Below are 55,729 nucleotides of genomic sequence, written 5' to 3' on the forward strand. Positions count from 1 at the left end.
TTCAGCGCCTCGGGCACGTCGCCATTGACGATGCGCTGGGCCAGCCCCTCGACAATCGCGGTCTTGCCCACGCCCGGTTCACCGATCAGGACGGGATTGTTCTTGCTGCGCCGGGCCAGAACCTGAATGGCGCGGCGGATTTCCTCATCACGCCCGATCACGGGATCCAGCTTGCCTTCCTGCGCGACCTCGGTCACGTCGCGGGCATATTTCTTCAGCGCGTCAAAATTGGCTTCTGCGTTTTCGCTTGTCACTGTACGTCCCTTGCGGATGGCCGCTATCGCCTTGTCCAGCGCCTGCGGGGTCGCCCCGCCCGTGCGCAGGGCCTGACCGGCCGGCGTTTCGGATGCGGCGATGGCGGCCAGCAGACGGTCCTGCGCCACGTATTCATCGCCCGCTTTCTGCGCGGCCTGTTCGGCGCCATCAAGCACGCGCACAAGATCACCTGTCGCGCTCGGCTGGCCCGCACCGCTGCCCTGCACCTTGGGCAGTTTCGCGAGTGCCGCGTCGTTCGCCGCCGTAATGGCGGGCACCTGCCCGCCTGCCGCGCGGATGAGGGAGGCGGCCGCCCCCTGATCGTCATCCAGCAGGGCCTTGAGCAGGTGCTCCGGTGTCAACTGCTGGTTGTAATCCCGCATGGCTATGGTCTGCGCGGCCTGCAGAAAACCACGCGACCGTTCCGTAAACTTCTCGATATTCATTGTTCCCTCGTCCCTTTCAATCAGGCGACATAACGGTTTGCCTTGTGCCGTCCCTCAACAGGCAACGACGCGGCGCTGGATTCCAGATGGGGTCAACCAGATGTTATTACAAGATATCGGAAGCTGATTTCCGTCTCCCCATCTGGCGTCCCGTATCCGGCCCGGCGCCGCATATCAGGCGTTTAGCTGATCATTAACGCTGGGCCCGCATCCTTGATGCAGGTCAATATTGCCGTGTCTTACGGGCGCAACGGCCATTCGCGCGGCAATCATGTAAACACCAGCAGGCCCGCCTGCCTGGACAGGCGGGCGGCAGGCTTACGCGCCCTTTTTGGCCACCGTGGGCCCCAGCAGCAGAAGATCCGCCGCGGAAAGCCGGTCCGATGCCGTGCTGGCCTGATGCCAGAACGGATAGATCAGCGGGGGGGCGCTGGCTTCATCAAGGCGGCTGATTTCATCCGCCGTCAGCTCCAGTTCGGCGGCCTTGAGGTTATCCACCAGTTGCGCCTCGGTCCGCGCCCCGATCACGACCGAGGTGATGGCCGGGCGCTGCGCCACCCAGGCCAGCGCCACCTGCGCCGCCGATATGCCGCGCGACCCGGCGATGTCCACCAGCACTTCCACTACGTCATAGAGCTTTTCAATGTCATGGACGGGTGGCTCGCCCCAGTTCTCGATCTGCCGCGTGCCGGTGGGCTGGGGCTTGCCGCGCCGGTACTTGCCCGAAAGCAGGCCGCCCGCCAGCGGGCTCCAGACCTGCACGCCAATCCCCTGATCAAGGGCGACGGGCAGCAGTTCATACTCGGCATCCCGCGCCTGGAGGGAATAGTAGATCTGCTGTGAGACGGGAGCGATCAGCCGGTTGCGTTCCGCCGTGCCGAGCGCCTTCATCAGGTGCCAGGCCGAGAAGTTGGAAACACCCGCGTACCGGATCTTGCCCGCGCGCGTCAGGGTGTCGAGGGCTTCGAGCGTTTCCTCCAGCGGGGTCTGGCCATCCCATTCATGCAGGTAATACAGGTCGATATGATCGCGGCCCAGACGCCTGAGGCTGGCCTCGCACGCGCTGACGAGGTGATAGCGCGACAGACCGGCGTCATTCGCCCCCTTGCCCATGCGGAAACGGGCCTTGGTGGTGACCATGATGTCATCGCCGCGCCCCTTGAGCGCCGCACCGAGAATTTCTTCCGATACGCCGGTCGAATAGATATCGGCCGTATCGAACATGTTGATCCCGGCTTCGATGCACAGGTCGATCTGGCGGCTCGCACCGGCAAGGTCGGTATTCCCGGTCTTGGCGAAATCCCCCTTGCCGCCAAATGTCATCGTGCCGAGCGTGAATGCTGAAATCCGCAGGCCGGAGCGGCCAAGCTGACGATAATGCATGGTGTTTCGATCCTTCTGGCAGGAAGCGGCGCGCAAATCCACGCGCCCCATACGCCGACTATGGGCGCGCATGGCGGGAGATGATAATCCCCTTTAACCGGAAGCTGCTTGCATGAAGGATAACAAATATATGCGTGACATCACCGAAATGGCGGTATTTGTCACCATAATACGAAGCGGCAGCCTGTCCGCCGCGGCGCGGGAGCTTGGGCTGGCCACGTCGGTGGTCAGCGACCGGCTGGCGCGGCTTGAACGCCGCATGGGAACCCGGCTGCTGGTGCGCACCACCCGCCGCCATGCCCTGACCGCCGCCGGGCAGTTCTATTACCAGGAAGCCTGCGCCATTGTGGAGGCCACCGCCCGGATGGAGGCGCATACCCGCGCCATCGCCACCACCCCCGCCGGTGAACTGCGCATTACGGCGCCCATCCCGTTCGGGCGGTGGTGGCTTACGCCGTTCGTGGCGCAGTTCGCGCACCGTCACCCCGATATCCGCATAAGCCTGACGCTGGAAGACAGGATAGCGGATATCGTGGGCGAAGGGTTTGACATCGCCATCCGCGCCGCCCCTGCGCTCGATACCATGCTGACGGGGCGGCGCATCATGGAAACCCGGCGCGTCATCGTGGCCAGCCCCGACTATCTGGCGCGACGCGGCGTACCCGCCGGGCCGGATGACCTTGGGCAACATGACTGCCTGGCCCATGGCCCGACCCCGCACCTGCACACCCGGTGGCGGCTGGGGCGCGGTGCGGAAGCCCGGACCGAACGGGTCCCGGCCCGCATGGCCTCCACCGATTCCGAAATGCCGGTGCACTGGGCGCTGGCCGGGCTGGGGCTTGCCCAGAAATCCCTGTGGGAAGTGGAAAGCTACATGGCCCGTGGCCTGTTGCGGACCGTGCTGGAACAGTGGGAGCCGGACCCGATCTCCTTCTTCGCAATCCACCCGGTCAGTACGGCGCATTCCCGCAAGATCGGGCTGTTCATTGATGAACTGATGCAGCACCCGCCGCCGATGAAGGCGGGTCGCTAAAGGGTTCCGGCTTAAATTACCCCGTATATGTCACGTTCAGTTCGCCCACCCCTGCGCAGGCGGCATGCAGCACGTCGCCACGCCGTACCGGCCCCACGCCGGCGGGTGTGCCGGTCATGATCAGGTCGCCCGGCTCCAGCGCGACGAACCGGCTCAGGCACGCCACGATTTCCGCCACGGACCAGATCAGGTCCGACAGATCCCCCTTCTGGCGCAGCTCCCCGTTTACCGTAAGGGTAATCGCACCCGTGGCCGGATGGCCGCATGTCGAGACGGGCACGATGGGAGAGATGGGACAGGACTGGTCAAACCCCTTGGCCAGGGACCAGGGGCGACCCGCCTTCTTGGCCACGGCCTGCAGGTCGCGCCGTGTCATGTCCAGCCCGACCGCGTAGCCATAAATATGCGAAAGCGCCTTTTCCACCGTGATGTCATGCCCCTCCCGCCCGATGGCGGCGACGAGTTCCACCTCATGATGCAGGTCGGACGTGCTGACGGGAAAAGGCAGCAGCCCGCCGCCGGGCACCACGGCGTCACCGGGCTTGGCGAAGAAGAAAGGATCCGTACGTTCGGGGTTGCTGCCCATTTCACGCGCATGGGCGGCATAGTTCTGCCCCACGCACCATATCCGCCTGACGGGAAAGACACCCTTACTCCCCGCCACGGGCACGATGGGAAGGGCATAGGGGGAAATCACGTAATCCGTCACGGTACGGCGCTCCTGCTGTTCGTATCCGGCGCGCATGGTGGCACCCGTGCCGGGTCGTGTCACGGTAAATGCTGGAAAAGGCAGGCACAAAAAAACGCCAGCCGGAACAATCCGGCTGGCGTTCGTGAAACCCGCGGCGAACCGCTGGTGTCGCGTCGGTAACCCGATCAGTTGCGGGACTTGTCAACCAGCTTGTTCTTACCGATCCACGACATCATGCCGCGCAGCTTTTCGCCCACCTTCTCGATCTGGTGTTCGTTGTTGCGCGCACGGGTGGCCTTGAAGCCGATATTGCCGGACTGGTTTTCAAGGATGAAGTTGCGCACGAAGGTGCCGTCCTGAATGTCGGTCAGGATCTTCTTCATCTCGGCCTTGGTTTCCGGCGTGACCACGCGCGGGCCGGACACGTATTCACCATACTCCGCCGTGTTGGAGATGGAGTAGTTCATGTTCGCGATGCCGCCTTCATAGATCAGGTCAACAATCAGCTTCATTTCATGCAGGCATTCGAAATACGCCATTTCCGGCGCGTAACCGGCTTCCACCAGCGTTTCGAAACCGGCGCGGATCAGCTCGACCAGACCACCGCACAGCACGGCCTGCTCACCGAACAGGTCGGTCTCGACCTCTTCCTTGAAGGTGGTCTCGATGATGCCCGCACGGCCACCGCCATTGGCGGAAGCATAGGACAGGGCGATTTCCAGCGCGTTGCCCGAAGCGTTCTGCGCCACGGCCACCAGCGACGGCACGCCGCCACCCTTCTGGTATTCGGAACGCACGGTGTGGCCCGGACCCTTCGGCGCGATCAGGAACACGTCCAGATCGGGGCGTGCTTCGATAATGCGGAAATGGATGGACAGGCCATGCGCGAAGGCAAGGGCCGCGCCCTGCTTCAGGTTCTTTTCGAGTGATTCCTTGTACAGCGCGCCCTGGCCCTCATCGGGGGTCAGCACCATCACCACATCCGCCCATTTGGCGGCGTCGGCCGGGGTCATCACCTTGAAGCCGGCGGCTTCGGCCTTGGCCACGGCGGTGGATTCGGGGCGCAGGCCGACCACGATGTCGGTCACGCCGGAGTCCTTGAGGTTATTGGCATGGGCATGGCCCTGGCTGCCGTAACCGATAATGGCCACCTTCTTGCTTTTGATCAGGTTCACATCGGCATCGCGATCGTAATAGACGCGCATGGTCTCACTCCTTGGGGAAAATGAAAAAAACTCAGGAAAGGTAAAAACCCCGACCCCTTACAGGATTGCCGCGCCGCGGGCGATAGCCGCGACACCCGTACGCGACACTTCGGCCAGACCGAGGGGACGCATGAGGTCGATAAAGGCATCAAGCTTGTCGGTCGCACCCGTCAGTTCAAAAACGAACGACGTGGCCGAGGCATCAACCGGATGGGCGCGGAAGGCCTGCGCAATGCGCAGGGCGTCGGCCCGGCGCTCGCCACTGGCGATCACCTTTACAAGCGCCATTTCACGCGCCACGTGCGGATCCTGCCGCGTCATGACCGCAACACGATAGACCGGCACCAGGCGTTCGACCTGTGCGCGGATCTGCTCAAGCACATGGGGCACGGCGGTCGTGACGATATTGATGCGCGACTGGCGGCGGTTTTCATCCACCGGGGCCACGGTCAGGCTCTCGATATTGTACCCACGACCCGAAAACAGCCCGATGACACGCGCCAGCGCACCGCTTTCGTTCTCGACCTGAATGGAAATGACCGCGGAGACCGGGCTCTCCTGCTGCGTGGTCATGATTGTGTTTCCTGACTGCTGAAGCCGCCGCCATACAGGACGGCGGGAACGGAAGAAAGAGGCGCGGGACGGAATGCCGCCCCGGAACGGGGGATCAGACCAGCATGCGGCCTTCGGCGCTGATCTCGTCATCCTGGTCGGGGCCGAGAAGCATCTGGTTGTGCGGCGCGCCGGACGGGATCATGGGGTAGCAGTTTTCTTCCTGCGCCACGCAGATATCCGCCACCACCGGGCCGGGATGGGCCAGCATTTCCGTAATCACGCCATCGAGCTCACCCATGCAGGTCGCCCGCAGGCCATGGCCGTGGAAGCTTTCCGCCAGCCGCACGAAATCCGGCAGGGCCGCGCTGTAACTCTCGGAATAGCGGGATTCATGCAGCAGCTCCTGCCACTGGCGCACCATGCCCATGTACTGGTTGTTCAGGATAAAGACCTTAACCGGCAGGCGGTACTGCGCGATGGTGGACAGTTCCTGAATGTTCATGAGCGTGGAGGCTTCCCCCGCGATGTCGATGACCAGCGCATCGGGATGCGCGATCTGCGCGCCCACGGCGGCGGGCAGGCCGTAGCCCATCGTGCCCAGCCCCCCCGAAGTCAGCCAGCGGTTGGGCTGGTCGAAGCCGAAATGCTGGGCCGCCCACATCTGGTGCTGCCCCACCTCGGTCGAGACATAGGTGTCACGCCCCGTGGCGGTCGCCAGTTCATGCAGGCGGCGGACGGCGTATTGCGGGCGGATGATCGCCCCCGGCGCCATGTCCTGCGTGAAGCCGAGGCTGTTGACCGCGCGCCATTCATTGATCTGGTGCCACCACTGGGCCAGGTCGATCGGCTGGCCGGGATTGGCGGGCGTGCAGTCCCATTCCTCCAGCATCCTTTCGATCACGCGGCCCGCGTCACCCACTATGCCCACATCGACCGGCACGATCTTGTTGATCTGGCTGGGGTCGATATCCGCATGGATCTTGAACGAACCGGGCGAGAACGCATCCAGCCGCCCGGTCACCCGGTCGTCAAAGCGTGCGCCCAGCGCGATCAGCACATCGCAGCCATGGGTGGCCATGTTGGCCTCGTACGTGCCATGCATGCCCAGCATGCCCAGGAAGCGGCGGTCCCCCGCCGGCATCGCCCCCAGCCCCATGAGGGTGGAGGTGCACGGGAAGCCCGTCTTTTCCACCAGCCTGCGCAGTGCGGCGGAAGCTTCCGGCCCGGCATTGATGATGCCACCGCCGATATAGAACAGCGGCCTGCGCCCCTGCTTCATCGCGGTTACGGCGCGGGCGATCACATCGCGCCCCGGTTCGGTCTGCGGCTGGTAGGACGGGTGCGGCGTGCGCGGCGGCGGGCTGTAGGGGGCCGGCCCCACCATCAGGTTCTTGGGCAGGTCCACCAGAACCGGGCCGGGGCGGCCGCTGCGCGCGATGTGGAAGGCTTCATGCACGCATGACGCCACATCCTCCGCCCGGCGGATGAGATAGTTGTATTTGGTGGCCGGGCGCGTAATGCCGGTCGTGTCCGCTTCCTGAAAGGCGTCGGTGCCGATCAGCGGCACGCCCACCTGACCGGAGAAGCAGACCACCGGGATCGAATCCAGCATGGCGTCGAGCAGGCCGGTGACCGTATTGGTCGCACCGGGGCCGCTGGTGACCAGCACCACCCCCACCTTGCCGGTGGAGCGGGCATAGGCTTCCGCCGCGTGAACCGCCGCCTGTTCATGGCGGACCAGCACGTGGCGAATCGCGTTCTGGCGGAAGATCGCGTCGTAAATGGGCAGGACCGCCCCGCCGGGATAGCCGAAAATGACTTCGACCCCCTGCTCGGCCAGGACGCGCAGAAGCACTTCCGCACCGCTGAGGACGACGGAGGTGTCCGTGCCGGTGGTGTGAGGCTTCAGGTCGGTCTGGTGCGATGCTGCGTTCATGTTCCTGCTCCTTCGCCACGGGGCCGGAACAACCGGCCTGCCGCCAGAGGCGAAATCCCGGGCCGGGTTTACGGAAACCCTTGGCCCGCGTCAATGCGGTTAATAACAAAAGAAATGATTTTGTTTGTCCATCTTTCCATTTGTTGCGCGGGGTCGCAATTTTCAAATCGTTTTTCGTGAATAAAAGTGTCATCCGCCGCCGCCAGCGCATGGTGGGCGAACCATGTCGCCTGCCGCTTGGTGTACTGCCCGGTCAGGCGGATGGCCTGCTCCGCCGCCGCCTCCAGCGTCATCGCGCCGCGCAGCACGGCGGCCAGTTCCGGCACCCCGTGGGCGCGCATGGCGGGCAGGGTGGGGGGAAGATCCTGCGCCAGCAGGCGGGCGACCTCATCAAGCGCGCCATGGCCCAGCATGGCCTGAAAACGCCGGGCGATGGCGGCGCGCAGCACGTCGCGCGCGGGGTGCAGCCGCACGGCGATGAAACGGGCGTCAAGCGGCGGCAGCACGGCTTCGCGCCGCCACCACGCAAGGCCGTGCCCGGTCGCCGCGTGCACTTCCCATGCGCGCGCGATACGCTGGCCATCGGTCGGGCGCACGGTGGCGGCGGTCTCGGCATCGGCCTGCCGTAACAGGGCATGCACCGCCTCCGGCCCCAGCCGGGCCACCATGTCACGCGCATCGGCGCGAATGGCGGGGGGGGGCTGGGGAATATCGGCCAGGCCCTGCGTCAACGCGCGGAAATACATGCCGGTGCCCCCGCAGAACACCGGCACGCGCCCTTCATCCCACGCCGCCTTCGCCGCCGCGATGGCCTGCACGCGCCACCACGCCACGCTGCCACTTTCGGCCGCGGGCAGGACACCGTACACTGCATGTGGCACGCTGGCCTCGTCATGCGGGTCGGGGCGGGCCGTAAGGATGCGCAGGTCGCGATAGACCTGCATCGAATCGGCATTGATGACGGTACCGCCCACCTGCCGTGCAAGCGCCAGCGCAAGTGCGGACTTGCCCGAACAGGTCGGACCCGCCACGATCAGCGCCACACGCGCCGACCCCGCCGGGGGGCGTGTCATTGTCCCACCCCTGTCATATACCCGGACCCCATGGCTGACTCTTCCCCTTCCTTTTCCCATACCCTTGTACTGGTGGCCAACCGTGGCGCCACATCCCTCACACCGGTCGATATCCAGATGGCGCGCGACCTGGTACGGGGTGCGGCCCCTGTCACCCTGTCCGAAGGCGAAGCGGTCGAGATCGCGTGCAATGCGCCCGCCACATGGGACGCGCCCGATATCGGGGCGGCGCGCGACGTGTTTGCCGGGCGGCACATCGACGTGCTGGTAACGCCACGCCCGAACCGCCGCAAGCGCCTGCTGGTCGCGGACATGGACAGCACGATTGTCGGGTGCGAGACGCTGGATGATATCGCCACCCATGCCGGGATCGGTGAGAAGATCGCCGAGATCACGCGCCGGTCCATGAACGGGGAGATCGAATTCGAAGCCGCGCTGCATGAACGCGTCGCCCTGCTGCGTGGCCTGCCCGTCACCGTGCTGGAAAAGGCGTGGAAGGATGTCCGGCTAAACACCGGCGCGCAGGAACTGGTACGCACCATGCGCGCCCATGGCGCGCGCACCGCCCTCGTCTCCGGCGGGTTCACCTTCTTTACCAGCCGGGTGGCGGAGATATGCGGCTTTGATGAAAACCACGCCAATACGCTACTGGCCTCTGGCGGGGAACTGACGGGTGAGGTCGGCCATCCCATTCTGGGGCCGGATGCGAAACTGGCGCATCTGCGCCGCCTTGTCGCGCAGGGCGGGCTGGACATGACCGACGCCATGGCGACGGGCGATGGCGCGAACGACCTGGCCATGCTGCGCGTGGCGGGCACGGGCATCGCCTTCCACGCCAAGCCAGCCGTACGGCGCGAAATCAGCAACCAGGTCAACGCGACGACCCTGCGCAGCCTGCTGTTCGCCCAGGGTTACCACGCGGACGAATTCGTCACGGCGTAGGCGCGCCGCCGGTCACTTCGGCACCCACGACCTGGGTGCGGAAGTCCTGCGCCTCGATAAACACGCGCGTCACGTCGGGGTACTGCTGCTTGATCTGGCGTTCAAGCGCGCTGACCACGGCCTCGACCTGCCCCGCGCTCATGTCGTTGCGGAAATCCACGCTGATGGCCACCAGCACGTCATGCGGGCCGAAATGCAGGGAGCGGATCTCGTTCAGCCGCTCCACGCCCTGCGCGGCCAGCGCCATGCGGCGCAGCGCGGCCAGCACCTCCGGCGCGACACCTTCCCCCGTCAGCAGGGACTGGGATTCCAGCGCCAGAAAGCCCGCCGTCAGGGCCAGGATGCACCCGATCACGATGGAGGCCACGCCATCGAGAACCGGCATGTCCAGCCATTCGGCCAGTATGTTGCCCAGCAACGCCACGGCCAGGCCGCACAGCGCCGCCGTATCCTCGAACAGGACCGTGAAAACGGTGGGATCCTTGCTGACCTGCACGGCCTCGACCCAGCCGCGACGGCCCTTGCCTTCCCTGCGGAAGGCGCGCAGGGCGAACAGCCAGACCGACCCCTCGAACACGATGCTGACCCCCAGCACCACGTAATTGACCACCACATGCGCCGCAGGCTGGGGGTGGAGAATATGGGTGACCCCCTCAAAAAAGGAGACACCGGCCCCTACCCCGAAAATCAGCAGCGCCACCACGAAAGTCCAGAAATACAGTTCCAGGCCATGCCCGAACGGGTGCTGCACCGTGGCCGGGCGCTGCGCGCGGCGGATACCCACCAGAAGCAGGCCCTGATTGCCGGTGTCGATGAGGGAGTGGATGGCCTCGCTCAGCATGGAGGAACTGCCGGTCAGGAAGGCCGCGCCAAATTTGGTGGCCGCCACCAGCAGGTTGCCCCCAAGGGCGGCGAAAATGACTGTTCGGGAAGATGCGGTATGCGCCATTGATTTTTCAATATGAAGTCTGGCTTCATCCTAGCCTTCCCCAACATCTTTTAACAGGCCGAACCCGTATTGCGCCCCCGGTTGCGGGGATGGCGGTGCCTGTCCTATGGTCGGGGCAACCTGCCCATGGAGGGATCTGTCCCGATGCGCACCACTGTCATCCAGATGGCGCCCGGCGCATCCGCGCCCGAGAATATCGAACGCGCCCGCGCGCTGATCGGCGCCGCCGTCCGCTCGGACAAGCCTGAGCTGGTCATCCTGCCTGAAATGTGGAGCTGCCTTGGCGGCACACGGGACATGAAGTTCGCCGCCGCCGAAAGCCTGCCCGCCCCCGATGATTCGGGTGAGGCCGGGCCGCTGTACCGGTTCCTGTCCACCATGGCGCGCGAGCATGGCATCACGCTCCATGGCGGCTCCATAGGGGAGAAGCATGGCGGCAGGCTGTTCAATACCTCCGTGCTGTTCGACGCGACGGGCCATGAGTGCGCGCGCTACCGCAAGATCCACCTGTTCGACGTCACCACGCCGGGCGGCGAAGGCTACCGGGAGAGTGATACCTACGAACCCGGCTCCGACATCGTGACCGCCGCCCTGCCCCATGGCATGACGGCGGGGCTGGCCATCTGTTACGACATCCGTTTTCCCGCCCTGTTCCATGCGCTGCGCGCGCGCGGCGCGAACGTGCTGCTGGTGCCTGCCGCCTTTACGGTCGAGACCGGCCTCGCGCATTGGGAGACGCTGCTGCGCGCCCGCGCCATCGAGACCCAGTGCTGGCTGGTCGCCTGCGGCACCACCGGCACCCATACGGATGAAAGCGGCCAGAAACGCCGCACCTACGGCCATTCCATGATCATCGACCCGTGGGGGACCATCGTGGCGCAGGTCTCGGACGGGCCGGGATGGAGCACCGCCCGCCTTGACCGGGGTGTTACGGACAGCATCCGCGAGCGCATGCCGGTCATGGCCCATCACCGCCTGTCCATCCACACTCCATGAGTGACACATCCTACCCGGGATGGACCGACGGGGCCGTGCCCACGCGGCTGAGTTTCGCCGCCGCCCCCAACGAGAGCGCGCAGATCTGGCTGGAACGCCTGGTGGGGCAGTACGGCCAGTGCGCGCCGGAGGAAGCGGACGCCCTGATCTGCCTGGGCGGGGATGGCTTCATGCTGGAGATGCTGCATACGACGCTGGGCCGCGCGCTGCCGGTCTATGGCATCAACTGCGGGACGGTGGGCTTTCTCATGAACCCCGCCGTGCCCGACAACCTGCCCGAACGCCTGGCCGCAACACAGGCCGCCATCCTGCACCCCCTGCGCATGAAGGCCCGCACGCGGGAGGGGGAATGCGTGCATGCGCTGGCGCTCAATGACGTGTTCCTGTTCCGCCAGACGCGGCAGGCCGCGAAAATCCGTATCGAGGTGGATGGCCGCGTGCGCCTGCCCGAACTGATATGCGATGGCGTGCTGATCTCGACCCCGGCGGGATCGACCGCCTACAACCTGTCCGCCCATGGGCCGATCGTGCCGCTTTCGGCCAACCTGCTGCCCCTGACCCCCATAAGCGCGTTCCGCCCCCGCCGGTGGCGTGGCGCCCTGCTGCCGTCCACCGCGCAGGTCCGTTTCGACATTCTGGAAACCGACAAGCGCCCCGTCGCCGCCGTTGCCGATTTTACCGAGGTGCGTGACGTCATTTCCGTCGAGATCAGCGAGGCGCGCGAACTCCACACCACCGTCCTGTTCGATCCCGGGCAGAGCCTGTCCGAGCGGATCATAACCGAACAGTTCACCGCCTGAACTTCAGGCGGACCCCAGCCGGTGCAGGCCCGCGCCATGGGCATGGAGCCATTTTTCGGCCTGCCGGCGGTGGGGGGTGATCTGGTCCACCAGATGCCAGAAATCCGGCCCGTGGTTCATGTGCCGCAGATGCGCGAGTTCATGGGCGATGATGTAATGCTGCACTTCCCGTGGGGCCATGACCAGCCGCCAGCACAGCATGATGCCGCCATCGGATGAGCAGCTTCCCCACCGGCTGCGGGTGTCGCGCAGCCTGACCTGCGTGGGGCGGAACCCGCCCTGCGCGGCCTGAAGGCGCAGGCGCGCGGGCAGCAGATGCTCCGCCTGCGCGCGCAGCCAGGCCATGACACGGCGCGCGATGAATTCCTCCGCGCCGCTGACATGCAGCAGCCCCTCTTCCAGCCATACGCCGCGCCGCGCCTGTGGCGCGTGACGGATCTCGTGGCTTTGCCCATCAAGCAGGACATGGCCGCCATGGCGCAGTTCCGCCCGGGGCGGCAGGCGCGACAGCCCCGCCGCGACCCATGCGGAATGCGCGCGCAGCAGCGCCAGCCCGTCCGCCCTGCGCGCGCCACGCGGCAGAGTGATGATGACATGCCCGCTGCGCGGGTCGATGCGCATGGAAATGCGCCGCGCCCGCGGCGAGGCCCGCCACTGCACCGCCACCTGGCCCGAGGCGATGGGCACGACTTCGGTCGCGGGCGCCTTCGCCCCCGTGGTCATGAACGCCGGGGCGGGGGCGTGCGGCGGAAGGCATGCCGGGGCGCTTCGCCCGGCCAGTCGATCACATGATCCTCCAGCATGCCCGCCTCACGTTCGCTGACCACCCGGCCACTGACGGATATGCCCGCCTCATGCACGCTCTCGTGCGTGCCGGACACGAGTGGGTGCCACCATGGCAGGGGTTCGCCATCACGCACCAGAATGTAGCCGCAGGTGGGGGGAAGCCAGTCGATATCGGCCAGCATGTCCGGCGTGAGGCTGATGCAGTCCTGCACCCGGCGCTGGCGATGGGCATAGTCGGTGCACTGGCAGGTTCCGGTATCGAGCAGGCGGCAGGCGACATCGGTGAACAGCACCTCGTCCGTCTCGTCCTCGCGCAGCTTGTGCAGGCAGCACCGCCCACAGCCGTCACACAGCGATTCCCACTGCGCGCGCGACATCTCTTTCAGCGGCGTCGTTTCCCAAAAGGGAGGGTTATCGTCCGTCATGTGCGTGATCCCGCCGTATCCAGTCCATGAAAATTCACTGCCGCGCACCCGCCGCCAGTACGCAGAGCACGATCATCCCCCCCGAGAACACGCCCACACCCGCGACCGGCCCCCCCAGCAGGGGCAGCCAGACCAGCCGGAGCCGCGCCTTCGCATCCGCCCCCAGCCCGCTGGCCGTACGGACCAGACCGGGGGGAATCCGGTCCATGACCCGCAAGATCGGCCACATGGCGGCGGGCGCGCCCAGCACGCCCTGCACCACGCTGCCCGCAACACCCATCGGCTGTGCGACAGTGGGCCACCATAACGCAAGCCATAGCCCCGGCAGCGCGAGGGCCAGCATCAGCCCGCGCAGCACGACGCAGCGCGCGGGCCATGCCCCGTGCACCACGGCCCGCACCGCCAGCACCAGCATGCACGCACCCAGCAGCCCCGCCGCCGTGCAGGCCCCGTCCAGCCCCATCAGGCCGGCAGGCCGCAGCGCCATGTCTGGCAGCATCAGCCCGCGTCCCGCAGCCAGGTGTCGAACCGCTGCGACAGGGGGGCGTAATGGGTCTGCCAGAACTGCACGTCCATGGGCAGTGCGGTGCCCGGCGCGGCCCCGGCGGGCTGCTGCGCGGCGGCGGGATAGCGGGTCAGGAAGTCGGCCTGCCGGTCGGGCTGGACAATGAAGTGCAGCAGGTTGCGCGACTGCACCAGTTGCTCCGCCGACTGGCCCGCCACGACCCCCCATGACAGGCCATAGGACAGCGCCATGTCCGTATTGACCCCGATCGTATCCCGGCGGCGCGCGGCGATGGTGCGTACCGCATCCGCCGGTGCGCTGCTCATCAGCACCTGCCCGCGTTCAAGGATACTGGCGGCATCGGCGGGCGTGGACCACCACGTTATGTAAGGCCGCAACTGGCTGAGCTTGCGAAAGGCGCGCTCCACCCCCTCCGGCGTGGCCAGCTGGCCATAGACATCGGCCGGGGCGACGCCATCGGCCATAAGCGCGATTTCCAGCGTCGTGCGCGGGTCGCGCCGCAGGCCACGCTTGCCGGGAAAGCGCACGATGTCCCAGAAATCGGCCCAGCGCGGCGCCGTCCTGCGCCATGCCTGGTCCCACGCCACCACCACCTGCGTGGTCAGCCCCGGCGCGCCGCAGCCATCGGGGTTGGCGCTGCTGCCCGCCAGATGCACGACCAGACCCTGCATGCAGGCGGCGCGGATGGTGCTGTCCTCGGTAAAGACCAGCGACCATGGGCCGCCGCTGCCCGCGTGCAGGCCATGGCTGTCCAGTTCCGCCAGGGTGCCACTCCAGACCCTGCGCGCCACCGCCTGACCGGACGCCCGGGCAAAGGGCTGGAAAAACGCCATATTCTGCGCCTGTTCCAGCCGCGAATCCATTGTCGCCACCACCAGGGCGGGTCTGGCGCGCACATGCGCGGCGGCCGCGCACGCAGGCAGCATGGACAGACCACCCACCACAAGCAGGGGGAGCAGGGCTGGATGGCGGAAACGGCAGGGCACGAACGGGGGCGCGAACTGGGGCACGGACAGGAAACGATCTTTCACACACTGTTGAGGAACGCCGGACGCTACCCCATTTCCCCCCGGAACGGAAAGGCAATTGCCTGCCCCGGCTGCCATGCCAGCAGGGCGGTCCGCCCCGGCGCCACGCGCTGGAGGGCGGCCGTGGGGGGACGGCGGGCCAGCAGTTCCTCCCCATTTTCCAGCCGGAAGCGCAGCAGCACATGGTCCCCCATCTGCCGCAGATCCGTCAGCGTCGCCTCCAGCGGCGGCGGGCCATCGGGCTCGGCGCTGACCATCATGCCGGGACGGGTGGGAAAGATGACCGCGATCTGGTCGGGGCGGATGCACAGCGTGGCCAGATGGTCCGCCGCCACGTCCGGCGCGGCCATGGCCTCCACCGGCAGGCCGCCGGGCAGGTGCGCCATGGCCACGTCATCCTCCACCGTGGCCACGCGCACCGTCAGGCTGTTGGCATGGCCGAATCCGGTGGCGACCCGGTCACAGGCCGGGCGTTCAAACAGATCCAGCGCGCTGCCCGCCTGCACGATTTCCATGCCGGACATGTAGGCGATCGTATCGCCCAGCAGCAGCGCGTCCTCACGCTCACGCGTCAGCAGCACCACGCACAGCCCGCGCGCGCGGACAAGCCGGCCAATCAGGCGGTGCATGGTCGCCCGGCTGGCGGGCGGCAGGCGCGTGAACGGGTCTTCCAGCACCAGCACGGCCGGATCCCACACCAGTGCGCGGCCGATCATGACCCGCAGCGCCTGTTCGGGCGCGAGCGTGGCGGGGCGGGCGGCTTCCAGCCCGTCCAGACCCAGCAGCGCGAGAATGGCGCTGACCCGCGCGGCCACGGCCTGCGCGCCCAGCCCGCGCGCGCGCAGGGCGAAGGCCAGGTTGGCCTGCACGTTCAGATGCGGAAACAGCGGATCCCGCCACCCCACCAGCGCGCAGGGACGCCGCGCCGCGGGCCATCGGGTCACGTCGGTACCATCGACAAGGATATGCCCGGCATGCACCAACGCATGCCCCGCAAGCATATCTGCCAGTACGGACAGACATTCGCCCCGGTCGTTCACGATAGCCAGACACGCACCCGTCCCGGCGGAAAACGACAGGTCCGGCGCATCGGGAAATGCCTTCAGCGCCTTGGCAACCAGCCTTATGGAGAAAGGAGACATGCGATAACAGAAACCTGACTGGGGGGATAAGGCGTTATAAGCGATGGTTGCCTCCATACCAGAGGATTATCGGCTTCACCCGCCATAAAAGGACAGGACAATGAGCAAGACAGACACCATCAAGCAGGTCACCCACGAAGACCTGCAGGCCCTGAAAAGCCACATTGAAAACCTGCTGCACTCCCACGGCAAGCAGGCCCTGCACGACGCCGCCGGCAAGGCGGAGCACCTGATCACCAACGCGCGTGAAACCATTGCGGAACACGCCCCCAAGAGCGGTTGCTCCCGGGTCCGCCCGCTTGTGGCTATCGCCATTTTCTCGGTGATCAGCTATTTTCTTGGCCGCGCAACGAAATAAGGCATTCTAGCCTGCTGCAACCAGAGGATATGCGAGCATCATGAGAATAGGCGAAATCGGTAAAACCATCATCGAAGGGGAACTGACCCTACGCAAGCTGATGGCAATCCGTCTTGGTCGTCAGGCCGCTTTTCTGGTTGTAGCAGCTATATTTGCTTTCTTCGCCGTCATTTCGGGCCATGGCCTGCTGTGGGCCTTCTGTTACCAGACGCTGGGCTTCAGCGCGCTTGGCGCGGCGGCGGCGGTGTTCGCGGCCGATGTGGTGGTGGTACTGATGGGGCTGGTCCTGGGGCGGCGGTCCTACATGACGCCGGAAGAAATCCGCGTGCGATTCGCCCGCGAACACGCCCTGAACGAGCTGCGGCAGACCGTCGCCCTCTCCGCCGTGGCGACGGCGGTGGCGGGCCCGCTGACCCGCCATACGGCCCGCACCCTGTGGAGCCTGTTCCAGGTCGTGACAGGACGCCGCAAATAACCGCGCGGGGCCACCGTGCCGACTCCGCGCCGGGCTATCTGGCAATGATCTACGTCATTGCCAGATAGTATCCATGCCGAAATTGCATTGGCTCACATTGTCGTTTTCTGGAAACGTGCGGCGGACGGATATACTAAGCACGCGAATGGTTTGCATGCTTCATAACTGTATGTCCCCGCTGACGGAACAGAATGCCCGATCTGGAGCGCAATGAGAAAGAACTGTCGTTTGGTCGTCGCCTCGCCCGGCTGGGTGCGGCATGGCGGCGGCAGGTCGATCACGATCTGCGCGAATATGGCCTGACCGAGGCGACATGGCGGCCGGTCCTGTACCTTGGCCTGCTGCCGCCGCCCGTCCGCCAGACCGATCTGGTGCGCGCGCTTGAAATCGAGGCCCCGTCCGTTGGCCGCCTGCTTGACGTGCTGGAACGCAGCGGGCTCGTCTTCCGCTCCCCCGACCGCGAGGACAAACGCTCCAAGCTCGTCAGCCTGACGGAAAAGGGAGAGCGCACCGCGCGTCAGGTCCGCCACGCGGTGGAAGCCGTCTCGCGCCGCCTGCTCCAGGGCATATCCACCCCCGAACTGCTGGCGTGCTATTCGGTCTTTGAACGGATCGAGGCCAATCTGCACAACCGGAGCTTCCAGCCGGCCGAAATGGCGGGAAGCCGGTCATGACCCCTGTTTTTCGCACTGCCGCCATAGGCATGCGCCCCACTGGCGGCTTCCATGCCGCGCGGCACCGGGTGTCGGCATCTTTGCGCCCTGCCGGCATTGCCGGTTTCTTCTGGTCGCCCGGTCAGCTACAGATAGCGATGCAGGGGGGCGAAAGCCGTCATCGCCCGTCCGCGCCTGATTCTCCTTCAACGGGACCGTTCCGAATGAGACCCGCCTGATGCTGAGCGAATTCAATCTATTCGGTGTCTTCATGGCGCCGATTGTCGTCTATGCTGTCGCCGCCCTGCCCGTCACCATGCTGCTCCGGTCCCTGCTGTGGTGGTGCGGCATCATGAAATGGTTCTGGCATCTCGCCCTGTTCGAGGTCGCGCTTTACACTTGCGTCCTCTGCCTCATGATCCTGTACATCTGACCGCCCCAAGAAGGTTCGAGAAATCCCCATGCCCCTGCTGCGCACCCTCATCCGTGTGGTCCTGACCCTGGCGGTCGTGACGATGGCCATCGTCATGGGAGTCACCTTATGGGACACCTACATGATTGCTCCGTGGACACGTGACGGGCGTGTCCGTGTCTATGTCGTGGACGTGGCGCCCGAAGTCTCGGGAACGGTCGTGCAGCTTCCCGTGGTGGACAACCAGTTCGTGCACCGGGGCGACCCCCTGTTCGTGCTTGACCCCGTGCGTTTCCGCCTGGCCATCCGCGAGGCGCAGGCCCGCCTTGACGGCGCGCTGGAAGACCTGAAGCTCAAGCAGAACGACGCACGCCGCCGCATGGGGCTGGGTGGCATCGTCTCGGCGGAAGAGCAGGAAGTCTTCAACTCGAACGTGGCGACGCAGATCGCCTCGGTCGATGCGGCGCGCGCGGCCCTTGACCTGGCCAAGCTGAACCTCCAGCGCTCCATCCTGTATTCCCCGGTCAATGGCAACATCACCAACCTGAACCTGCGGGTGGGTGATTACGTGACCGAGGGCCATGCCCGCCTGGCCGTGATCGACGCCGATTCCTACTGGGTCAACGGCTATTTCGAGGAAACGAAGATGTGGGGCGTGCACGTGGGGGATGAAGCCCGCGTCAAGCTCATGGGGTACAAGGACATCATTCCGGGCCATGTGGTCAGTATCGCCCGTGGTATCAATGACCAGAACGGCAAGCCCGACGGGCTCGGGCTGCAGGATGTCAGCCCGATCTTTACATGGGTGCGACTGGCGCAGCGTATTCCGGTGCGCATCCATCTCGACCATGTGCCTGACAGCGTGACACTGGCGGCGGGCATGACCGCCACGATCAGCGTGGGTCCGCAGGCCCGTACCCAACGCGGCCGTCTGACGACATGGCTGCAAGACCATCTGTAAGGCGCCGGGCACGATCATGAACATCAATTCAGTTACCCGCAGGACCGGCCTGTTCCTGACTTCGGCCATTTTCCTGGCCGGCTGCACGGTCGGGCCACGGTACCAGCCGGACCGGATGAAACCCCCGGCCAAGTTCACCGAGGACGATCACGCCGCAACGCCCGAGGAAATCGAGGAAACCAACAGGGAACTGAAGCAGTGGTGGCACCTCTTCAAGGATCCTGAACTCGACAAGCTGGTGGATAAGGCCATTGCGGGGAATTACGACCTGCAGGCGGCCGGGCAGCATATCCTGGCGGAGCGCGCGATCCGCGACGTGCAGGCATCGCAGTGGTATCCGCAACTGGATGCCGACGCGGGCGGCGGTAACGTGCGGTATTCGATCAACATCGAAAACTGGCCCATCCGTCCGGGCAACCCGATGAACCACCCGGATGCGAACTACCTGACCTATGGCATGGCCGGTAGCTGGCAGCTTGATGTCTTCGGCCGCATCCGCCGCAGCGTGGAAGCGCAGAAATACGCGGTCGAGGCGACGATCGAGGATCGCCGCGCCCTGATGGTCATGATCCTGTCCGAAGTGGCGAGCGATTACATGATGCTGCGTGACCAGCAGCTACGGCTGGAAATCGCGAACAACAACATCCACGTTGCCCAGGACGCCTATGACCTGACCAACCGCCTGTACCTTGAAGGCGTGGGCAACACGATGCAGATCGCGCAGGCCAAGGCGGAACTGGATTCCCAGACTGCGGCGCGTGAACCGCTGAAGACCCATATCTCCCAGATCACGCATGCGCTTGACGTGTTGATGGGGCAGATGCCCGGCACATCGGAACTGGAACTGAAGGTGGCCAAGCCCCTGCCCATCGTGCCGGAATTCCCCGCCAGCCTGCCGTCGATCGTCCTTGCCAACCGTCCCGACATCCGCTCGGCCGAGCGCCAGTACGCCGAGGCCACGGCACGAATCGGCATGGCGGTGGCGCAGCTTTACCCGAATTTCAGCATCCCCATCAGCTTCAACCCGAACGCCTCCATGATGTCGCAGATGACGGAAGCCGCCACGATGAGCTGGCAGTTCCTGATGATGGCGTCGCTGCCGCTGATGCATGGCGGCAAGATGACATCGCAGGTGCGCGCGGTGCAGGCCGCCGCCGAAGCCAGCCGCCTGAACTATCGCCAGACCGTGCTCAGGGGCTTCAAGGAAGTCGAGGACGCAATGGCCGCATGGCATGATGATGAGGAACACACGGAACTGCTGGCCAAGGCGGCGGAAGACAGCGCACTGGCCAGCGAACGCGCCCGCAAGCTGTATGCGGCCGGCCTTGTCGGCTTTCTGGAAGTGCTGACAACGGAACGCACCACCCTGAACGCCCAGAACGCCGAGGCCATGGCGCGGCTGGAGCGGCTACAGGATGCGATCAACCTCTACACCGCCCTTGGCGCGGGATGGCAGGGTATCGCGCTGACCAATACGACGCTGCCCATCTCGCTTGAAAAACAGAACGTGCTGGCCCGCGCCTTCCAGCAGTAAGACGCTGTTTGAAAATAACTGACTGATAAGAAAAAACAAAAACCTCCAAGTACCGCCTTTTTTCACTCCCCTTTCCTGACCGGCCTGCCGCAAACCGGCGGGTTGGCCGGGGGCGGCAATTCACAGCCGCGCATTTTCAATAAAATCACGACCGCCAATTGTTCTGCGCCCCACATGTGCTAAACAGGGCGCGTTACGCGAGCTTGGCGGAATGGTAGACGCACGAGACTTAAAATCTTGCGCCCGCAACAGGGCGTGCGGGTTCGAGTCCCGCAGCTCGCACCAACAATCCATTGAAATTTATGGTAATTCCCCGGATGCGGGGCAACAGGGCCATTTCCCATTCGCCACTGTGGAATGGGAACAGACATGTGCCGCAGTCCCTGCGTGCGGCAATGCCGCACGACATTCAGGGCAGGCTTCCGTTTCACTTTACAAAAAACCATCGGGAAAGATTTGAAATCCACGGAAGGGGCGCCAGACCTTCCCCCGTGGTTGACACCGTCAGCCATAAAGCCATACTGCAAGCATCAGGGGGAGTTTGGGATGGTTGACTTCTAGAATAGCTTCCGAATTCAGGCACGTACTTGGCAGTGGGACCAGCAGACGTCTCTTTTTGGCACAATATTCACGAAAGAGAATTACTCTTGGCCACTCAGCCCATTGACCTCAAGGATGACAGTTCGGCATTCCAGGCGTCCAGTACGACCATTCGCAGTCTTGCCCCACACCGCCCCGATCATATTGATATTCCTGTGGCACTGCCCCGGTTGCCCACGACGGATTGCATAACACCGTACCTGCGCCAGATCGACCAGAACCGTTGGTACACCAATCAGGGGCCCCTGTGCGATGCCCTGCAGGACCGGCTGGGCCAGTTCTGGGGGGTGGGATATGAGCGGGTCGCACTTGTAACCAACGCAACCACCGGGCTGAGCCTTGCCCTTCGGGCGCATGGCATTCCGGCCGGTACACGTTGCCTTATGCCATCATGGACATTTACAGCCAGTGCGGCCGCTGTCGTGGGCGCGAACCTGCGGCCGCATTTTGTCGATGTCTGCCCTGCCACATGGTGCCCTGATCCAGCCCGGATTGAACATCTGGCCAAAGCCGATGATGTAGGGGCCATTTTCATCGTCGCTCCGTTTGGCGCGCCCCTTGACCTTGACCTGTGGGACGGCATAGCCGAACGCACGGGCCGCCCGGTCATTATTGATGCCGCGGCCGCCTTCGACACCCTGCGCGACCATGGACCCATGCGCCCCCGACGCAGCACAATTGTGGTCAGCTTGCATGCCACCAAGGTTTTTGGCCTTGGCGAAGGCGGTGCGGTGCTGACACATGACCCTGCCCTGGCCGAACATGTGCGTACACTGGCCCGTTTTGGATTTGCGGGCAGCCGATCAGCCCAATACCCGGCCATGAACGCCAAAATTTCCGAATACACGGCCGCAGTTGGACTGGCGGGGCTGGATTACTGGGAACCGATGCGCGCCCGGTGGCGCAATGTCACGGAACTCTACCGCAGGGCCCTACCCTCCAGCGTGATACTTCCGCCGGATTTCGGCAATAACTGGGTGTCGGCCACATTGACCGCCATCTGCCCCACGGATGCCGGACCCGTAACCGGATACCTCGCCGCGCATGGTGTGCAGACGGTTTCATGGTGGGGAACAGGCTGTCATACCCAGCCGGCATATGCGCACTGTACCCGTGATCCCCTGCCTGTTACCGAAGACTATGGTCGGTGCTCTGTCGGGTTGCCGTTCTGGCAGGATTTAAGCGCCGAGCAGATTACCTATGTATGCGACCTTCTTAACAAAGCACTGAAGCTGGGAAATACATGATTTCCTGAAATCTGTTTTTGCCTGACCTGACACTATTTTCTACACGGATCTTTCAAGCATGTCTTCTCCCCGCAATATCGTCGCATTTGTAGGTGAAAACGAAAACAATATTCTCCGCCAGTTCAGTCATGATTTCATGTCCTTTCTCGACCCTTCCAAGTTCAGGGGGCATGTGGTCAACCTGCGGGGTCCGAACTGGAGTGATCAGCTTAACGGCCTGATAAACGAGGGTATTGCCTTGGGGTGGTCCCAGGCCGGCATTGGGGCCTCTCTGGAAATCAATAACGAAATTCTATGGGATACGCTGAAAGTCCCGTTTGTTTCCGTTATGGCGGACTCACCGTGCTGGTGCGTGCGGAACCACTTCATCCGCTCACGTTATGTCGCCAATGCTTATGTATTTCCCGAGTGGCTGAACGTGCAGAACCGCTTTGTACGCTCTCCCCAGCTTTCCACACTTATCGAGCATCTTGGCATTATCCCCAACCTGAAGCGGGACGCCATCGCGTGGCGCGACCGGCCGCAGCGCATGGTGTTTGTCAAGACTGGCGGCAACCCGGAACTGCGCCGCGAAAACTGGCGGCACCTGCCCCCCCGCTGGCGCGCCATACTGGAAGACGCCAGCAGCACCGCCATAAAGCAGCCAACAGGCGATATTACGGACACCTATGTCAGCGCCTGCGCCAGCCACCATCTTTCATCCGAGCACAGGCTCGATATTTTTTATAGCCTGATGTATGAACTTGACCTGTATGTGCGTGAATATCGCATGAATACCGTGGTCAGGGCGCTGCTGGACCTGCCGGTGGACATTTACGGGCGTGGCTGGGACCATCTGGCCTCTCTGGCCACAAAGGCACGGTTCCATCCTGCTTTTGACGCAACCCTTCTTTCCAGCGTTTACGCTGGCACGCAGTTCCTGCTGAATACAACGCCCAATTTTGCCTCCAACATTCATGAACGTGTCGGACAGGGGCTGGATTCACGTTGTGTAGTCGTGTCCGACCAGAACAGGTTTTCCAGGGAGAATCTGTCGCATATCCCAACTTTTTACGGCTTTGACAGCACGGATCCAGCCCTGAAGGACCAGTTGCATTCCCTGTATTATACCCAGAAAGATTATACAGAAGAAACGCAGATCGGTGTTGATTACATTGCCAGGAACTTTGACTGCTCGAGATTCATGCAATCTTTGCTTGATATAGCGCATGAGATCCAGATATCCGCCCAGTTTGCGTCTGTATTTCCGCCAGCACTGCTGTACAGTTGAACCAGCGCGTCCAATGTGCCTTTGTCCTTGTATCGAACCTGGGCAGGAAAAAGGAACGGTTGACAATATCAAGAATTATTCAATAATATAATTCCATCTTTTTACAAATAACAACGCACCCCGAGATTAAATATTATGCAAAACCTATACGAAGGCCTTGCCGAAATTCTGGAAGTTCCCGTTGAACAGATCACGCCAGAATTCAGTCTTGCCGGGCATGAGTGGGATTCAATGGCGATCATTTCCTGTGTTGCCCTGATTGATGAAGTCTCCGGTCATATTGTATCCGGCTCGGAACTGGCGAAATGCACATCCGTAGCCGACATTCAAAAACTTGTCCCCTCGCTAAGGGCAGAATAAAGGCTTTCCGTCATGTCGAAATGTTCCGTCAAAGGTGTGGCGCCCCGAGGTATTGTCTGCGCCCTCCCTGCAAACCGTGTGGAGAATGACTATTTCGCGGGACGTTTTGATGAAAAAACCATTAAGGATGTTACAGCACTAACCGGTGTATCCACCCGCTACGTGGCAGCACCCGACCAGACGGCGGGCGACCTGTGCCTTGCCGCAGCCGAGCGCCTTCTGGAAGACCTGCAATGGCCACGTGAAAGCGTGGATGCGTTGATTTTCGTCTCCCAGACCCCAGACCAGCGTATGCCTGCGACAGCCTGCATTCTGCACGGGCGGCTTGGCCTGTCCAAGAACTGTCAGGCATTCGACGTGGGGCTGGGATGCTCGGGCTACGTTTATGGGACGTGGCTGGTTGCGGCCCTTATGGCTGCTGGCGTGCGCCGTGTCCTGCTGCTGGCGGGAGATACCAGCAGCCGCATGATCAACCCGGACGACCGAAGCACGGCCATGCTGTTTGGCGATGCCGGGTCCGCCACGGCCTTTGAACATGACCCCGACGCCGCGCCAGCATATTTTGACCTTGGGACAGATGGCAGCGGCGCCAACTTCCTGACTGTCCCCGGTGGTGGCTTCCGCCCTTCTGATAAACAGGATCCCAAGGCTGATACGCTGCATATGGACGGTAGTGCCGTTTTCGGCTTTACGATCAGCACCGTACCCAAACTGATCAAGGCCATACTGGTGCAGGCCGATCTCACGAAAGACAATACTGATCTGTTTGCCCTCCATCAGGCCAACCGCTTCATCCTTCAGCATATTGGCAAAAAGCTTGGTCTTTCCGCAGAGCAGCTTCCGATCAATATTGATAAGTTCGGCAATACCAGTTCCGCTTCCATTCCGTTGCTGATCTGCACGGACATGGCCAAACGGATAACAGCACAACCCATGACCGTGCTCATGGCCGGATTTGGTGTAGGTCTGTCCTGGGGGGCTGCCATATTCAAAGATGTCCAGTTGCAATGCGCGTCGGTAATAGAAATATGATTTTTACGTCCTCGGCGCTTGAGGGACGCACCATTCTGGTTACCGGTGCGTCCTCCGGACTGGGGCGGGCAACCGCACACCTGATTGCCCAATGCGGTGGGCGGGTTATTGCAACCGGACGCAACGGGGAACGGCTGGCCGACACGCTTGCGGCCCTGCCCGGCTCCGGGCACACCATGATTGTCGCAGCGCTGGAAACGGCCGAAGGCACAACGGACCTTGTTGTAAAAGCCGCCAGGAATGCCAACGGGCTTGATGGCGTATTCCACTCCGCCGGTCTCGAACTCAGCCGCCCGGCCCGGCTTGTAAAACAGAAACAGATCGACGCTGTTTTCAATGCGGCCCTTTTTGGCGCGATCGGCATTGCGGCCGCAGCAGGCAAGCGCGATGTATTTCACGCTGGCAGTTCCATCGTTTTCATGTCCTCTGCGGCGGCGCATCGCGGCCAGCAGGGGCTAAGTACCTATTCCGCCGCCAAAGCCGGCATCGAGGGGCTGACCCGCTCCCTTGCGTGGGAGCTGCGTTCCATCCGGGTCAATGCCATTGCGGCTGGCGGTGTAGAGACCGAAATGCATCACCGGCTGTTAAACGGTCTTTCCGAACATTCGATATCCGATTATGAACGCGCACATGCACTGGGTTTTGGCAAGCCGGAGGATGTAGCCTCAGCCGCCCTGTTCCTGCTTTCTCCCGCAGCGGCATGGGTTACTGGAGCCGTCTGGGCCGTGGATGGCGGCTACACAGCGGGATAACGGACATGACGGAGTATATTCTTGTTGGCGGGGGCGGTTTTGCGCGGGAACTGTACGACTGGTTTACCCCATCACTGACCGCCTCGGGCAGCCGTTTTATCGGGTATCTGGATGATGGCTCCGCCCCTATGCAGGCCTATGGGCATACGCTCCCGCAGCTAGGCCGCATTGTTGATTACAGGCCCAACCCCGCCCACCGTCTGGTCATGGCAGTCGGGTCGCCCGCAGGCAAACAGAAAATTACAGGCATACTGGGCACACAGCAGTTTGCATCGCTCATTCACCCCACCGCATGGGTTTCTGCCTCTGCCTGCATCGAGACGGGAGCTGTCATCGGGGTTTTTGCTGATATTTCAGCCAATGCAACTGTACGGCAATTTGCGACAGTCAATGGCTATAGCAGTGTTGGCCATGACGCGGAGCTGGGTCCCTATGCCACACTGTCCGGTTACGTGGATCTTACAGGAAACAGCAAGGTTGGCACGGCCTCCTTTATCGGTTCCGGCGCCCGCCTGCTGCCTCATGTACATGTGGGAGAGCGCTGCACCGTGGGGGCAGGTTCCATAGTAGTGCGTTCCACCCAGAATGACGTGACCATGTATGCTCCTCCAGCCCGCAGGTTGTGATGTTCATGCCTCCTGAAATTGATGGTTATCTGGCCCGTACATTCTGGCATTGCGTCGCACACCGGTCCGAACTGCCAAATGACCGGGACTTTCTGCGGCTTGAATGGATACTGGGCGATCTTATTTTATATAACGACATGGGCACCATTATTGCATTCGACAATATATGTCCCCATCGCGGCAATCGGTTCCTGCCAGAGCATGAGGGCAACGCACCCCTTTCATGCACATATCATGGCTGGGGATACAGGGGAGGCAAACTCCGCATTCCCAAACCGGATTCCTACAAGCCATGCGATCTGAAGCGCGTACGTCTCAATAGCTTCCATACGGCGTGGTGCGGGGATTTTCTGTTTGTCGCCATTGCCCCACGAACGGATCTGGCTACGCAACTGGGTGGACTGGCGGATATTCTGACAGGCATGTCGCACGATATTTCCAGACGACATGCACGTATTGGCTATCCCTATGAATGCCAGTGGCGTGTTGCCGTGGAAAACGCACTGGAACCGGACCATGTGCCTTTTGTACATTCCGATACGCTCGGCTCCCTCCAGCTAAAACCTGGCCATAACGCGTATTATGAGCGTAATTCGGTTTTAAATGCGCCCATAGGAAACGAGCGCATAAAGCGTGGATTGAACAGAATTTCCCGTTTCTTTGACGTTCAGCATAACGAAAAGTCATATATAGCGATTTTTATATTTCCATTCTCTTTTTTATCAAGCACATTTGGCTATACTTATTCCCTGCAGAATTTTTTTCCGTCCCGTAACGGACGGCATACGCATTTTACGACCCGCATGTTCCATTCCAGACTCACATCAACAGGGGAAAACGAGGCTATCATTAAGCCTTTTCTTGCGGGCGTAGAAAAATTAAACTCTCAGGTATTTCAGGAAGATAGCGAAATATGTAAAAATATTTCGCCTGATTTCCCACTGGATGGCATGAACAGTATCCTCTCGACCACCGAAGAAAAGATTGCCCATTTCCGCAAATGTATTGAAGACATCAAAAAAGAACAGTCCCCAAGTCATACAGCTCACGCGTGACAGACGCATAGGCAGATCGGCAATGCGTATTCTCCTGACCGGCGGGTGTGGTTTCATCGGTTCCGCGGTAATCCGGCATCTCATCGGCACGACCCGCCATAGCGTGCTCAATGTTGACTGTCTGACCTATGCGGCATCACCCGAAACGGTCCAGGGCGTCCGGGGGGACGGTCGTTACATATTTTCGCGCACGGATATTACGGATACGGCCGGTCTGGAGCGCCTGTTTGCTGATTTCCAGCCCAACGCCGTCATGCATCTCGCGGCCGAAACCCATGTGGATCGCTCCATAGACGGGCCGGATGTATTCATACGCACCAATATCACCGGCACCTACTCCCTTCTGGAGGCGGCACGCAAATACTGGCAGACGCTTGGCAGGGCGGAACGTGACGCCTTTCGCTTCCATCATATCTCCACCGATGAGGTATTCGGCGCCCTGGGCCCCACCGATCCGCCCTTTACCGAAACCACGCCCTACGACCCGCGCAGCCCCTATTCGGCCAGCAAGGCCGCGTCGGATCATCTGGTGCGGGCGTGGCATCATACCTTCGGGCTTCCCACCTTCGTTACCAATACGACCAACAATTATGGTCCATGGCAGTTTCCCGAAAAGCTGATCCCCCTGACAGTCATCAACGCCATTGAAGGCCAGGAACTCCCGTTATACGGCACGGGTGCGAATATACGGGACTGGCTGTTCGTGCAGGATCATGCCAGGGGGCTGGTTCAGGCCATGGAACAGGGGCGCCCCGGTGAAACCTATATTCTGGGCGCGCGCCAGCCGCGCAGTAATCTGGAAGTGGTCCGGACCATCTGTAGGGTGCTTGATGAACTGCGCCCCGACCCCGCAGGCCCCCGCGAACGCCTGATCCGCTTTGTTGCTGACCGTCCCGGGCATGACTTCCGTTATGAAATCGACCCGTCATATACCCAGGAACGTCTGGGCTGGACCGCGACGCACAGTTTTGAAGACGGTATCCGCCGTACGATCATGTGGTATCTGGACAATCGCCACTGGTGGGAGGCCATTCGTGCGCGCCGCTATGCTGGCCACAGGCTGGGCCAGAAGAATTGTGCCGTCATTGCCGAAGGAACAGTGAATTCATGAAGGGTATCCTTCTGGCCGGGGGAACGGGAACCCGCCTCTATCCCCTCACGCTTGCAACCAGCAAACAGTTGCTGCCGATCTATGACAAGCCGATGGTCTATTACCCTTTGTCCACGCTGATGCTGGCGGGGATCCGGGATATCATGATCATCAGTACGCCGCAGGATCTTCCCCAGTTCCAGCGCCTTCTGGGTGATGGCGGGCAGTTTGGATTACGGATCGAATACCGTGTGCAGGCCGCGCCAAACGGTATTCCGCAGGCGTTCCTCATCGCTGAGGACTGGCTGGCCGGGAGCCCATGCGCGCTGGCGCTGGGTGACAACCTGATTTTCGCGGACCGCCTGAGCACCATGCTCCAGCAGGCCGCAACGCAGGATCAGGGCGCCACCGTATTCGCCTATCAGGTGCGCGACCCGGAGCGTTATGGTGTCGTCACCTTCGATGCGAACGGCAAGGCCACGGAAATCATAGAGAAACCTGCCTCTCCCACCTCAAGCTGGGCGGTTGTCGGCCTGTATTTCTATGACAGCCGCGTTCTGGACTTTGTGCGTACTTTACGGCCCTCGGCGCGGGGGGAACTGGAAATCACGGATCTGAACCGCGCCTATCTGGAAGATGGCAGCCTGAGAGTACAGCAACTGTGCCGGGGGTGCGCATGGCTGGATGCCGGCATGCCTTCCAGCCTTCTGGAAGCCAGCCAGTTCGTCCACACCATCCAGACCCGACAGGGTATGCTGGTGGGCAGCCCGTCTGAAATTGCCTTTCGGATGGGCTATATTACCGCCCGACAGCTTGAGGAACACGCCCTGCGGATGGGCAAGACGGAACTGGGCCATATCCTGCTTTCCCTTGCCCGCCAGCAGGAACTATAGAACACGGCAGGCTTGCGTGCCGCCTTTTTTCAAAAAGGCGGCATTACCGGATCAGTGGCCCTGGGCCTGATGCAGATGGAACATGACCGGCAGCACCACATGCCTGCCCTCCACTGTACCGCTCTCCATGGTGCATTGCACCTTGCGCGCGGCCGCGAGGGCGGTGCTGTCGAGGTCATCATAACCCGTGCCGGTTTTGAGAACGGCCTGCGTGACCTGCCCGGTCGCCCCTAGAGTCAGCTCAACCATGGCGGTTCCTTCCTCATGCATATGCCGGGCCATTGCCGGGTAACGCCACGCGGGCGGCGTGCAGTGCAGGGTTGTCGATGACGGGCCGGATGGGGCCGTGGCTTCCGGTCGGGCCGCGGCGGCCGGATGGTCCGGTCCCGCCTGCCCGCTCTTCATGCCCGCCCTCGCATTTGCGCCGCCCTGAACAGGTGGTGGGGATGTCGGGGCGGACGGACGGGCTGCTGCTGGCGGTTCCTGCGCCGCGCGGCGTGTATTGACCGGCGGCGTGCGCGAAACGGCAGGCCGGGCTACGGGCTGTGGCTGTGGCTGTGGCTGTGGCTGTGGCTGTGGCTGTGGCTGTGGCTGTGGCTGTGGCTGTGGCTGTGGCGTAGCCGCCATGGGGGGAGATGCAACCTCCGGCCGGTCAAAAAAGACCTGAATGGCGTTTTTTCCCTCTTCGGGCTCATGCACCCGCGTATGGCCCGGCAGCAGCCACGCCACGACCACGCCATGCACCAGCAGGGCAAGCAGGATGGCCCACCCGATGGCCATGCCACGCCAGCCCCGGCCTTCCATCATGACGGGGCGCAATACGGGCGTTCTGTGCGTCGTCCCGTCCTGCTGCTGCACGGTTCCACCCATTATGGCTGTGGGGCCTCCATCCGGATTTGACAAAAAATAACGCACATCCGATAACACACTCCGGTTACCATCCCGATCTTACAGCCAGAAAGAACCAGTTCAATCATGGGCCACGCCCGCCACCCCTTTCTGCACGACAGACCCGTGATCCGCTGGATCATGGTGCTGTGCGCGTGCCTGGGGCTGTGGGGGCAACTCCTGATCGAAAGCCGCAGCCTGCCCGGTGAGTTGCCGCGCGCGACCATCATACGGCTGACGGGCATCGACATTGCCCCGCCCGCGACCGAAGCGACCGCGCCGGAACATCCCGCGTTCCATCATCATACCATGATGGACCGCATGCCGGAGCACCGGCATGAGACCGGGGGCCATACCGGCCACGACCATGCCGAAGGGTGCCCGCTCTGCCCGCTTCTGCACCTGCCCGCGCTGGTCCTTGCAACCCTTCCCTTCATCCCCAGCCCGTCCGTCGTCGGGGCGCGCGACAGGCATGAACCACGCCAGCCGCGCGCGCCGCCGCCCGCACCGCTGGGGCTGCCGCCTTCGCACGGGCCACCTTCTATTTCCTGAACCCCTGATCCGCCGCATGCCTGCACGGGCATGCGCATCCCGGTTTCCTGTTCAGGACATGAAAAGTGACATCGAAAAAAAGAACAGCCACGCTGCTTGCCGTGGCTGCTGGTGGCGGCATGCTGGCCACCGGCCTGTGCCATGACGTGGCCCATGCCGAAACCACCGTAACCCTGCCCGGCCTGTCCATTGACGACTCGGCGGAAGACACGCCGATGGGCGAACGCCCGCTTTCCGCCAGTTCGCCCTCGCAGGCGCAAACCACGGCCGCGCGCCTCAGCAGCCCCGATGCCGTCAGCCTGTTTCGCGACCAGCCCGGCGTCAGCGCCTATTCGGCGGGGGGGCTTGCGGCACTCCCGGCCCTCAACGGCATGGCGGATGACCGCGTGGCCACCGTGGTCGATGGGGTGCGTATCGCCTCGGGTTGCCCCAACCACATGAATCCGGCGCTGTCCTTCATCGACACGGACAGCGTGGAGACCGCGACCGCCATTGCCGGGATCACACCCGTCAGCATGGGCGGTGACAGCACCGGCGGCACCATCGACGTGGAACGCCGCGACCCGCAATTCGCCAGACATGGCAGGATACTCGTCACCGGCCACGTCACCGGCACCTATCGCAGCAACGGCGGCGGCTACGGCGCCTCAGGCAGCCTGACGGTGGCGAACGACACCTTCAGCCTGCGCTACAACGCCGCCTACAGCCAGGCGGGAGACTATAACGGCGGGGGTGACGCCGGGATCGTGCGCTCCACCAGCTACCTGACCTACAACCACGATGTGACCTTTGGCGTGCACAGGGACAACCACCTGTTCTCCCTGACCTTTGGCCAGCAGGACACCCCGCGTGAGGGATTCGCCAACCAGTACATGGACATGACCAACAACCGCTCCACATTCGTGAACGGCAAGTATGTCGGCACGTTCGACTGGGGCGAACTGGAAGCGCGTGGTTACTGGCAGCGCGAGGACCACGCCATGGACTTCCTGCCCGACCGCCAGAAAACCACCCACATGCCCATGAACACCAATGCCCGCATGGCGGGCTACAGCGTAAAGGCCACCATCGCGCTGGCCGAGCGGCATACCCTGCGGCTGGGCAGTTCGTTCGACCATTCCGGCCTGAACGACTGGTGGCCCCCCGTAAGCGGGAGCATGATGATGGGGCCGGACACCTATCACAGCATCAATGACGGCCACCGTGACCGGCTGGGTCATTTCGTGGAATGGGAAGCGGCATGGACGCCGCGCGTCTCGACGCTGCTGGGCTTTCGCAACGATCTGGTCATGATGGATACCGGCCCCGTCGCCCCCTATTCCACCACGCCGTCCATGATGAACAACGCGAACATCAATGCCGCCAATGCGTTCAATGCGCTGGACCGGGGGCGGACGGATGTGAACTTCGATGTCACGGCCCTTGTGCGCTGGAAGCCGCGCCGCGACCTGTCGATCGAGGGCGGGTACGCCCGCAAGACCCGCTCACCCAACCTGTACGAACGCTACGCATGGGGCCAGTCCGCCATGGTCAGCAGCATGATCAACTGGTTTGGCGACGGGAACGGCTATGTCGGCAACCCCGACCTCAAGCCGGAAGTGGCCAATACCGCCTCCATCACCGCCGACTGGCACGACCCCGATGGCGACCGCTGGGACCTGAAAATCCAGCCCTATTACACCTATACCCATCATTACGTGAACGCGCAGCGCCTGGCCCCCGCCGCCAACGGGTTCTACACGCTGGGCTTCGTCAACCATAACGCCCAGAGCTACGGCATCAACGCATCGGGCAATTACCGCCTGTGGCGCAGTGCACGCTTCGGGCGCGGTGAGATCGTGACCAACATCAACTGGGTGCGCGGGCAGGACCTGACCAATGGCGCGGGGCTGTACCACCAGATGCCCACCAACGGAAACGTGGCGCTGCACGAACAGTGGAAAAACTGGACCGGCCGGGTGGAAATGACCTTTGTAAAGGCCAAGGACACGGTGGACTGGGTGCGCAGCGAACCGCGCACGCCCGGCTATGCCCTGCTGGGGCTGGGGGGGCAGTACACATGGCGCTACATGACGCTGGACGCCAGCATAGACAATGTTCTGAACCAGAAATACGAACTGCCGCTTGGCGGCTGGTCGCTGGCGGATTCCGCCGCCACGGGGGTGCTGCGCGCCCTGCCGGGCATGGGGCGGTCGTTCAATGTCAGCCTGACCGCCCGCTTCTGACCCCTGCGGCGGCATAAGGAGAGAAATTCCCCTTGCGGGCAGGGCGGACGCCCACGGCCCGCATGCGCTTTCGCTTTGACGTGGGAGACGCCGCGCGCTACGGCAGGACTATGTTGGCCGAACCTGTCGCCCGGTGCGGTTATCACCCTCATGCGCGGGAGGCGTTGTGAACGGCGTTCTGGATTTTGTTGCCGGACTGGGCAGGACCGTTCTGGATATCGTCCGCACCGCCGGACGGGTTGCGCTGTTTGCCGCCGTCGCCCTGTCGCACATGGTCCGTCCGCCCTTTTACTGGCGCACGCTGTGGACCACGCTGGTGGAGATCGGGTTCTTCTCCCTGCCGGTCGTGGCCCTGACCGCCCTGTTTTCCGGTGGGGTGATCGCGCTGCAATCCTATACCGGATTCGCGCAGTACCATGCGCAGAACGCCATTGCCGGTATCGTCATCCTTGCGGTCACGCGCGAACTTGGCCCGGTTCTGGCCGGACTCATGGTCGCGGGCCGTGTCGGGGCCGCAATGTCGGCCGAGATCGGGACCATGCGCGTCACCGACCAGATCGACGCGCTGAGCACGCTGTCCACCAACCCCATCAAGTACCTGGTCACGCCCCGGCTCGTGGCGGGCACGCTGGCGCTGCCGTTCCTGGTGCTGGTGGCCGACATACTGGGGGTGCTGGGCGGGTTTACCGTGTGCGTGATGAAGCTGGATTTCTCGGCTTCCGCCTATATCGCGGCCACCATTGCATCGCTCAAGGTCATGGATGTGACCGTGGGGCTGGTGAAGGCCGCGATCTTCGGGTTCCTGATCGCGCTCATGGGCTGCTACCATGGCTATCACAGCCGTGGCGGGGCCGAAGGCGTGGGGGCCGCGACGACGGCGGCGGTGGTCGCCGCCTCCATCCTGCTGCTGACATTCGATTACCTCCTGACGGATGTGTTCTTTTCCCAATGACCGAAGCGACCCCCAAGATCCGCATTCGCGGCCTGAAAAAGGCATTTGGCCCCAAGGTTGTGCTTGATGGGGTGGACCTTGATGTCATGGGCGGCACGTCGTTCGTGGTCATCGGCGGGTCGGGCACGGGCAAGTCGGTGCTGCTGCGCTGCATACTGGGGCTGATCACGCCCGATGCCGGCTCCATCGAAATAGACGGCGTGGACGTGACCACGCTGTCACCCCGGCAGCGCGAGCCCTATATGGCGCGCATCGGCATGCTGTTCCAGAACGGCGCGCTGTTCGACAGCCTGAGCGTATGGGAAAACGTGACCTTCGGCCTGATGGCCGCCGCCCGGATCGGCCGTGGGCCGCGCATTACCCGCGCGCAGGCCCGCGTGCGCGCGGGCGGCCTGCTGGAACAGGTGGGCATGGACCCGGCGGTGGGCACGCTTTCGCCTTCCGAACTGTCGGGGGGCATGCAGAAGCGCGTGGGGCTGGCGCGCGCCATCGCGGCCCAGCCTGAAATCCTGTTCTTTGATGAACCGACCACGGGTCTCGACCCGATCATGGGGGCCGTGATCGACGGGCTGATCGCCGATTGCGTGCGCAGGCTGGGCTCCACCGCCATCGCCATCACGCATGACATGGCCTCCGCCCAGCGGATCGGTGACAGGGTCGGCATGCTGTATGAGGGCAGGCTGATCTGGCAGGGCACGCCGTCCACCCTGTTTGACAGCGGCAACCCGGTGGTGGACCAGTTCACCCATGGCCGCCGCGAAGGGCCGATCAAGATTGACGTGCCCACCTGATTCCGGCGGCCCGCCACCCCATATATATCCGGTCTGTTCTTGCGCAAGGAGCCATCATGGCGCGTCGGCCCGCTAACCGTTTTGTCTGCCAGTCCTGTGGGGCGGTCTTTTCCAAGTGGTCGGGCCGGTGCGATGCCTGTGGCGCGTGGAACAGCATTGTCGAGGAAACGGTCGAACCCACCGCGACCGGCGGCACCAACGCGCGCAGGCGCACCGGCGCGCGCATCAACCTTGTGGGGCTTGCGGGCGACACCCCACCGCCACCGCGCATAGAAACCCGCATAAGCGAACTGGACCGCGTGCTGGGGGGCGGGCTGGTGCCGGCCTCGGTCGTGCTGGTGGGCGGGGATCCGGGCATTGGCAAATCCACCCTGCTGTTGCAGGGCGCATGCGCGCTGGCGCGGCTGGGGCGCAAGGTCATGTACATCTCGGGCGAGGAAGCGGTGGACCAGATCCGCCTGCGCGCGCGCAGGCTGGGGCTGGACGCGCCTACGCTGGAACTCGCCGCCGCCATCAACGTGGCCGACATCGTCGCGACGCTGGAGGCGGAAAGCGATCTGGCGCTGGTCGTGATCGACTCCATCCAGACCATGTGGATGGAAACGGTGGAAAGCGCACCCGGCACCGTAAGCCAGGTCCGCGCCTGCGCATTCGAACTGATCCGCCTGGCCAAGCAGCGCGGTTTCAGCCTGATCCTTGTCGGCCATGTCACCAAGGAAGGGGCGCTGGCCGGTCCGCGCGTGCTGGAACACATGGTCGATGCGGTGCTGTATTTCGAGGGCGATCGCGGCCACCAGTTCCGTATCCTGCGCGCGGCCAAGAACCGCTTTGGTGCCACGGACGAAATCGGCGTTTTCGCCATGACCGATCAGGGGCTGGAGGAAGTGCCCAATCCTTCCGCCCTGTTCCTGGCCGAGCGGCGGGGCCATATCGCGGGCTCCGCCGTGTTCGCGGGCATGGAAGGCACCCGGCCCGTCCTGCTGGAGGTGCAGACCCTGCTTTCGCCCAAGGCGGGCGATGGCGGTGCGCGCCGTGCGGTCGTGGGGTGGGATACGGGGCGGCTGAACATGCTGCTGGCCGTGCTGGAAGCGCGCTGCGGCATCAAGCTCAACACCATGGATGTCCACCTCAACATCGCAGGCGGCCTGCGGGTGGGGGAACCCGCGGCCGACATGGCGGTGGCAGCCGCCCTCGTATCCGCCGCCACCGGACAGCCGACCAGTGCGGGTTCGGTCTATTTTGGCGAAGTCGGCCTGTCGGGCGAAATCCGCCAGGTCTCGCAACCCGATACACGGCTGAAGGAAGCGCACAAGCTGGGATTCGAGCACGCTTTCCTGCCGCGCCGCATTGCGCGCGGCAACCGCAGGCCGTCCGCCCCGGATGGACTTGGCATTCAGGAAATCGGCCATCTGGGCGATCTGGTCGGCCTGTTCACGCAGGCGGGGGAGGAGGCCAGCGCGTGAGTGCGCCCCAACGCTTCATGCTGCGTGAACCCGCGATACTGGAGCGGGAAATAAAGAAAAGCATTTTCCTTGCGCAGGCGGCCCCCGTTTCCACCCCCGCGGAAGCGATGGAATTCATCGCCACGGTCAGCGACGCGGACGCCACCCATAACTGCTGGGCCTACCTGATTGGCCAGACCTACCGCAGCGATGACGCGGGCGAGCCGGGCGGCACGGCGGGCCGTCCCATCCTGCAGGTAATCGAGGGGCAGGGATTCGACCGCACCGTGGTCGTCGTCACCCGCTGGTTCGGGGGCACCAAGCTGGGTGCGGGCGGGCTGGTGCGGGCCTATGGCGGGACAGCGGCGGAATGCCTGCGCCAGGCCCCCCGGCTCCCGATCGTGGAGAGGGTGGACCTGACCTTCACCTGCGGCTTTTCCGAACATGCGCTGCTGCGCGCCCGGCTGGAAGGCATGGAGTGCCGGATCGTGGCGGAAGATTTCGGCGCGGATGGCGTGGGCCTGCATATCAGCGCCCCCGCCACGCGCGAGCCGGAGGTGCGCACGCGCATTACCGACATAACCCGGGGGCAGGCCATGATCCGCGTGGTCGAGGAAGATGCGCCGCAGGGTGTTGGAGAGTAACGGCATTCCCGCTATGTCAGACAGCGTTTCACGTTCAGCATACGGAAAAGACCAGATATGACCGATACCCCGCCGGACCGTCTGTCCGTCAATCCCGCCAGTCCCTTTTATGACGAAGCCCTGCTCGATCGCGGCATTGGCGTGCGCTTCAAGGGCATCGAGAAAACCAATGTCGAGGAATACTGCATAAGCGAAGGCTGGGTGCGGCTGGCGGTCGGACGCGGCACCGACCGCTTCGGCAACCCCATGGCCATGAAGGTGACCGGCCCGGTCGAGGTCTGGTTCAAGTCCTGACCCCCGCGCATCGGTAACGAAAAAGGCCGCGTCCGAAAGGACAGCGGCCTTTTTTTGAAGGTGGACGTTTTTTCGGAAACTTCCGTTTCCAGTAGCCTCACGCCTCGTCAATCGGGCGTTTGGGCAGCAGCGCGGGCACGAACACCAGCGTCGCCACCAGCGTGCAGCCCAGTGAGAGCAGTAGCAGCCGCCCCATGCTGGCCGTGCCCGGATGGTGCGATGCCGCCAGCGAGCCGAACGCCGTGCCCGTCGTCAGCGCCGAGAACAGCACCGCGCGCGCCGTGGGGCTGGACAGCGGCAGCTTGATGCCCGCGCGCCAGTTCATGACGAAATAGATATTGAACGACACCCCGACCCCCAGCAGCAGGGGCAGGGCGATGATGTTGGCGAAGTTGAGCTGCTCGGGCACGACGATGACCAGAATCACCGTCATCAGCGCCGAAAGCAGCAGCGGCGCCAGCACCAGCGCCGTATCCAGCACCCGGCGCAGGGCAACCGACAGGATGATCGCGATCATGACGATGGCCGCCGCCGCCGCCGTGACGAAGGCATGCACCATGGTGGCGGCGCTCTGCACGATGTCGATGGCGGAACCGGCCGCCATGGGGGCGATCGCGCGGATCTCGTTGACATAGGTATGCAGCGCCCTGTTGCCCTTCATCTCATGGCTGGGATGGACCTCGACCAGGGCGCGCCCGTCCGGCAGCAGGTAGTCATGGGCAAGTTGCGCCGGCACGTCGGCCACCGTAACCGGCCTGACACGCAGCATGTCGCGCAGCATGTCAAGCTGCATGGGCAGGAAGCGCACCAGTGCCTCGTTGGTGGCCAGCACACGCTGGTCATCCGCCTTCGACAGATGCGCCAGCGCCGACTGGATGCGGCGCAGCGGGTCATTGGCGGGCAGCTTGTCCAGAACGCCCCCAAGTGCCGCCGCCGTCCGCGCGGCGGCGGCGCGCAGGGCGGCGGCATCCGGCGCGGGCTTGGGGTTGGCGACCAGCAGGGTCGGCAGCAGGATGTTGGCCGCATCGGCGATCAGCGGCAGCTTGTCCTTCTGGTCCGATGGCACGAGCGAGCCGAGCCACAGCGCGTCATGCACCATCGGCAGGCCGGACAGCCTGTCGGACATGGCCCCGGCCTGTTTCAGGTCCGGCAGCAGCACATCCACGGTATAGGGCGAATACTGCGGCTCGGACATGAGCATGCCCAGCGTGACCATCCCTTCGGATTTGGGGTTCTTGGTATGCAGGGGGTCGGCATCGAATGTCAGGCGCGGCGTCAGCGCCAGGCCCGCCAGCGCGATGACCATGAACACGCCAAGGATCGGCCTGCGGTGGCGACGGATGGCATGGTCGATGGGACGGGCGAAGACAAAGCCCATCCGGCCATGTCCCGCCGTGGGGCGGAACAGCCGCAGCAGCGCGGGCAGCAGCGTAAGCGTGCAGACAAAGGCGAACAGCATGCCAAAGCCCGCGATCAGCCCAAGCTGCGCCACCCCGACGAAGGCGGTGGGGGTAAAGGCCAGAAAGCCCGCCGATGTGGCCGTGGCGGCGACGAGGATCTGGTGCCCGGTTTCATTGCCGGTGCGCTCAAGGGCTTCGAGCAGGACGGGGGCGGATCCATCGGGCAGGGTCTGTGCCCGGAAGCGGACCGAGAACTGGATGGCGAAGTCCACCGCGATCCCCACGAACAGGATGGCGAAGGCGACCGAGATCAGGTTCAGCTTGCCCACCGCAAGCGCGGCGAAGCCCGTGGTCAGCAGCAGCCCCGACACCAGCGTGATGATGATGGGCACGATGATGCGCCATGTATGCACCGCCAGCACCAGCCACAGCGTGACCAGGACCAGAGAGCCGAGCAGACCGGCCACCATGCCTTCGGCCACGGTCGCGAATTCCTCATCCGCGATCTGGACATCGCCGGTGATATGGACATGCGCCCGCCCGCTTTTGACAAAGGGCAGGTCGCGCGCCGCGGCCCGGATCGCGTCCGACGCCGCGCCGCCGGGCTGGAAGGAATCATAATCCAGCCGGGGCTGGGTCACGACAAACTGGTACTTGCCCCCCAGGTCGGCCAGGTCGCCCGCCAGCATCCGCTCCCATGAAAGGGGTTCGGGCGTGCCGTCCACCGAATGCTGCAACGTGGTGGCGAAACCATCCAGCGCGGCGCGGAAATTGCCCAGATCCGCCTGCCCCTGGCTCAGGCCCAGCGCGATCAGGTCCAGCGCGCTGAACAGCCCGCGCCCCGACGGATCCGCCGCCAGTTCGCTCAGGAAGGGCTGGGCGATGATGACGGTATTGAGCACCCGCTCCAGCGCCTTGGGGTCAAGGAACATGAGCCCGTTGCGCACCAGGTAGGGATCGGTCTGGGGCGTGGTGACGTAATTGAAATTGGCGTGGTCGTCGCGCAGTCTGGCCGCCAGCCCCAGGGCGGTCTGCTGCGCTTCCTCGGGCAGGGCCGCGTCGATGACGGCGACAAGCAGGTCCTGCTTCTGCGGGAACAGCCGCCCCATCTCGTCGGAGCGCTTCTTCCAGTCCAGCGAGGACGAGAACATCGTGTCCGTATCGGTGGTCACGCCCAGCAGGCTGTAGCTGGCATAGGTCGCGCCCACTATCAGCACGGCAAAGGCCAGCACGACCGCAATGGCGCGACGGGAACAGAAAGCGACGAGACGCCCAAGCGGTACCGATAGCATGACGAGTATTCAGCCCTTCAGAAACCTACGTCGTGCCGCACGGGACGCGGCAGTCGGTGGAGAGGCCCGGTTTGGCCCATGATGTGGCATGGATGCAAGGTGGTTCTTTATATCGGGATGGGGAGCCGACGGCGCAACTTTGTCATGGCTGGCCGGGCAGGTGTATTTCCTTGGCGGGGGACGGGTCGGGACGGATCCAGCGTATTTCCATCGCCTGCCATGCCAGAAGCGAGGGCAGGCCCCATGCGATCTCACGCAGGCGCTTGATCAGGGACAGCGCGATCCCCACCTGCGGCGACAGGCCGAACAGCCCCCCGATGATGATATAACCGCCTTCCGACACCCCCAGCGCCCCCGGTACGGCAAACCCGGCGGACTTCGCGGCCTGCCCCACGCTCTCGATCACAAAACTGTCAGCCAGTGAAAGCGGGTGCCCCATCGCATCGAGAATGAGAAAAACCTCGAACGTGCCCAGCGACCAGCCCAGCAGTTGCAACGCCCCCGCGCGCACCGAGTTTTCGTGCGTGCGGTAGAGGGCCAGGATTTCATGGTGCAGGCCCCGGATGTCCTCCACCCCGTCCCACCCCAGATGGGCGGCGATGCGCACCAGCAGCCTTTCCACGACCGAGACGGCGCCAAGATACTGGCTGCCCAGGAAAACCGCCCCCAGCAGGAACGCCGCCAGCGCGCTTTCCATCAGCTCATCCGTCACATGCGAACGATGAACGAGACAGAACAGCACCCCCAGCCCGACCAGCGTGAACGTAACCTGACTGAGCAGTTCGATCGTCAGGTCGCATATGGTGGATGCCGCCGCCCGCCGTATGCCCAGCCCGTCGCGCCGGGCCAGCAGGCGGGTCGTTATGACTTCCCCCCCCACCTGCGCCACCGGCAGGAGGTTGTTGATCCCTTCACGCGCGCAGCGCAGGGCGAAGAAATCCATGAAACCCAGCGGACGCCGCCCGGTCTGGGCCAGGATGCGCCACGCCTGCGCCGAGGCGCAGACCTGGCTTGCATGGAAAACGATGACGGCGGGAATGCTCCACCCGCCAGCCGCGATCAGCCAGAGAATGTCGCGCAGGCCGAAACGCCCGAGCATCCATATGGTAAGACCGATCCCGAATGCCCCGGCGATGAGGGTGAACTGCCGCATCCGTCATCCCTGTCCATATAGCGAAAACAGGACCATAACAGGCTGATTTCAGCCATTTGTCTGGCCCCGCGCCATCCTAGCAGCCTCTGATTTTCTGAAGCAATGCGAGACTTTCAACACAGGCGGCCACGGCTTCACGCCCCTTGTTGTGCACATCATCGCGCGAACGGACCACGGCCTGCTCATCGGTGTAGGTTGTCAGCACGCCAAAGGCGATCGGCACTTCCGTGTTCAGCGATGCCTGTTGCAGGCCAATCGCCGTTCCAAGGCTTATGAATTCGAAATGCGCGGTGTCGCCCTTGATCACGCAGCCAAGGCAGACCACGCCGTCATACCGGCCGGTACGGGCCAGTGTCTGCGCCAGCAGGGGCAGTTCATACGCGCCCGGCGCATACATGACATCTTCCTCACGCATGGAAATCGCATGTTCCGCCAGCCATGCCAGCGCGCCGTCGCGCAGGCCGTGGGTCACGTTCTCATTGAAACGGCTGACCACGATGGCAAGACGCGGCGGGTGGGCGAACTCAAGGCGCGCGGGGGTGGAGGGGGTGTTGGTACTCATATCCGGCTTTATCCGTATCCAGTGGTCTGGTTCAGTGTATGTCCGCCGTTTCCGGCTCGCACAGGGCATGGCCCATCCGGGTCCGCTTGGCTTCCAGATAGGCGCGGTTGAAGGGATTGGCCGCAACCTGCAGGGCAATGCGCTCGCGCACGTCAAAGCCATGCTGTTGCAGGGCGCGCACCTTGTCGGGGTTGTTGGTCAGCAGGTCGAGCCGGTTCACGCCCAGCGCATGCAGGATGGCGGACGCCGCATGCCAGTCGCGCGCATCGGTCTCGAAGCCAAGGCGGTGGTTGGCGTCCACCGTGTCCAGCCCCTCGTCCTGCAGGGCATAGGCGCGGATCTTGTTGGCCAGCCCGATGCCGCGCCCTTCATGCCCGCGCACGTATACCAGCACCCCGGCCTTTGCCTGGCCGATCTGCTGGAGCGCGCCCTGCAACTGCGCGCCACAGTCACAGCGCAGCGAACCCAGCGCATCCCCGGTCACGCATTCGGAATGCAGGCGTACCAGCGGAACGGTGCCGGGAGCCGCCGGATCGCCCTTCACCATGGCCACGTGCTCGGTCCCGTCCGCCGCGCGGAAGGCATGGATCATCATGTCCGGCCCGCCAAAGCGGCCGGGCAGGCGGGCGCGGGCGACCTGCTCGATACCGGCGGGCGCGTCCGTCCCGCCGTCCAGCGGATGGGCCGCAAGCCAGCGCGCCAGCTCCGCGATGGAAAGGATCTGCAACCCGTGCCTTTCGGCAAAGGGGCGCAGGTCATCCATGCGGGACATGCTGCCATCGGCATTCATGATCTCACAGATCACGGCCGCGGGGATCAGCCCCGCCATGCGCGCCAGATCGACCGATGCCTCCGTATGGCCGGGACGCGCGACCGTACCGCCGGGCACCGCGCGCAGCGGGAAGATATGCCCCGGCGAGACAAGGTCGGCCGCCGTGGCGTCGGGTGCTGCCGCCACGAGCACCGTGCGCGCGCGATCGGCGGCGGAGATGCCAGTGGTGACGCCTTCACGCGCCTCGATCGAGACGGTGAACGCCGTGCCGCGCGGGCAGGTGTTCACCTGCGTCATCATGGGCAGGTCAAGCTGGGCGATCCGTTCGGGCGACATGGGCATGCACACCAGCCCACGGGCATGCGTGACCATGAAGTTCATGGCCTCGGGGGTCATGAACTCGGCGGCCATGACCAGATCACCTTCGTTCTCGCGGTCCTCATCATCCACAAGGATGATCATTCCGCCCCGGCGAATGGTGGCGACAGCCTGCGCCACCGCCGGGGGCATCAACGGTACTGACATACGCTCTCCACATATTTGGCGATGACATCGACCTCGACATTCACCGCGTCTCCCGGCTTCAGGGTGCCAAGGCTGGTATGGTCCCACGTGTGGGGAATGATCATGAGGGCAATGCGGAACATGTCCGCCGCACAGCCGTCACCGCCCGGCGCGCCGACCTCGTTCAGTGTCAGGCTGATGCCATCGAGCGTGATGGACCCCTTCTCCACCAGGTAGCGCCGCAGGCGCGCGGGCACCGCAAAGGTGATATGGCGTCCCTCGCCCGTCTTTTCCACGCCCAGCAGCCGCGCCGTGCCATCCACATGCCCCTGCACGATATGGCCCGACAGGCGCGTGGCCGGGGTGACCGCGCGCTCCAGATTGACGATATGACCGGCTTCGATCCGGCCCAGCGCGGTACAGGCCAGCGTTTCCGAACTGAGGAAGAACATGGCCGTGCCCGCCGCGTCAAACGAGGTGATGGTGAGGCACACGCCATTGACGGCGATGCTTTCACCCAGGCTGAGATCGGTAATGCCGGTTGCAACCGTTATTTCCAGATCCCGGTCCAGCCTGCGCGCCGCGCTTACGCGGCCCTGGTGCTCGATAATACCAGAAAACATCATGACTCCTTCATGGCGGGGGGTTCAGGGGCGAATTCGGGAAAAAGGCGCAGCGGGGTCACATCCCCGGTGCGCACGCGCACATCAAGGTGGTCCACCCCGTCGCCCGCGGTAATGGTCAGCCAGTCATGCCACAGGTTGCGCGCGCGGATTTCGGCCAGCAGCGCGGGGCCGGCCTCCACCATTGCCCAGGTCACGCCCGCCTGGCCCAGCATGTCGGGCAGGGCTTCGATGTCGGTGCACAGGCGGACATCGAAGCCCCGCCCGCGGGCGGCCAGCAGGTAGGCGTCATCCACCTCGCCGCTACGGGTGCAGATGGCAAGGATACGCGCGGCGCGACCGGGATGGTCCGGCACGCGGCGCACGGTCAGTGCGGGGCTGTCGGCACGGATGGTGCCGCCCGTGGTGATCACGGCGTCCGTCGCACGGCGCAGCCGGTGCGCGAGGTCGAGCGAGGCGTCGGAGGTAAAGGTCGTGCGGCCAGCGGGCGGCACCATGGAACCGGCGGCGTCCAGCGCCTGCTTTACGGTGATCCACGGCTGGCCCGTGTGCATGAAATGGGTAAAGGGAGCCAGCAGGCTGCGGCACATCGCCAGAACCGGGGCCTGCGCGCCCGTGGGCTGGAGCACATGCACGGCGCATCCGTGCTGGCGCAGGTAATCGGCCCCGCCCCCTTCGACATGGGGGTTGGGATCGCGCACCCCGATCCAGACCTCACGCACCGGCGTGGCCAGCAGCGCCTGCGAACACGGGCCGGTCCGCCCGGTATGGTTGCATGGTTCCAGCGTCACCACGGCGGCATGGGCGCGATCGAGCAGGCCGCGGTCGCGGCACTGGTTTATGGCCTGTATCTCGGCATGGGGGGTACCGGCGCGGTGGTGGCCGCCCACGGCAAGGATGGTGCCGCCACGGTCCAGCAGCGCACAGCCCACCGGGGGGTTGGGCGCGGTCGCGCCGACATGACGGGCCGCCTCGTCCACCGCCGCGTAAAAGGCGCGCCTGACCGCTTCGGGCATGTCGGGAACTGGGGGGGTATCGGCACCCTGTGGCAACGCGTCCAAAAACAGTACTCCATCCATCCGGACGGACTCAGGGCGCGTAAAACCATCTCACCGCCAGTTCCAGGGGAAATGGCGGGGGCACGGTTTTCGTTCTCTCTCATCCGGACTGTAACCGTCGGTTCCGGAATCACACCGGATCTGCTTGACCCCGTCCGCACGGAATGCGGTCGGGCGCTCGCGGACTTATGCGCCCCGCAAAGGGCACAATCACCGCCGGTGGGGAATTTCGCCCCGCCCTGAGAACGCCCGCGAAAGGGGCCCAAGGCCCGATTCGCGTTCTATATGCCATGATAGTGGGAACAATCCGGACCGATTGCAAGTATCTGCACATCAATCACCCTGCATCCCCCTTCACCTCCCGCACCGGCCTGCCCGCACGGCGGCCCGGATGCAGCAGGGAGGGAACGCGGCCATGATGGCCGAAATTGACCAGCCGCGCTTCCTCGACCTCGATACGGTCGAACCACTTCGACTGTAGCAGCCATGTGGCCAGCGCGGCTCCCATGAACGGCCCCAGCGCGTAGATCCAGAACGCATGCCACTGCCCGGCCATAAGGGCGGGACCAAAGCTGCGGGCCAGGTTGGAACTGTTGCCCGACAGCCAGGCCGAAACCGGGTTGCAGACAAGAAAGAACAGCCCGCCCGCCCATGGCGTCACCCATTTCAGGGTGGGATGCGCGGCCAGGCAGAACAGCATGAGCACCAGCAGGCCGGTCAGCACCACCTCCGTCACCAGCGGCCATATGACCGCCACCCCCGAAAAGGGAATGGTCGCGGCATAGGCGGAGGCCTGCACCATATGCCCCCACCCCGGCAGCATGTGCCCCACAACCGCCAGCACCAGCGTCGCCACGCACGCGCCCGCCATCTGCGCCACCATGTACCCGCACAGATCCACGCCCCCCAGCCGCCCCGCCAGGCTGAATGCCAGCGAGACGGAGGGGCTGACATGCGCCCCGCTGACCCGCCCGAACGGCGTGAACGCGGCCACCGTGCCCGACAGCCCGAAAAACAGCCCGCACAGCGCGGTCTGGGCGATGGGATGGTGGTCCAGCACCCGGCCAACAGGGGTATAGGGCGTGGTCAGCACGGTGACGGAAACGATGCCGCAGAGCATCAGCACCGCCGTCGCGATCAGTTCGCAGCCATACAGTTTCCAGTGCAGGGGATGGTCCGGATGCGCGGCGCCGGCAAGGGGACGGTCCTCGGCGGGATGGAAACCGGGCTGACGGGCTACGGTCATCTGTCTTACTCCGTCATCAGCATGTACAGCTCTTGAGTTAACGGAAGAAATGGTGTGAAATAAAGAAGATCATGCGAATATATGCCGTGCATGAGAATAGTTAATGCATAACAGTTCAACATTTTTTCTATATAGGATGCCGCCCGGTCCCGTATTGCGTATGCCGCCATGCAGGCAATAAGGGTTCTGGCTTTATCTACCGTCAGTCGATCGGAACCGATATTCTTCACGCGCCACGATGCAGGTGGGCTTTGTTAACCGTATGTTCAGGGGCAGACACGCCAGACTGATGAATTGCTGTTGGAAAGAAGACCCTCTTTCCTGCCCTTCCGGCAGGGGCGGCAGGTCGGTGCTGATGCTGGGCGGGCTTGTGGCCATGCTGGGCGGCATGGCCACGGTGGATCGCGCACGGGCGGATGACATGGCGGAAATACGGGCGCTGCGGGCGGAAATGCGGCGCATGGAAGCCAAGGTCGAAGTGCTTGAGGCCCGTCACGGCATGGCGCATGGCGGCCCGTCCGGTCCCGTCAGCCGCTCCCTGCGCTCCGGCGGGCATGTGCCGGGCGGCTGGTCCGCGCCCACGCAGTCCAGCCAGATTACCGCCATGCCCGACCTGTCACGCCTCGTCATCGGCGGGCCTACCCTGTCGGATGACGCGCAGGCCGCGGCGGCGGCCGAAAACACCATGACCGACACCATCATTCCCGCGCAGCCGAGGCTCGATCTCGATTCCTCCAGCCCGCTGGCCATTACCCAGACCGGTGTTGACAGCCTGCCCCCCATATTCCGCATTGGCGGGGTGTCGGTGCGGCTGGGGGGGTTCATCGACTTTTCCAACATCTACCGCAGCAAGAACCTGACCAGCGGCCCGGCCACGAGCTGGGGCAGCTTCCCCTACGCCAACAACCCCAATGCCCATACCGGGGAGTACCGCCCCTCCGCCCAGCTTACCCGCCTGAGCGTGCTGCTGCAGGGATCCCCCACCAAGGATGAAACCCTGTCCGGCTATATCGAAACCGATTTCGGCGGGGCGGCGGGCACGGCCAACAGTTACCAGACCAACAGCTACACGCCGCGCATCCGTCAGGCGTACATGACCTACAGCAACACGAAATGGGGCTTCCATGTGCTGGCCGGGCAGGCATGGAGCCTGACCACGGGTTACACGCAGGGCCTGCTGTCGCGCCATGAACAGTTGCCGCCAGTGGTCGATAACAACCAGATTCCGGGCATTGTGTTCACCCGCGTGCCGCAGATCCGCTTCATCAAGGATTTCGGGCGCAAATGGTGGCTGGGGCTTTCGCTTGAAGCGCCGCAGGTGGCCTATGCGACGTCAGGAAGCGTGGGCGACCACCCCATGCTGACTAATGGGGATACCCTCTCCTCAGGCACGGCGCTGCTTTACAGCAACGCCGGTTCCGGCATGCTCAACCCCAATGCCAAATACAGCATGGATGTCGCCCCGGACATCGTGCTGAAGGGCGCGCTGGACACCAAGCCCGCGCATTACGAAATCTATGGCCTCGCACGCTGGTTCAAGGCCATGGCGCAGGCCCCCAACGGCCCGATCAAGGAACGGATCGCCTTTGCCGGCGGCGTGGGCGGCGACGTGACGGTACATGTCATTCCCCGTTTCCTGCAGTTTACCGGCAATGTGCTGGCGGGCGAAGGGATCGGCCGCTATGGCCCCGGCATGCTGCCCGACGCCACGTTCAAGGCGGATGGCACGCCCGCCCCCATTCCCGAAATCATCGGCAGCATGGGGCTGATCGGCCATCCGACCCCCAACCTGCTGGTCTATCTGTATGGCGGGGTGGAAAGCTCCGGGCGGCGTACATATACCGGCAAGGACGGGTTCCAGTACGGCTACGGCGTGAACGACCTGGCCCTGCATAGCTGTGACGTGGAACTGATTACCGGCGGGAGCTGCGACGCCCAGACCCATACCCTGGCCGACCTGACGGTAGGCGGCTGGTGGCATGTGCTACAGGGCGGCTATGGCGCGGTCATGACCGGCGTACAGTACACCTACCTGCGGAAATTCGCCTATAAGGGCGGTGATGGCACGTCTCCCACCACGGGGGGCAACACCATTTACGTCACGTTCCGTTATCTGCCGTTTCGGTAGGCGCGCCCGCCGAAAGCGCGGCCAGGCAGTCGGTGGCCTGATGGGCAATGTGAATGTCATGCATGGCGCTGACGGCGCGCGTGCTGTCACGCCGCCAGCGGGTGGACATGCCATGGGGCGTGCAGACCGCACCCGCGCCCAGCAGCGCGCCATTGCCCGGGTCGATCACCGCCAGCACGGCGCGCGGGTTGCGGGGCAGGGCCAGACGCAGCGCCGTGCGCAGGCGGCTGGCCGTCGCGTCATCGGCATGGATGATCAGGTCGGGCACCAGTTCAATCCACCCATCCCACCCGGCCGCCACCGCGCGGCGCAGGCGGGGCCAGGCCTTCTGGTCATCCAGCGTGCGGACGGTGGCCTGCGCGCCCTCTTCATGAATCTGGCGGGCCAGCGCGCGGGCGCTCAGGGTGGAAACGGATTCGGTCACCGCCGCGTCCTTGGGCAGGCTCGCCGCCAGCGCCGTCAGCCCGGCGGCGGGACCAAGCAGGGCCACGAGCAGCATCAGCCGGGGAAACAACCGGATACGCATGGTTTATGTTCTCCCTTCTTACTGGTGTTGCGCTATGGTCCAGAAAAGGCGGCAATCGTGGCGCTGGCAGGGCAGTGATGGGGAAAATCATGGGCACGCCGGTTGCGGCCTGCCGCGCATATGCCTATAGCCTGCGGCGGTGCCCGTATTTACCGGGGCAGCCGCGCGATCCTGACCGGACCAGCCACGCGCGTTGACGGGGGGCCATATCCGGCCCCGATTCCATTTCCGGCGGGTCCTGCCTTTGTGGAGAACATACGTTCATGAGTGCCATGTCCTCTTCTGAAATTTCGCGCCTTCAGGTCTGCCTGCGTCGTCTGCTGGGTTCACCGGGGCTTACAGTCAACGCACCGCCGCGCGCCGGCCTGTCGGTCGAACTGGCCGTTAACGGCGAAGTGGTGGGAACGGTCCATCGTGACGAGGATGAAGGCGAAGTTTCCTACGCCGTACACATGACGGTGCTGGAAGAAGACCTGCCCGCCCCGAAATAACCCGTTACCGGGGCGGAAGTTCTTTCCGCTCCAGCCGCAGCCTAGGGCTGCGTAAGGGGCTGCGGAACCGGCCCCGCCGAGGCCTCGATCAGGGGTTCGGGAGGGGCCGCGGGCAGTTCCACGCGGTCGATCTTCCACTGGAAGGCATGAATCCGCATCTGCAGGCGCAGCGGCGTCTCGTTTTCATGCCCCGGCATGATGACGCTGGCCTCGAACACGCCCGGATGGGTGAAATGCATATGCACCCGCCCCAGCAGGCCCACCATGGCGGACCATGTATGGTAGGACGCACTGGCCGGACCCTGCGGCAGCAGGTGGTCCACCAGCGTACCCAGCCGGTCGGGGCGCACTTCCTCATCAATCGCGTTGGACACGGCGGAGGACGCGAAGGATTCCCCGAATCCGGGCAGTTCGTCATCCGCGTGCGGGGGACCGATCAGGCCATCCACCACCTGGTTTTTCAGGCTGCTGCGCACGGATTCCCACTTGAGACAGGTGTTCAGGCTGCCCATGTCGTGGGTGCGGACCGCCGATGTAATCGACCACAGCGTGAAAAAGGGCGACGCCGCATAAAGCGATGTCGCGGCCGCCAGCGTGCCCGCGCAGACCCAGCGCGCCTGCTGGCGGCGCAGGGCGGCGACACCGCCGGGAATTTCCATACGGGAAAGATAAGACATTGATTTATACTCCCCCCGAGATGGTTTCACGTGCCCTATGGACTATACTGGAAACATATCCGGCATGCATTGGTTTCATGATTATATGAAGAAATTATCACGTAATCGTGATCTCATGACCACTGCTTCCCGCTGCGTTCCGCCACGCGCACGGTGTATCCGCCATGAAGGCGCCATGCGACGCGCCAGGAGACAGGGATGAATTTTACCGAGGAAGAGATCCAGCGCTACGCGCGCCACATCCTCCTGCCCGAAGTGGGCGGAACGGGTCAGGATGCCCTGAAAAAAGCACGTATTCTGATAGTTGGCGCAGGGGGCCTGGGCTCCCCTGTCGCGCTGTATCTCGCCGCCGCCGGGGTGGGCCGGATCGGGCTGGTCGATGACGACGTGGTGGACCTGTCCAATCTCCAGCGCCAGATCGCGCATGTGACCGACCGGATCGGTCAGCCAAAGGTCGAATCGGCGGCGCAGGCGCTGCGCGCGATCAATCCGGGAACACGGGTTGATTGTCATAACGTCCGGCTGACGGCGGACAACGCGCGCGAACTGGTGCGCGGCTACGACCTGGTCTGCGATGGCAGCGACAATTTCGCGACCCGCTATCTGGTGGCCGATGCCTGCGCGCTGGAACGGCGCACCCTTGTCTCCGCCGCCGTGCTGCGCTTTGAGGGGCAGCTTTCCACCTTCCGCCCCGGTGGGCCATGCTATCGCTGCCTGTACCCCGAAGCGCCACCGGCGGGCACCGTGCCTTCCTGCGCGGAAGCGGGGGTGTTCGGCGCGGTGACCGGCGTGATGGGCACGTTGCAGGCGACCGAGGCGCTGAAGGAAATCCTGGGAATAGGCGAAAGCCTTGCCGGTCGCCTGCTGGTATGGGACGCGCTGGCCATGCGCTTTCACACCATCGCGCTGCCAGCCGACTCCGATTGCGCCCTGTGTGGCGCGCACCCGTCCATCCATGACCTGTCGGCCCACCGCCACGCACCTGCCGCCACCTGCGCGGTGGCGGCGGAACCCGCGTCATGACGCCCGAGGGCGAGACAGCGGCGCTGGCCATCCTGCTTCATGATGGAACCTATGCCCGGGCGCATTACGCCTTCATGCTGGCGGCGGGCGCGCTGGCCATCGACCGCCCGGTCATCGTGTTCGCCGCCGGGCGCGGGGTGCATGCGCTGGCGCGTGACTGGAGCGGCCTGCACGACGCCTGCGATGACCGGGCGGTCCAGGCCCGTGGCGTCGCGGGGATGGACAGCCTGCGCGAAGCCGCGATCGAACTTGGCGCGGACCTCATGGCCTGCGAGGCGGCGCTGAAACTTCGTGACCTCACGCCGCAACTTCTGCTTGATGGTGTCCGGATAGCCGGGATCCCCACCTTTCTCGAAGCCGCCCGGGGGCGGCAGATCATAACCCTGTAAGGATTGAAGAACACGATGGCGCGGTGCGTGCGGCATGAATTCCTTGCGCGAGTGGCCGGAGCGCCCTCTCGCGCCATGATGCGGTTGCGGTGGGGCAATCTGGCGGGCGGCGTGGGCCTGCTGGCCCTGGGCTGGGGCCACATGGCCTGCGCGGCGGCACCAGCGGCCCCGGTGGCGACGGCGCACCACCACCATGCCGCCCATGCCCCGCAGGGCGCGACCAGCAGCCTTGGCCATGCCCATGTGCATACGGTCCACACCCATGCGGGCAAGGAAAAGGCCGGCCACCATGCCGCCCGCCACCACCATGCCGCCGCCGTCGCCACCGGGGCGGCAGCGGTCGGGGCGGGGGCGGTCGCTGCCACCGGCGGCACCCCGCCCCCCCCCGCACCGGGCACGACTCCGCCCGCCGAAACCGCGCCGCCTCCCCCGCCGGTGGACAACAGCAAGGGCAGCGTGACCGGGCTGCCCCTGCCCCGCTTCGCCGCCTTCCGCGCGGATGAGGTCAACCTGCGCACGGGACCGGGCCAGCGTTACCCGATCGACTGGGTCTATCACCGCCGTGGCCTGCCCGTGAAAATCGAACGGGAATTCGATGTCTGGCGTCTGGTCGAGGACGCGGACGGACAGAAGGGCTGGGTCCAGCAGGCAACCCTGGTGGGAACCCGCACGTTTGTCATACCGGGTCTCCCGCCACAGGGCGACGCCCGGCAGGCAGGCCAGCCCGACGCCGGGACAACCGACGTGATCGGCCGGGCCGATACCCGGCTGGTCGGGCATGTGGCGGACGCGACGCAGGCGGCGGACATCCGGGGGGCAGTCATGCTGCGCGCGGACGCCAGCACCACGTCCGCCATCGTGGCCGTGCTGCGTCCGGGCGTGGTCGGCACCCTGCGCCAGTGCCAAGCGGGAAGCCTGTGGTGCAAGGTCTCGGTCAAGCAGTATGGTGGCTGGCTGGAACGCAGCGCAATATGGGGATTATTACCGCAGGAGGTCGTCTCGCCCTCCTGAGGACGATTACGGACAGGTAGGAGAAAATGATGCCGGAAACACCTTATCGCGCCATACGCCGGACCAAGATCGTATCAACACTGGGGCCGGCCACATCAGACCATGCGAGCATACGCGCGCTGGCGGTGGCGGGGGTGGATGTATTCAGGCTCAATTTCTCCCACGGCACGCATGAGAACCACGCCGCCCGCCATGGCGTGATCCGCGACGTGGAGGCCGAACTGGGCCGCCCCATCGGCATACTGGCCGATGTGCAGGGCCCCAAGCTGCGTGTCGGCAATTTCGTCAACGGCCGCGTGCAACTGACCGCGGGCGCCCGCTTCCGGCTCGATCTCGACCCGACTCCGGGCAACGAGACCCGGGTGTGCCTGCCGCACCCCGAAATTCTGGCCGCTGCGGGCAAGGGAAGTTCCCTGCTGCTCGATGACGGGCGGCTGGCGCTGCAGGTATGTGAGCGCGGCGATGATTTCCTGCTGACCGAGGTCACGCTTGGTGGCGCGCTGTCCGACCACAAGGGCGTCAACGTGCCCGACGTGGTCCTGCCCATCCCGGCCCTGACGGACAAGGACCGGGCGGACATGGCCTTCGCGCTGGAACTCGGCATCGAATATGTCGGCCTGTCCTTCGTCCAGCGCCCCGATGACGTGCGTGAGGCCCGCGCGCTGGCCGATGGCCGCGCATGGATCATGACCAAGCTGGAAAAACCGCAGGCCATGGACAATCTGGAAGAGATTGTCGCCCTGTCGGACGCGGTCATGGTGGCGCGCGGCGATCTGGGCGTGGAACTGCCGCCCGAACACGTCCCGCTGGCCCAGAAGCGCATTATCCGCGTGGCCCGGCAGATGGGGCGGCCCGTTGTCGTGGCGACCCAGATGCTGGAAAGCATGATCCATGCCCCCACCCCCACCCGCGCGGAAGCGTCGGACGTGGCGACGGCGGTGTTCGACGGCGCGGACGCCGTGATGCTCTCGGCCGAGACGGCGGTCGGGTCCTACCCGCGTGAGGCGGTGGCCATGATGGACCGGATCGTACGCCGGGTGGAGGGGGACGAAAGCTGGCACCGCCACATGGAAAGCTCCGGCCCCGCGCCCGAACATGACGTGACCGGGGCCATCGCCGCCGCCACGGGACAGATCGCCGCCACGGTGGACGCCGCCGCCATCGCGGCCTTCACCCTGTCGGGGCGGACCGCGCTCCGGATCGCGCGTGAACGCCCGGCCTGCGCCATCCTCGGTCTCACACCCACCGATGACATCGCCCGCAGGCTGGCCGTGGCCTGGGGGGTGCAGGCCATATCCGTCGGGCAGGAAGCGCCGGTCCATACGATCGAAAGCGTGGTGGACCAGGCCCTGTCCGTTACGCGGATGGATGGTTATGGCACGGTGGGCGACAGGGTGGTGATCGTCGCGGGCCTGCCGTTCGGTGTGGCGGGCAGCACCAACACGCTGCGTGTCGCCATCATCAAATGACCCCCGGGAAATGACCCTCAGGCCTGCCGGTTCTCGATCAGGCTGCGCCGGATGGCGCGGCCACGCTTGATCCGGCCCACGATCACGTCCTCGTCGCCCGTGCGGATGGCGTTGCCCATGGCCTGCGCATCCGCGATGAAGCGGTCGAGCATCTCCAGCAGCGCCTCACGGTTATTGAGGAAGATGTCGCGCCACATCGTCGGATCCGAAGCCGCGATGCGCGTGAAATCCCGGAAGCCCGACGCCGCGAAATCCAGCACCTCCGAACGGGTTTCATCCGCCAGGTCATCCGCCGTGCCGCAGATGGTGAAGGCCAGCAGGTGCGGCAGGTGGCTGACAATGGCGCATACCCGGTCATGATGCTCGACCGTCATGGAGCGCACGCGCGCGCCCATCATCTCCCACAGGGTCGTGATGCGGGCGATCGCGGGGGGGGGCGTGTTTTCCGGCGGGGTCAGCAGGCACCACCGATCCTCGAACAGGGTGGCGAAACCGGCGTCCGGGCCTGAAAACTCCGTGCCCGCCATGGGGTGCGCGGGCACGAAGGCGATATCGGGGTGCGCGGCCAGAAGCGGTTCCATGGCGTCCATGACCGTTTTCTTGACCGACCCGACCTCGCTCAGGATCGCGCCCGGCTTCATGGCGGGCAGCACCTGGGCCGCCACCAGCGCGATCGCCCCCACCGGCACGCAGATGATGACGCACTCAGCCCCCCGCACCGCCCTGACCGGATCGGCTTCGACCGTGTCGGCAATATCCAGTTCGGCCACCCGCGCGCGGACCTCGGGGCTTATGTCGCACGCGACCAGATGGCGGGCGATGCGCCGGTCATCACGCGCGCGGCGCAGGATGGAGGAGCCGATCAGGCCCGGCCCGATAATGACCAGCGTATCGAACAGGGGGGGGGTGACGTCCGGCATGGTGGGGTCTGTCTGGCTCAAGGTTCGCACACAGCACGCGGGATCAGTCCCGCGCGGCCTCCGTCTGTTCGCGCAGGGAACCCGACGCGGGCAGCGGGGCCGCCGCGTCATCGGCCATGGGGCTGGCTGATTTGTGGCGCAGGCCGCGCATTTCCATTCCCTGCCATATCAGCAGCATGGGAATGCCGATGACCAGTTCACGCCCGCGCCGCAGCAGCGACAGCCCCAGCGAGACCGAGGGTGCGATGCCAAAGGCCGAGCCAAGCGTGATATAGGCCGCTTCCTGCACCCCCAGCCCGGCGGGCACCAGAAACGAGACGGACATGATGCCGCAGGCCACGCCCTCGATCGCGATGGCGCCGCTGAAGCTCAGATGCGCGCCCAGGAAATAATAGGCGATCCAGATCGTGGCCGCGCTGCCCAGCCAGCCCACGTAATGCAGGAGCGCGCCCTGCACGATACGGCCGGGGCGCGACCAGATGGCGTTGAAACGGTCCTGGATGCTGTCCGCGCTGTTCAGCATCGCATCCTGCCACTGCGCGGCCATGTTGCTGCCCAGCTTGTTGCCCACGCGCTTGAGCAGGTCGCCCCCGTGGCGCTGGGTCCAGATGAAACCGCCGATGCCCAGGCTCAGCAGCACAAGGCCGATGATGACCGGCCGCGCGAACGGGCTGGACTGCTGGTGGGCCACAAGGCACAGCACCGCGGTCAGGATGAACAGGATCTGCCCCATCACCTCGGTGGTGATGTCCACCAGGTTGGCGCAGGCGGCTTCCCCCCCGCTGACATGATGCCCCTTGCCGCGCGCGAACAGGTCGCTCGAGCAGGTGGCCCGGATCCCCACCACCATGCCGCCAAGCTGCGAGAAGGGCAGGCATGCGGCCGCCGCATCGCGGATCATGCGCGAAACCAGCAGTTGCACGAACGGAATGTCCCGGTAAGCCGCGTGCCACGCAAGACCCAGTATTGCGTCAACTGCAAGCTGCGCCATGACGGTCGCCATGAACCCGACGAACCCGATGGAGACGACGGCCCTGATCACGGACCCGGCCCCGTACCACGCGGTGCAGCCAGTCAGCAGGGCCAGGCCAAGGATGGCCAGCAGGATGGTGAGCTTTCTCAAAAAAGATCCGTCTTGGTCTGTGGGCGTCGGAACACCGGGTGAAATCGGACCACAGTGGTCAACTGGGCCTGACTTACACTACAGC

The 55,729-nt window shown here is 64.3% G+C and carries 57 protein-coding genes, 1 tRNA gene and 1 riboswitch (1 of these 59 running past the window's edge); of the genes, 33 read left to right on the forward strand and 25 right to left on the reverse strand.

The annotated features are described in order from the left end of the window. A protein-coding gene (clpB, locus tag LDL28_RS08835) for an ATP-dependent chaperone ClpB (RefSeq protein WP_233058215.1) crosses the window boundary here: on the reverse strand, positions 1-701 show its beginning. Its footprint begins 1,903 nt before the window's first position; 701 of the gene's 2,604 nt are visible here — the first part of the coding sequence; it begins with the start codon at positions 699-701; the stop codon falls past the left edge of the window. Positions 702-1,019: 318 nt separating this feature from the next. Then, a complete protein-coding gene (locus LDL28_RS08840) occupies positions 1,020-2,084 on the reverse strand; it encodes an aldo/keto reductase (protein WP_233058216.1) in 1,065 nt (354 codons plus the stop codon). A 130-nt stretch (positions 2,085-2,214) separates the two neighbouring features. Between LDL28_RS08840 and LDL28_RS08845 the strand changes: the two genes are divergently transcribed. Next, positions 2,215-3,117, forward strand: coding sequence for a LysR family transcriptional regulator (locus LDL28_RS08845; RefSeq protein ID WP_233058217.1), 903 nt, complete (start codon positions 2,215-2,217; stop codon positions 3,115-3,117). Positions 3,118-3,133: 16 nt separating this feature from the next. On the opposite strand, the gene LDL28_RS08850 is transcribed toward LDL28_RS08845, so the two are convergent. The 5 genes from LDL28_RS08850 to miaA form a co-directional block, all read right to left on the reverse strand. Next, positions 3,134-3,862 (reverse strand): fumarylacetoacetate hydrolase family protein, encoded by a 729-nt coding sequence (locus LDL28_RS08850; RefSeq protein ID WP_233059245.1) that lies wholly within the window; start codon positions 3,860-3,862, stop codon positions 3,134-3,136. A gap of 131 nt (positions 3,863-3,993) precedes the next feature. Further along, positions 3,994-5,013: a ketol-acid reductoisomerase gene (gene ilvC / locus LDL28_RS08855; RefSeq protein ID WP_183480282.1), complete on the reverse strand. Its 1,020-nt coding sequence runs from the start codon at positions 5,011-5,013 to the stop codon at positions 3,994-3,996. 57 nt (positions 5,014-5,070) lie between these two features. Further along, positions 5,071-5,586 carry an acetolactate synthase small subunit gene (gene ilvN, locus LDL28_RS08860; RefSeq protein WP_233058218.1) on the reverse strand — a complete coding sequence of 172 codons (516 nt, stop codon included), beginning with the start codon at positions 5,584-5,586 and terminating at the stop codon, positions 5,071-5,073. A gap of 94 nt (positions 5,587-5,680) precedes the next feature. Further along, on the reverse strand, positions 5,681-7,504 hold the full coding sequence (ilvB, locus tag LDL28_RS08865; RefSeq protein WP_233058219.1) for a biosynthetic-type acetolactate synthase large subunit: 1,824 nt from the start codon (positions 7,502-7,504) through the stop codon (positions 5,681-5,683). Between the two features lie 68 nt (positions 7,505-7,572). Beyond that, on the reverse strand, positions 7,573-8,577 hold the full coding sequence (gene miaA, locus LDL28_RS08870) for a tRNA (adenosine(37)-N6)-dimethylallyltransferase MiaA (RefSeq protein WP_233058220.1): 1,005 nt from the start codon (positions 8,575-8,577) through the stop codon (positions 7,573-7,575). Between the two features lie 30 nt (positions 8,578-8,607). On the opposite strand from miaA, the gene serB reads away from it, so the two are divergent. Continuing rightward, positions 8,608-9,519: a phosphoserine phosphatase SerB gene (gene serB / locus LDL28_RS08875; RefSeq protein ID WP_233058221.1), complete on the forward strand. Its 912-nt coding sequence runs from the start codon at positions 8,608-8,610 to the stop codon at positions 9,517-9,519. On the opposite strand, the gene LDL28_RS08880 is transcribed toward serB, so the two are convergent. After that, positions 9,509-10,468, reverse strand: coding sequence for a cation diffusion facilitator family transporter (locus tag LDL28_RS08880; protein ID WP_233058222.1), 960 nt, complete (start codon positions 10,466-10,468; stop codon positions 9,509-9,511). The two genes, serB and LDL28_RS08880, sit on opposite strands and share 11 nt — an antisense overlap. A gap of 144 nt (positions 10,469-10,612) precedes the next feature. Here LDL28_RS08880 and LDL28_RS08885 point away from each other — a divergent pair, with 144 nt between their 5' ends. Both LDL28_RS08885 and LDL28_RS08890 read left to right on the forward strand, forming a co-directional pair. Beyond that, positions 10,613-11,464 (forward strand): carbon-nitrogen hydrolase family protein, encoded by an 852-nt coding sequence (locus tag LDL28_RS08885; RefSeq protein ID WP_233058223.1) that lies wholly within the window; start codon positions 10,613-10,615, stop codon positions 11,462-11,464. Further along, the gene (locus tag LDL28_RS08890) at positions 11,461-12,264 is read left to right on the forward strand and encodes an NAD kinase (protein ID WP_233058224.1); all 804 of its coding nucleotides are present in this window, start codon (positions 11,461-11,463) and stop codon (positions 12,262-12,264) included. The genes LDL28_RS08885 and LDL28_RS08890 overlap by 4 nt, the downstream gene beginning before the upstream one ends. 3 nt (positions 12,265-12,267) lie before the next feature. Here LDL28_RS08890 and LDL28_RS08895 read toward each other — a convergent pair whose 3' ends face one another. Genes LDL28_RS08895 through LDL28_RS08915 form a run of 5 tightly spaced genes read right to left on the reverse strand, consistent with a single transcriptional unit; the run spans position 12,268 to position 16,171 of the window. Next, positions 12,268-12,987 carry a M48 family metallopeptidase gene (locus LDL28_RS08895; RefSeq protein ID WP_233058225.1) on the reverse strand — a complete coding sequence of 240 codons (720 nt, stop codon included), beginning with the start codon at positions 12,985-12,987 and terminating at the stop codon, positions 12,268-12,270. Continuing rightward, complete coding sequence (locus tag LDL28_RS08900; RefSeq protein WP_233058226.1) at positions 12,984-13,475, reverse strand: YcgN family cysteine cluster protein; 492 nt, start codon at positions 13,473-13,475, stop codon at positions 12,984-12,986. The genes LDL28_RS08895 and LDL28_RS08900 overlap by 4 nt, the downstream gene beginning before the upstream one ends. Before the next feature lie 34 nt (positions 13,476-13,509). Further along, positions 13,510-13,974 (reverse strand): hypothetical protein, encoded by a 465-nt coding sequence (locus LDL28_RS08905; protein ID WP_233058227.1) that lies wholly within the window; start codon positions 13,972-13,974, stop codon positions 13,510-13,512. Next, positions 13,974-15,032, reverse strand: coding sequence for an extracellular solute-binding protein (locus tag LDL28_RS08910; protein WP_233058228.1), 1,059 nt, complete (start codon positions 15,030-15,032; stop codon positions 13,974-13,976). The genes LDL28_RS08905 and LDL28_RS08910 overlap by 1 nt, the downstream gene beginning before the upstream one ends. A gap of 23 nt (positions 15,033-15,055) precedes the next feature. Further along, positions 15,056-16,171, reverse strand: a complete 1,116-nt coding sequence (locus LDL28_RS08915; RefSeq protein WP_233058229.1) for an ABC transporter ATP-binding protein — start codon at positions 16,169-16,171, stop codon at positions 15,056-15,058. 100 nt (positions 16,172-16,271) lie between these two features. On the opposite strand from LDL28_RS08915, the gene LDL28_RS08920 reads away from it, so the two are divergent. The 16 genes from LDL28_RS08920 to rfbA all read left to right on the forward strand — a co-directional run bounded on the left by LDL28_RS08920 (position 16,272) and on the right by rfbA (position 29,489). After that, positions 16,272-16,529, forward strand: coding sequence for a hypothetical protein (locus LDL28_RS08920; protein WP_025812492.1), 258 nt, complete (start codon positions 16,272-16,274; stop codon positions 16,527-16,529). 40 nt (positions 16,530-16,569) lie between these two features. Beyond that, on the forward strand, positions 16,570-17,004 hold the full coding sequence (locus LDL28_RS08925) for a hypothetical protein (protein ID WP_233058230.1): 435 nt from the start codon (positions 16,570-16,572) through the stop codon (positions 17,002-17,004). Between the two features lie 191 nt (positions 17,005-17,195). Beyond that, positions 17,196-17,678 carry a MarR family winged helix-turn-helix transcriptional regulator gene (locus LDL28_RS08930; protein WP_233058231.1) on the forward strand — a complete coding sequence of 161 codons (483 nt, stop codon included), beginning with the start codon at positions 17,196-17,198 and terminating at the stop codon, positions 17,676-17,678. A 217-nt stretch (positions 17,679-17,895) separates the two neighbouring features. After that, positions 17,896-18,090, forward strand: a complete 195-nt coding sequence (locus LDL28_RS08935) for a DUF1656 domain-containing protein (RefSeq protein ID WP_010510087.1) — start codon at positions 17,896-17,898, stop codon at positions 18,088-18,090. A 28-nt stretch (positions 18,091-18,118) separates the two neighbouring features. Next, a complete protein-coding gene (locus tag LDL28_RS08940; RefSeq protein ID WP_025812489.1) occupies positions 18,119-19,030 on the forward strand; it encodes an HlyD family secretion protein in 912 nt (303 codons plus the stop codon). Positions 19,031-19,046: 16 nt separating this feature from the next. After that, complete coding sequence (locus LDL28_RS08945; protein WP_233058232.1) at positions 19,047-20,564, forward strand: efflux transporter outer membrane subunit; 1,518 nt, start codon at positions 19,047-19,049, stop codon at positions 20,562-20,564. Positions 20,565-20,761: 197 nt separating this feature from the next. Then, positions 20,762-20,849, forward strand: a tRNA-Leu gene (locus LDL28_RS08950). Between the two features lie 362 nt (positions 20,850-21,211). Beyond that, positions 21,212-22,411: a DegT/DnrJ/EryC1/StrS aminotransferase family protein gene (locus LDL28_RS08955; RefSeq protein WP_233058233.1), complete on the forward strand. Its 1,200-nt coding sequence runs from the start codon at positions 21,212-21,214 to the stop codon at positions 22,409-22,411. Between the two features lie 58 nt (positions 22,412-22,469). Continuing rightward, the gene (locus LDL28_RS08960) at positions 22,470-23,681 is read left to right on the forward strand and encodes a hypothetical protein (protein ID WP_233058234.1); all 1,212 of its coding nucleotides are present in this window, start codon (positions 22,470-22,472) and stop codon (positions 23,679-23,681) included. 135 nt (positions 23,682-23,816) lie between these two features. Continuing rightward, positions 23,817-24,041, forward strand: a complete 225-nt coding sequence (locus LDL28_RS08965; protein WP_233058235.1) for an acyl carrier protein — start codon at positions 23,817-23,819, stop codon at positions 24,039-24,041. A gap of 12 nt (positions 24,042-24,053) precedes the next feature. Beyond that, entirely contained in the window at positions 24,054-25,073 is a 1,020-nt protein-coding gene (locus LDL28_RS08970; RefSeq protein WP_233058236.1) for a 3-oxoacyl-ACP synthase III family protein, read from the forward strand. Continuing rightward, complete coding sequence (locus LDL28_RS08975) at positions 25,070-25,825, forward strand: SDR family NAD(P)-dependent oxidoreductase (protein ID WP_233058237.1); 756 nt, start codon at positions 25,070-25,072, stop codon at positions 25,823-25,825. Before LDL28_RS08970 ends, LDL28_RS08975 begins: the two co-directional genes overlap by 4 nt. Before the next feature lie 5 nt (positions 25,826-25,830). Then, positions 25,831-26,451 carry a hypothetical protein gene (locus LDL28_RS08980; RefSeq protein WP_233058238.1) on the forward strand — a complete coding sequence of 207 codons (621 nt, stop codon included), beginning with the start codon at positions 25,831-25,833 and terminating at the stop codon, positions 26,449-26,451. A 5-nt stretch (positions 26,452-26,456) separates the two neighbouring features. Further along, on the forward strand, positions 26,457-27,506 hold the full coding sequence (locus LDL28_RS08985; protein WP_233058239.1) for an aromatic ring-hydroxylating dioxygenase subunit alpha: 1,050 nt from the start codon (positions 26,457-26,459) through the stop codon (positions 27,504-27,506). Positions 27,507-27,528: 22 nt separating this feature from the next. Further along, on the forward strand, positions 27,529-28,617 hold the full coding sequence (gene rfbB / locus LDL28_RS08990; RefSeq protein WP_233058240.1) for a dTDP-glucose 4,6-dehydratase: 1,089 nt from the start codon (positions 27,529-27,531) through the stop codon (positions 28,615-28,617). Continuing rightward, entirely contained in the window at positions 28,614-29,489 is an 876-nt protein-coding gene (gene rfbA, locus LDL28_RS08995) for a glucose-1-phosphate thymidylyltransferase RfbA (RefSeq protein WP_233058241.1), read from the forward strand. The genes rfbB and rfbA overlap by 4 nt, the downstream gene beginning before the upstream one ends. Before the next feature lie 51 nt (positions 29,490-29,540). Here rfbA and LDL28_RS09000 read toward each other — a convergent pair whose 3' ends face one another. Then, a complete protein-coding gene (locus tag LDL28_RS09000) occupies positions 29,541-30,359 on the reverse strand; it encodes an energy transducer TonB (protein WP_233058242.1) in 819 nt (272 codons plus the stop codon). Positions 30,360-30,464: 105 nt separating this feature from the next. On the opposite strand from LDL28_RS09000, the gene LDL28_RS09005 reads away from it, so the two are divergent. The 7 genes from LDL28_RS09005 (at position 30,465) to LDL28_RS09035 (ending at position 37,277) form a co-directional block, all read left to right on the forward strand. After that, on the forward strand, positions 30,465-30,929 hold the full coding sequence (locus tag LDL28_RS09005) for a DUF2946 family protein (protein WP_233058243.1): 465 nt from the start codon (positions 30,465-30,467) through the stop codon (positions 30,927-30,929). 119 nt (positions 30,930-31,048) lie between these two features. Beyond that, complete coding sequence (locus tag LDL28_RS09010; protein ID WP_233059246.1) at positions 31,049-33,154, forward strand: TonB-dependent receptor; 2,106 nt, start codon at positions 31,049-31,051, stop codon at positions 33,152-33,154. A gap of 166 nt (positions 33,155-33,320) precedes the next feature. After that, entirely contained in the window at positions 33,321-34,106 is a 786-nt protein-coding gene (locus LDL28_RS09015) for an ABC transporter permease (RefSeq protein ID WP_233058244.1), read from the forward strand. Next, positions 34,103-34,897 (forward strand): ABC transporter ATP-binding protein, encoded by a 795-nt coding sequence (locus tag LDL28_RS09020; protein WP_233058245.1) that lies wholly within the window; start codon positions 34,103-34,105, stop codon positions 34,895-34,897. Before LDL28_RS09015 ends, LDL28_RS09020 begins: the two co-directional genes overlap by 4 nt. Before the next feature lie 56 nt (positions 34,898-34,953). Next, complete coding sequence (radA, locus tag LDL28_RS09025; RefSeq protein WP_233058246.1) at positions 34,954-36,360, forward strand: DNA repair protein RadA; 1,407 nt, start codon at positions 34,954-34,956, stop codon at positions 36,358-36,360. Continuing rightward, positions 36,357-36,983, forward strand: a complete 627-nt coding sequence (locus tag LDL28_RS09030; RefSeq protein ID WP_233058247.1) for a YigZ family protein — start codon at positions 36,357-36,359, stop codon at positions 36,981-36,983. Before radA ends, LDL28_RS09030 begins: the two co-directional genes overlap by 4 nt. A 57-nt stretch (positions 36,984-37,040) precedes the next feature. Beyond that, positions 37,041-37,277, forward strand: coding sequence for a DUF3297 family protein (locus LDL28_RS09035; RefSeq protein ID WP_025814346.1), 237 nt, complete (start codon positions 37,041-37,043; stop codon positions 37,275-37,277). A gap of 97 nt (positions 37,278-37,374) precedes the next feature. On the opposite strand, the gene LDL28_RS09040 is transcribed toward LDL28_RS09035, so the two are convergent. From LDL28_RS09040 to LDL28_RS09070, 7 genes are all read right to left on the reverse strand, one after another. After that, a complete protein-coding gene (locus LDL28_RS09040) occupies positions 37,375-39,969 on the reverse strand; it encodes an MMPL family transporter (protein ID WP_233058248.1) in 2,595 nt (864 codons plus the stop codon). Positions 39,970-40,111: 142 nt separating this feature from the next. Next, the gene (locus LDL28_RS09045; protein ID WP_233058249.1) at positions 40,112-41,122 is read right to left on the reverse strand and encodes a lysylphosphatidylglycerol synthase domain-containing protein; all 1,011 of its coding nucleotides are present in this window, start codon (positions 41,120-41,122) and stop codon (positions 40,112-40,114) included. Between the two features lie 76 nt (positions 41,123-41,198). Next, positions 41,199-41,684: a 6,7-dimethyl-8-ribityllumazine synthase gene (gene ribH / locus LDL28_RS09050; protein WP_233058250.1), complete on the reverse strand. Its 486-nt coding sequence runs from the start codon at positions 41,682-41,684 to the stop codon at positions 41,199-41,201. Between the two features lie 31 nt (positions 41,685-41,715). Continuing rightward, positions 41,716-42,966, reverse strand: coding sequence for a 3,4-dihydroxy-2-butanone-4-phosphate synthase (gene ribB / locus LDL28_RS09055; protein ID WP_233059247.1), 1,251 nt, complete (start codon positions 42,964-42,966; stop codon positions 41,716-41,718). After that, positions 42,966-43,583 carry a riboflavin synthase gene (locus tag LDL28_RS09060; protein ID WP_233059248.1) on the reverse strand — a complete coding sequence of 206 codons (618 nt, stop codon included), beginning with the start codon at positions 43,581-43,583 and terminating at the stop codon, positions 42,966-42,968. Before LDL28_RS09060 ends, ribB begins: the two co-directional genes overlap by 1 nt. Then, entirely contained in the window at positions 43,583-44,599 is a 1,017-nt protein-coding gene (ribD, locus tag LDL28_RS09065) for a bifunctional diaminohydroxyphosphoribosylaminopyrimidine deaminase/5-amino-6-(5-phosphoribosylamino)uracil reductase RibD (RefSeq protein ID WP_233059249.1), read from the reverse strand. Before ribD ends, LDL28_RS09060 begins: the two co-directional genes overlap by 1 nt. Positions 44,600-44,729: 130 nt before the next feature. Then, positions 44,730-44,892: riboswitch (FMN riboswitch) on the reverse strand. Between the two features lie 86 nt (positions 44,893-44,978). Then, the gene (locus LDL28_RS09070) at positions 44,979-45,887 is read right to left on the reverse strand and encodes an MIP/aquaporin family protein (RefSeq protein ID WP_233058251.1); all 909 of its coding nucleotides are present in this window, start codon (positions 45,885-45,887) and stop codon (positions 44,979-44,981) included. A 355-nt stretch (positions 45,888-46,242) separates the two neighbouring features. On the opposite strand from LDL28_RS09070, the gene LDL28_RS09075 reads away from it, so the two are divergent. Next, the gene (locus tag LDL28_RS09075; RefSeq protein ID WP_370636379.1) at positions 46,243-48,015 is read left to right on the forward strand and encodes a hypothetical protein; all 1,773 of its coding nucleotides are present in this window, start codon (positions 46,243-46,245) and stop codon (positions 48,013-48,015) included. Here LDL28_RS09075 and LDL28_RS09080 read toward each other — a convergent pair. Further along, positions 47,987-48,541 carry a hypothetical protein gene (locus tag LDL28_RS09080; protein ID WP_233058253.1) on the reverse strand — a complete coding sequence of 185 codons (555 nt, stop codon included), beginning with the start codon at positions 48,539-48,541 and terminating at the stop codon, positions 47,987-47,989. The genes LDL28_RS09075 and LDL28_RS09080 overlap by 29 nt on opposite strands. 263 nt (positions 48,542-48,804) lie before the next feature. On the opposite strand from LDL28_RS09080, the gene LDL28_RS09085 reads away from it, so the two are divergent. Further along, positions 48,805-49,032, forward strand: a complete 228-nt coding sequence (locus LDL28_RS09085; RefSeq protein WP_025813609.1) for a DUF3126 family protein — start codon at positions 48,805-48,807, stop codon at positions 49,030-49,032. Between the two features lie 41 nt (positions 49,033-49,073). Here the strand turns inward: LDL28_RS09085 and LDL28_RS09090 are convergent, their stop codons facing one another. Further along, positions 49,074-49,709, reverse strand: coding sequence for a DUF2939 domain-containing protein (locus tag LDL28_RS09090; protein ID WP_233058254.1), 636 nt, complete (start codon positions 49,707-49,709; stop codon positions 49,074-49,076). A 198-nt stretch (positions 49,710-49,907) separates the two neighbouring features. Between LDL28_RS09090 and LDL28_RS09095 the strand changes: the two genes are divergently transcribed. The 4 genes from LDL28_RS09095 to pyk are packed head-to-tail and all read left to right on the forward strand — an operon-like array spanning position 49,908 to position 53,601. After that, positions 49,908-50,732, forward strand: a complete 825-nt coding sequence (locus LDL28_RS09095; protein WP_233058255.1) for a molybdopterin-synthase adenylyltransferase MoeB — start codon at positions 49,908-49,910, stop codon at positions 50,730-50,732. Beyond that, positions 50,729-51,121, forward strand: a complete 393-nt coding sequence (locus LDL28_RS09100) for a DsrE/DsrF/DrsH-like family protein (protein ID WP_233058256.1) — start codon at positions 50,729-50,731, stop codon at positions 51,119-51,121. Before LDL28_RS09095 ends, LDL28_RS09100 begins: the two co-directional genes overlap by 4 nt. A gap of 15 nt (positions 51,122-51,136) precedes the next feature. Next, positions 51,137-52,132 (forward strand): SH3 domain-containing protein, encoded by a 996-nt coding sequence (locus LDL28_RS09105; protein WP_233058257.1) that lies wholly within the window; start codon positions 51,137-51,139, stop codon positions 52,130-52,132. 29 nt (positions 52,133-52,161) lie between these two features. Continuing rightward, positions 52,162-53,601, forward strand: coding sequence for a pyruvate kinase (gene pyk / locus LDL28_RS09110; protein ID WP_233058258.1), 1,440 nt, complete (start codon positions 52,162-52,164; stop codon positions 53,599-53,601). A gap of 17 nt (positions 53,602-53,618) precedes the next feature. On the opposite strand, the gene LDL28_RS09115 is transcribed toward pyk, so the two are convergent. After that, positions 53,619-54,521: a prephenate dehydrogenase/arogenate dehydrogenase family protein gene (locus LDL28_RS09115; RefSeq protein WP_233059250.1), complete on the reverse strand. Its 903-nt coding sequence runs from the start codon at positions 54,519-54,521 to the stop codon at positions 53,619-53,621. A gap of 43 nt (positions 54,522-54,564) precedes the next feature. Beyond that, positions 54,565-55,644 carry a lysylphosphatidylglycerol synthase domain-containing protein gene (locus LDL28_RS09120; protein WP_233058259.1) on the reverse strand — a complete coding sequence of 360 codons (1,080 nt, stop codon included), beginning with the start codon at positions 55,642-55,644 and terminating at the stop codon, positions 54,565-54,567. Positions 55,645-55,729: the final 85 nt, after the last annotated feature.

The organism is Komagataeibacter sp. FNDCR2 (assembly GCF_021295395.1).
Lineage (GTDB): Bacteria > Pseudomonadota > Alphaproteobacteria > Acetobacterales > Acetobacteraceae > Komagataeibacter.

What these genes read in the sequence shown, in the direction of transcription:
- LDL28_RS09035 (WP_025814346.1), top strand. Translation starts at nt 37,041, where the DNA reads ATGACCGATACCCCGCCGGACCGTCTGTCCGTCAATCCCGCCAGTCCC.
- LDL28_RS08920 (WP_025812492.1), top strand. Translation starts at nt 16,272, where the DNA reads ATGAGCAAGACAGACACCATCAAGCAGGTCACCCACGAAGACCTGCAG.
- ilvB (WP_233058219.1), bottom strand. Translation starts at nt 7,504, where the DNA reads ATGAACGCAGCATCGCACCAGACCGACCTGAAGCCTCACACCACCGGC.
- serB (WP_233058221.1), top strand. Translation starts at nt 8,608, where the DNA reads ATGGCTGACTCTTCCCCTTCCTTTTCCCATACCCTTGTACTGGTGGCC.
- LDL28_RS09100 (WP_233058256.1), top strand. Translation starts at nt 50,729, where the DNA reads ATGACGCCCGAGGGCGAGACAGCGGCGCTGGCCATCCTGCTTCATGAT.
- LDL28_RS09115 (WP_233059250.1), bottom strand. Translation starts at nt 54,521, where the DNA reads ATGCCGGACGTCACCCCCCCCCTGTTCGATACGCTGGTCATTATCGGG.
- LDL28_RS09045 (WP_233058249.1), bottom strand. Translation starts at nt 41,122, where the DNA reads ATGCGGCAGTTCACCCTCATCGCCGGGGCATTCGGGATCGGTCTTACC.
- LDL28_RS08925 (WP_233058230.1), top strand. Translation starts at nt 16,570, where the DNA reads ATGAGAATAGGCGAAATCGGTAAAACCATCATCGAAGGGGAACTGACC.
- LDL28_RS09000 (WP_233058242.1), bottom strand. Translation starts at nt 30,359, where the DNA reads ATGGGTGGAACCGTGCAGCAGCAGGACGGGACGACGCACAGAACGCCC.
- LDL28_RS09105 (WP_233058257.1), top strand. Translation starts at nt 51,137, where the DNA reads ATGGCGCGGTGCGTGCGGCATGAATTCCTTGCGCGAGTGGCCGGAGCG.
- LDL28_RS08895 (WP_233058225.1), bottom strand. Translation starts at nt 12,987, where the DNA reads ATGACCACGGGGGCGAAGGCGCCCGCGACCGAAGTCGTGCCCATCGCC.
- LDL28_RS08985 (WP_233058239.1), top strand. Translation starts at nt 26,457, where the DNA reads ATGCCTCCTGAAATTGATGGTTATCTGGCCCGTACATTCTGGCATTGC.
- LDL28_RS08880 (WP_233058222.1), bottom strand. Translation starts at nt 10,468, where the DNA reads ATGGCGCATACCGCATCTTCCCGAACAGTCATTTTCGCCGCCCTTGGG.
- LDL28_RS09070 (WP_233058251.1), bottom strand. Translation starts at nt 45,887, where the DNA reads ATGACCGTAGCCCGTCAGCCCGGTTTCCATCCCGCCGAGGACCGTCCC.
- pyk (WP_233058258.1), top strand. Translation starts at nt 52,162, where the DNA reads ATGCCGGAAACACCTTATCGCGCCATACGCCGGACCAAGATCGTATCA.
- LDL28_RS09085 (WP_025813609.1), top strand. Translation starts at nt 48,805, where the DNA reads ATGAGTGCCATGTCCTCTTCTGAAATTTCGCGCCTTCAGGTCTGCCTG.
- miaA (WP_233058220.1), bottom strand. Translation starts at nt 8,577, where the DNA reads ATGACACGCCCCCCGGCGGGGTCGGCGCGTGTGGCGCTGATCGTGGCG.
- LDL28_RS09095 (WP_233058255.1), top strand. Translation starts at nt 49,908, where the DNA reads ATGAATTTTACCGAGGAAGAGATCCAGCGCTACGCGCGCCACATCCTC.
- LDL28_RS08845 (WP_233058217.1), top strand. Translation starts at nt 2,215, where the DNA reads ATGCGTGACATCACCGAAATGGCGGTATTTGTCACCATAATACGAAGC.
- LDL28_RS08940 (WP_025812489.1), top strand. Translation starts at nt 18,119, where the DNA reads ATGCCCCTGCTGCGCACCCTCATCCGTGTGGTCCTGACCCTGGCGGTC.
- LDL28_RS08965 (WP_233058235.1), top strand. Translation starts at nt 23,817, where the DNA reads ATGCAAAACCTATACGAAGGCCTTGCCGAAATTCTGGAAGTTCCCGTT.
- LDL28_RS08930 (WP_233058231.1), top strand. Translation starts at nt 17,196, where the DNA reads ATGCCCGATCTGGAGCGCAATGAGAAAGAACTGTCGTTTGGTCGTCGC.
- LDL28_RS08980 (WP_233058238.1), top strand. Translation starts at nt 25,831, where the DNA reads ATGACGGAGTATATTCTTGTTGGCGGGGGCGGTTTTGCGCGGGAACTG.
- LDL28_RS09010 (WP_233059246.1), top strand. Translation starts at nt 31,049, where the DNA reads ATGCTGGCCACCGGCCTGTGCCATGACGTGGCCCATGCCGAAACCACC.
- LDL28_RS09020 (WP_233058245.1), top strand. Translation starts at nt 34,103, where the DNA reads ATGACCGAAGCGACCCCCAAGATCCGCATTCGCGGCCTGAAAAAGGCA.
- LDL28_RS08885 (WP_233058223.1), top strand. Translation starts at nt 10,613, where the DNA reads ATGCGCACCACTGTCATCCAGATGGCGCCCGGCGCATCCGCGCCCGAG.
- LDL28_RS09040 (WP_233058248.1), bottom strand. Translation starts at nt 39,969, where the DNA reads ATGCTATCGGTACCGCTTGGGCGTCTCGTCGCTTTCTGTTCCCGTCGC.
- LDL28_RS08900 (WP_233058226.1), bottom strand. Translation starts at nt 13,475, where the DNA reads ATGACGGACGATAACCCTCCCTTTTGGGAAACGACGCCGCTGAAAGAG.
- LDL28_RS08960 (WP_233058234.1), top strand. Translation starts at nt 22,470, where the DNA reads ATGTCTTCTCCCCGCAATATCGTCGCATTTGTAGGTGAAAACGAAAAC.
- ilvC (WP_183480282.1), bottom strand. Translation starts at nt 5,013, where the DNA reads ATGCGCGTCTATTACGATCGCGATGCCGATGTGAACCTGATCAAAAGC.
- rfbB (WP_233058240.1), top strand. Translation starts at nt 27,529, where the DNA reads ATGCGTATTCTCCTGACCGGCGGGTGTGGTTTCATCGGTTCCGCGGTA.
- LDL28_RS08850 (WP_233059245.1), bottom strand. Translation starts at nt 3,862, where the DNA reads ATGCGCGCCGGATACGAACAGCAGGAGCGCCGTACCGTGACGGATTAC.
- LDL28_RS09005 (WP_233058243.1), top strand. Translation starts at nt 30,465, where the DNA reads ATGGGCCACGCCCGCCACCCCTTTCTGCACGACAGACCCGTGATCCGC.
- rfbA (WP_233058241.1), top strand. Translation starts at nt 28,614, where the DNA reads ATGAAGGGTATCCTTCTGGCCGGGGGAACGGGAACCCGCCTCTATCCC.
- LDL28_RS08915 (WP_233058229.1), bottom strand. Translation starts at nt 16,171, where the DNA reads ATGTCTCCTTTCTCCATAAGGCTGGTTGCCAAGGCGCTGAAGGCATTT.
- LDL28_RS08840 (WP_233058216.1), bottom strand. Translation starts at nt 2,084, where the DNA reads ATGCATTATCGTCAGCTTGGCCGCTCCGGCCTGCGGATTTCAGCATTC.
- radA (WP_233058246.1), top strand. Translation starts at nt 34,954, where the DNA reads ATGGCGCGTCGGCCCGCTAACCGTTTTGTCTGCCAGTCCTGTGGGGCG.
- ribH (WP_233058250.1), bottom strand. Translation starts at nt 41,684, where the DNA reads ATGAGTACCAACACCCCCTCCACCCCCGCGCGCCTTGAGTTCGCCCAC.
- LDL28_RS08970 (WP_233058236.1), top strand. Translation starts at nt 24,054, where the DNA reads ATGTCGAAATGTTCCGTCAAAGGTGTGGCGCCCCGAGGTATTGTCTGC.
- ribD (WP_233059249.1), bottom strand. Translation starts at nt 44,599, where the DNA reads ATGCCCGAAGCGGTCAGGCGCGCCTTTTACGCGGCGGTGGACGAGGCG.
- ilvN (WP_233058218.1), bottom strand. Translation starts at nt 5,586, where the DNA reads ATGACCACGCAGCAGGAGAGCCCGGTCTCCGCGGTCATTTCCATTCAG.
- LDL28_RS08890 (WP_233058224.1), top strand. Translation starts at nt 11,461, where the DNA reads ATGAGTGACACATCCTACCCGGGATGGACCGACGGGGCCGTGCCCACG.
- LDL28_RS08935 (WP_010510087.1), top strand. Translation starts at nt 17,896, where the DNA reads ATGCTGAGCGAATTCAATCTATTCGGTGTCTTCATGGCGCCGATTGTC.
- LDL28_RS09090 (WP_233058254.1), bottom strand. Translation starts at nt 49,709, where the DNA reads ATGTCTTATCTTTCCCGTATGGAAATTCCCGGCGGTGTCGCCGCCCTG.
- LDL28_RS09075 (WP_370636379.1), top strand. Translation starts at nt 46,243, where the DNA reads ATGCTGGGCGGGCTTGTGGCCATGCTGGGCGGCATGGCCACGGTGGAT.
- ribB (WP_233059247.1), bottom strand. Translation starts at nt 42,966, where the DNA reads ATGCCCCCGGCGGTGGCGCAGGCTGTCGCCACCATTCGCCGGGGCGGA.
- LDL28_RS08905 (WP_233058227.1), bottom strand. Translation starts at nt 13,974, where the DNA reads ATGCTGCCAGACATGGCGCTGCGGCCTGCCGGCCTGATGGGGCTGGAC.
- LDL28_RS09060 (WP_233059248.1), bottom strand. Translation starts at nt 43,583, where the DNA reads ATGTTTTCTGGTATTATCGAGCACCAGGGCCGCGTAAGCGCGGCGCGC.
- LDL28_RS08945 (WP_233058232.1), top strand. Translation starts at nt 19,047, where the DNA reads ATGAACATCAATTCAGTTACCCGCAGGACCGGCCTGTTCCTGACTTCG.
- LDL28_RS09080 (WP_233058253.1), bottom strand. Translation starts at nt 48,541, where the DNA reads ATGCGTATCCGGTTGTTTCCCCGGCTGATGCTGCTCGTGGCCCTGCTT.
- LDL28_RS08975 (WP_233058237.1), top strand. Translation starts at nt 25,070, where the DNA reads ATGATTTTTACGTCCTCGGCGCTTGAGGGACGCACCATTCTGGTTACC.